Source organism: Polyangium sp. 15x6, assembly GCF_029960785.1.
Lineage (GTDB): Bacteria > Myxococcota_A > Polyangia > Polyangiales > Polyangiaceae > Polyangium.
In genome coordinates this window covers 1-57671 of record NZ_JASBQE010000030.1, presented here as the reverse complement: position 1 = coordinate 57671, position 57671 = coordinate 1, and the positions used below count along the sequence as shown (strand labels likewise).

Annotated in this window: 45 protein-coding genes, 1 tRNA gene and 1 pseudogene (1 of these 47 running past the window's edge); 26 read left to right on the top strand and 21 right to left on the bottom strand. The window is 69.4% G+C overall.

The window, feature by feature from the left end; translation table 11 throughout:
• Together QHF83_RS22740 and QHF83_RS22735 are read left to right on the top strand one after the other, a co-directional pair.
• Window positions 1–343, top strand: the 3' end of a protein-coding gene (locus QHF83_RS22740) for a hypothetical protein (protein ID WP_282420004.1). Its footprint begins 2057 nt before the window's first position; the window shows 343 of its 2400 coding nt (coding positions 2058–2400); its start codon lies beyond the left edge, outside the window; its stop codon occupies window positions 341–343.
• 171 nt (window positions 344–514) lie between these two features.
• Window positions 515–2923, top strand: coding sequence for a hypothetical protein (locus QHF83_RS22735; RefSeq protein WP_282420003.1), 2409 nt, complete (start codon window positions 515–517; stop codon window positions 2921–2923).
• 324 nt (window positions 2924–3247) lie between these two features.
• Here QHF83_RS22735 and QHF83_RS22730 read toward each other — a convergent pair whose 3' ends face one another.
• Window positions 3248–6037: a hypothetical protein gene (locus QHF83_RS22730; RefSeq protein ID WP_282420002.1), complete on the bottom strand. Its 2790-nt coding sequence runs from the start codon at window positions 6035–6037 to the stop codon at window positions 3248–3250.
• A gap of 162 nt (window positions 6038–6199) precedes the next feature.
• On the opposite strand from QHF83_RS22730, the gene QHF83_RS22725 reads away from it, so the two are divergent.
• Together QHF83_RS22725 and QHF83_RS22720 are read left to right on the top strand one after the other, a co-directional pair.
• Window positions 6200–7480: an AAA family ATPase gene (locus tag QHF83_RS22725; RefSeq protein ID WP_282420001.1), complete on the top strand. Its 1281-nt coding sequence runs from the start codon at window positions 6200–6202 to the stop codon at window positions 7478–7480.
• Window positions 7477–8286 (top strand): hypothetical protein, encoded by an 810-nt coding sequence (locus QHF83_RS22720; RefSeq protein WP_282420000.1) that lies wholly within the window; start codon window positions 7477–7479, stop codon window positions 8284–8286. The genes QHF83_RS22725 and QHF83_RS22720 overlap by 4 nt, the downstream gene beginning before the upstream one ends.
• A gap of 260 nt (window positions 8287–8546) precedes the next feature.
• On the opposite strand, the gene QHF83_RS22715 is transcribed toward QHF83_RS22720, so the two are convergent.
• Window positions 8547–9503, bottom strand: a complete 957-nt coding sequence (locus QHF83_RS22715; protein ID WP_282419999.1) for a GDP-L-fucose synthase — start codon at window positions 9501–9503, stop codon at window positions 8547–8549.
• Window positions 9504–9589: 86 nt separating this feature from the next.
• On the opposite strand from QHF83_RS22715, the gene QHF83_RS22710 reads away from it, so the two are divergent.
• Window positions 9590–10003, top strand: a complete 414-nt coding sequence (locus QHF83_RS22710; protein ID WP_282419998.1) for a helix-turn-helix transcriptional regulator — start codon at window positions 9590–9592, stop codon at window positions 10001–10003.
• On the opposite strand, the gene QHF83_RS22705 is transcribed toward QHF83_RS22710, so the two are convergent.
• Window positions 10004–10948: an NAD-dependent epimerase/dehydratase family protein gene (locus QHF83_RS22705; RefSeq protein WP_282419997.1), complete on the bottom strand. Its 945-nt coding sequence runs from the start codon at window positions 10946–10948 to the stop codon at window positions 10004–10006.
• Between the two features lie 87 nt (window positions 10949–11035).
• Here QHF83_RS22705 and QHF83_RS22700 point away from each other — a divergent pair, with 87 nt between their 5' ends.
• From QHF83_RS22700 to QHF83_RS22690, 3 genes are all read left to right on the top strand, one after another.
• Window positions 11036–12058 (top strand): glycosyltransferase family 2 protein, encoded by a 1023-nt coding sequence (locus QHF83_RS22700; RefSeq protein ID WP_282419996.1) that lies wholly within the window; start codon window positions 11036–11038, stop codon window positions 12056–12058.
• Complete coding sequence (locus QHF83_RS22695) at window positions 12055–12666, top strand: class I SAM-dependent methyltransferase (protein WP_282419995.1); 612 nt, start codon at window positions 12055–12057, stop codon at window positions 12664–12666. The genes QHF83_RS22700 and QHF83_RS22695 overlap by 4 nt, the downstream gene beginning before the upstream one ends.
• Before the next feature lie 461 nt (window positions 12667–13127).
• Window positions 13128–13322, top strand: coding sequence for a hypothetical protein (locus QHF83_RS22690; RefSeq protein ID WP_282419994.1), 195 nt, complete (start codon window positions 13128–13130; stop codon window positions 13320–13322).
• A 39-nt stretch (window positions 13323–13361) separates the two neighbouring features.
• Here QHF83_RS22690 and QHF83_RS22685 read toward each other — a convergent pair whose 3' ends face one another.
• Window positions 13362–15932 carry a hypothetical protein gene (locus QHF83_RS22685; RefSeq protein WP_282419993.1) on the bottom strand — a complete coding sequence of 857 codons (2571 nt, stop codon included), beginning with the start codon at window positions 15930–15932 and terminating at the stop codon, window positions 13362–13364.
• 136 nt (window positions 15933–16068) lie between these two features.
• On the opposite strand from QHF83_RS22685, the gene QHF83_RS22680 reads away from it, so the two are divergent.
• The 4 genes from QHF83_RS22680 to QHF83_RS22665 all read left to right on the top strand — a co-directional run bounded on the left by QHF83_RS22680 (window position 16069) and on the right by QHF83_RS22665 (window position 20191).
• Window positions 16069–16221, top strand: a complete 153-nt coding sequence (locus tag QHF83_RS22680) for a hypothetical protein (RefSeq protein ID WP_282419992.1) — start codon at window positions 16069–16071, stop codon at window positions 16219–16221.
• A 189-nt stretch (window positions 16222–16410) separates the two neighbouring features.
• Window positions 16411–17517 (top strand): hypothetical protein, encoded by a 1107-nt coding sequence (locus tag QHF83_RS22675; protein WP_282419991.1) that lies wholly within the window; start codon window positions 16411–16413, stop codon window positions 17515–17517.
• 68 nt (window positions 17518–17585) lie between these two features.
• Window positions 17586–19382, top strand: a complete 1797-nt coding sequence (locus QHF83_RS22670; RefSeq protein ID WP_282419990.1) for a long-chain fatty acid--CoA ligase — start codon at window positions 17586–17588, stop codon at window positions 19380–19382.
• Window positions 19383–19435: 53 nt separating this feature from the next.
• A complete protein-coding gene (locus tag QHF83_RS22665) occupies window positions 19436–20191 on the top strand; it encodes an HAD family hydrolase (protein ID WP_282419989.1) in 756 nt (251 codons plus the stop codon).
• Here the strand turns inward: QHF83_RS22665 and QHF83_RS22660 are convergent.
• The 3 genes from QHF83_RS22660 to QHF83_RS22650 form a co-directional block, all read right to left on the bottom strand.
• Window positions 20145–21476 (bottom strand): hypothetical protein, encoded by a 1332-nt coding sequence (locus QHF83_RS22660; protein ID WP_282419988.1) that lies wholly within the window; start codon window positions 21474–21476, stop codon window positions 20145–20147. The genes QHF83_RS22665 and QHF83_RS22660 overlap by 47 nt on opposite strands.
• A gap of 67 nt (window positions 21477–21543) precedes the next feature.
• A complete protein-coding gene (locus QHF83_RS22655) occupies window positions 21544–23766 on the bottom strand; it encodes a hypothetical protein (protein WP_282419987.1) in 2223 nt (740 codons plus the stop codon).
• Complete coding sequence (locus QHF83_RS22650) at window positions 23763–25283, bottom strand: DUF1501 domain-containing protein (protein WP_282419986.1); 1521 nt, start codon at window positions 25281–25283, stop codon at window positions 23763–23765. The genes QHF83_RS22655 and QHF83_RS22650 overlap by 4 nt, the downstream gene beginning before the upstream one ends.
• Before the next feature lie 384 nt (window positions 25284–25667).
• Between QHF83_RS22650 and QHF83_RS22645 the strand changes: the two genes are divergently transcribed.
• From QHF83_RS22645 to QHF83_RS53480, 3 genes and pseudogenes are all read left to right on the top strand, one after another.
• On the top strand, window positions 25668–26621 hold the full coding sequence (locus tag QHF83_RS22645) for an AgmX/PglI C-terminal domain-containing protein (RefSeq protein WP_282419985.1): 954 nt from the start codon (window positions 25668–25670) through the stop codon (window positions 26619–26621).
• Between the two features lie 51 nt (window positions 26622–26672).
• Complete coding sequence (locus QHF83_RS53485; protein WP_348980457.1) at window positions 26673–26894, top strand: hypothetical protein; 222 nt, start codon at window positions 26673–26675, stop codon at window positions 26892–26894.
• A 12-nt stretch (window positions 26895–26906) separates the two neighbouring features.
• Window positions 26907–27242 (top strand): annotated as a pseudogene (locus QHF83_RS53480) (redoxin domain-containing protein); the annotation flags it as partial.
• Here the strand turns inward: QHF83_RS53480 and QHF83_RS22635 are convergent.
• Window positions 27228–27995 (bottom strand): MYXO-CTERM sorting domain-containing protein, encoded by a 768-nt coding sequence (locus tag QHF83_RS22635; RefSeq protein ID WP_282419983.1) that lies wholly within the window; start codon window positions 27993–27995, stop codon window positions 27228–27230. The pseudogene QHF83_RS53480 and the gene QHF83_RS22635 sit on opposite strands and share 15 nt — an antisense overlap.
• A gap of 104 nt (window positions 27996–28099) precedes the next feature.
• Here QHF83_RS22635 and QHF83_RS22630 point away from each other — a divergent pair, with 104 nt between their 5' ends.
• Complete coding sequence (locus tag QHF83_RS22630; protein WP_282419982.1) at window positions 28100–30703, top strand: AAA family ATPase; 2604 nt, start codon at window positions 28100–28102, stop codon at window positions 30701–30703.
• 85 nt (window positions 30704–30788) lie between these two features.
• Here the strand turns inward: QHF83_RS22630 and QHF83_RS22625 are convergent, their stop codons facing one another.
• From QHF83_RS22625 to QHF83_RS22615, 3 genes are all read right to left on the bottom strand, one after another.
• Window positions 30789–31628: an STAS domain-containing protein gene (locus QHF83_RS22625; protein ID WP_282419981.1), complete on the bottom strand. Its 840-nt coding sequence runs from the start codon at window positions 31626–31628 to the stop codon at window positions 30789–30791.
• A 189-nt stretch (window positions 31629–31817) separates the two neighbouring features.
• Window positions 31818–32225 (bottom strand): hypothetical protein, encoded by a 408-nt coding sequence (locus tag QHF83_RS22620; protein ID WP_282419980.1) that lies wholly within the window; start codon window positions 32223–32225, stop codon window positions 31818–31820.
• Complete coding sequence (locus QHF83_RS22615; RefSeq protein ID WP_282419979.1) at window positions 32222–32935, bottom strand: hypothetical protein; 714 nt, start codon at window positions 32933–32935, stop codon at window positions 32222–32224. The genes QHF83_RS22620 and QHF83_RS22615 overlap by 4 nt, the downstream gene beginning before the upstream one ends.
• 165 nt (window positions 32936–33100) lie before the next feature.
• Between QHF83_RS22615 and QHF83_RS22610 the strand changes: the two genes are divergently transcribed.
• The 5 genes from QHF83_RS22610 (at window position 33101) to QHF83_RS22590 (ending at window position 37188) form a co-directional block, all read left to right on the top strand.
• Entirely contained in the window at window positions 33101–33979 is an 879-nt protein-coding gene (locus QHF83_RS22610) for a Rieske 2Fe-2S domain-containing protein (protein WP_282419978.1), read from the top strand.
• A gap of 118 nt (window positions 33980–34097) precedes the next feature.
• The gene (locus QHF83_RS22605; protein WP_282419977.1) at window positions 34098–34301 is read left to right on the top strand and encodes a hypothetical protein; all 204 of its coding nucleotides are present in this window, start codon (window positions 34098–34100) and stop codon (window positions 34299–34301) included.
• Window positions 34302–34325: 24 nt separating this feature from the next.
• Entirely contained in the window at window positions 34326–34667 is a 342-nt protein-coding gene (locus tag QHF83_RS22600; RefSeq protein ID WP_282419976.1) for an SPW repeat protein, read from the top strand.
• A gap of 63 nt (window positions 34668–34730) precedes the next feature.
• Window positions 34731–36593: a hypothetical protein gene (locus QHF83_RS22595; protein WP_282419975.1), complete on the top strand. Its 1863-nt coding sequence runs from the start codon at window positions 34731–34733 to the stop codon at window positions 36591–36593.
• A 37-nt stretch (window positions 36594–36630) separates the two neighbouring features.
• The gene (locus tag QHF83_RS22590; protein WP_282419974.1) at window positions 36631–37188 is read left to right on the top strand and encodes a hypothetical protein; all 558 of its coding nucleotides are present in this window, start codon (window positions 36631–36633) and stop codon (window positions 37186–37188) included.
• A 22-nt stretch (window positions 37189–37210) separates the two neighbouring features.
• Here the strand turns inward: QHF83_RS22590 and QHF83_RS22585 are convergent, their stop codons facing one another.
• The 7 genes from QHF83_RS22585 to QHF83_RS22555 form a co-directional block, all read right to left on the bottom strand.
• Window positions 37211–38158 carry an RluA family pseudouridine synthase gene (locus QHF83_RS22585; protein WP_282419973.1) on the bottom strand — a complete coding sequence of 316 codons (948 nt, stop codon included), beginning with the start codon at window positions 38156–38158 and terminating at the stop codon, window positions 37211–37213.
• Between the two features lie 43 nt (window positions 38159–38201).
• Complete coding sequence (locus tag QHF83_RS22580; protein WP_282419972.1) at window positions 38202–39428, bottom strand: hypothetical protein; 1227 nt, start codon at window positions 39426–39428, stop codon at window positions 38202–38204.
• A gap of 197 nt (window positions 39429–39625) precedes the next feature.
• Window positions 39626–41242, bottom strand: coding sequence for a hypothetical protein (locus QHF83_RS22575; protein WP_282419971.1), 1617 nt, complete (start codon window positions 41240–41242; stop codon window positions 39626–39628).
• Window positions 41243–41340: 98 nt separating this feature from the next.
• Window positions 41341–42732, bottom strand: coding sequence for a Stp1/IreP family PP2C-type Ser/Thr phosphatase (locus tag QHF83_RS22570; protein ID WP_282419970.1), 1392 nt, complete (start codon window positions 42730–42732; stop codon window positions 41341–41343).
• Window positions 42733–42842: 110 nt separating this feature from the next.
• The gene (locus QHF83_RS22565; RefSeq protein WP_282419969.1) at window positions 42843–43634 is read right to left on the bottom strand and encodes a thioesterase family protein; all 792 of its coding nucleotides are present in this window, start codon (window positions 43632–43634) and stop codon (window positions 42843–42845) included.
• A 42-nt stretch (window positions 43635–43676) separates the two neighbouring features.
• The gene (locus QHF83_RS22560; protein WP_282419968.1) at window positions 43677–49409 is read right to left on the bottom strand and encodes a hypothetical protein; all 5733 of its coding nucleotides are present in this window, start codon (window positions 49407–49409) and stop codon (window positions 43677–43679) included.
• Window positions 49406–51127, bottom strand: a complete 1722-nt coding sequence (locus QHF83_RS22555) for an ATP-binding protein (protein WP_282419967.1) — start codon at window positions 51125–51127, stop codon at window positions 49406–49408. Before QHF83_RS22555 ends, QHF83_RS22560 begins: the two co-directional genes overlap by 4 nt.
• A gap of 192 nt (window positions 51128–51319) precedes the next feature.
• Between QHF83_RS22555 and QHF83_RS22550 the strand changes: the two genes are divergently transcribed.
• Window positions 51320–51392: transfer RNA gene (locus QHF83_RS22550), tRNA-Arg, on the top strand.
• A 238-nt stretch (window positions 51393–51630) separates the two neighbouring features.
• Window positions 51631–52617, top strand: a complete 987-nt coding sequence (locus QHF83_RS22545) for a hypothetical protein (RefSeq protein ID WP_282419966.1) — start codon at window positions 51631–51633, stop codon at window positions 52615–52617.
• On the opposite strand, the gene QHF83_RS22540 is transcribed toward QHF83_RS22545, so the two are convergent.
• Window positions 52599–52919: a hypothetical protein gene (locus QHF83_RS22540; protein WP_282419965.1), complete on the bottom strand. Its 321-nt coding sequence runs from the start codon at window positions 52917–52919 to the stop codon at window positions 52599–52601. The genes QHF83_RS22545 and QHF83_RS22540 overlap by 19 nt on opposite strands.
• 96 nt (window positions 52920–53015) lie before the next feature.
• Entirely contained in the window at window positions 53016–53474 is a 459-nt protein-coding gene (locus QHF83_RS22535; protein WP_282419964.1) for a helix-turn-helix domain-containing protein, read from the bottom strand.
• A 103-nt stretch (window positions 53475–53577) separates the two neighbouring features.
• Here QHF83_RS22535 and QHF83_RS22530 point away from each other — a divergent pair, with 103 nt between their 5' ends.
• From QHF83_RS22530 to QHF83_RS22520, 3 genes are read left to right on the top strand one after another with little or no spacing between them, the layout of a single operon-like run.
• On the top strand, window positions 53578–54408 hold the full coding sequence (locus tag QHF83_RS22530; RefSeq protein WP_282419963.1) for a site-specific DNA-methyltransferase: 831 nt from the start codon (window positions 53578–53580) through the stop codon (window positions 54406–54408).
• A 1-nt stretch (window position 54409) separates the two neighbouring features.
• Window positions 54410–55579, top strand: coding sequence for a hypothetical protein (locus QHF83_RS22525; protein WP_282419962.1), 1170 nt, complete (start codon window positions 54410–54412; stop codon window positions 55577–55579).
• A 29-nt stretch (window positions 55580–55608) separates the two neighbouring features.
• Window positions 55609–56457: a hypothetical protein gene (locus QHF83_RS22520; RefSeq protein ID WP_282419961.1), complete on the top strand. Its 849-nt coding sequence runs from the start codon at window positions 55609–55611 to the stop codon at window positions 56455–56457.
• 23 nt (window positions 56458–56480) lie between these two features.
• Here QHF83_RS22520 and QHF83_RS22515 read toward each other — a convergent pair whose 3' ends face one another.
• A complete protein-coding gene (locus QHF83_RS22515; RefSeq protein WP_282419960.1) occupies window positions 56481–57380 on the bottom strand; it encodes a DUF4365 domain-containing protein in 900 nt (299 codons plus the stop codon).
• Window positions 57381–57671 lie beyond the last annotated feature (291 nt).

Below are 57671 nucleotides of genomic sequence, written 5' to 3'. Positions count from 1 at the left end.
CGTCCTCGGGCGCGTGAAGGACGCGCCGATCACGGCCCCCTTCCACGACGCGGCCCTCGTGCTCGGCTGCACGAAGGACGCGCCGCCGCGCGGGCTTTATCGCGTGAACGACCTGCACGTGCTGCCGTATGGCCCGAAGACGCTCGACTTCCCGGCGCCGCAAACGGAGGCCGCCACGAAGGAGGCCGCCGAGCGGCTGATTCCGAGCGCCGAATACGTGATCCTCGAAAAACAATGCTACGAGGACAAGCCGGCGGCGCTGCTCCAGGGCTACGAGCTCCTCGTGGAGCGCAGGAGCAGCGGCGTCTGGAAGAAGCTCGAGATCTGGGTGCGGAAACGCTGAGCCGCGACATTTGGGGGCAACGGCCCCCATCCTCGAGGTCGCTCGTTCCGAGCCCACGTCAGGCTTGACGCGCGAGGTGCCGGAGAGTACTCCGCCCCGGCAATGGAGTCGGACTCGGCCGCGCCTGCACCGTCTGCTGGATCACGCCTACTCGACGCAGCACGCGCACTCGTGCGCCCGGTCCTCGCCACGACGATGCTCGTGGCCGGGATCCTGGTGTTCGGTTGGGTCGTCCACAAGCACTACCCGATCCAGAAGTGGCTCTTCTGGCGCTACGCCGGCTACTGGCTCGGCACCCTCGTCGTCGGGACGGGGAGCTACGGCATTGGGCACGTCGTGCTCCACCGGGTCCTCCGGACGCGCATGCCGCTCCTCGAGCATGCAATGGTCTCGATGGCCCTCGGCGTCTACGGCTTCGAGCTCCTGATGTTCGTGGTCGGGCTCCTCGGGCTCTACCGCACGACCACATTTTTCGTCCTGCCCATCGCGCTCCTCGGCGCCGTCGCCGTACCGCTCTACAAGCACGCGCTCCACATCCGCCGCGTCCTCGCCCGCTCCGCCCCGACCCGCCCCAAGCTCGGGCTCTCCGCGCTCGCGCTCGTGTTCGGCATCCTCGGCCTGGGAATGATTTATTTTTATGTGCTCACGCCGTCGAACATCCAGTTCGACGCGCGGTGGAAGCACATGGCCCTCGCCGAGAGCTACGCGGTGCGCGGCGCCGTGCGGCCCGCGGTCGAAGGCTGGGTCTTCACGGCCCGCCCGCATTTCACCTCGTACCTTTACACGTGGGCATTCCTCGTCCCCGGGCGCCTCTTCGACAAGATGACGCTCGCGGCCCACCTCGAATTCGCCCTCTTCGTGGTGACGACCGTCGCCGGCATCCCGGCGCTCGTCCGGCGGCTCGTGCCGCGCGCCGATCCCCGGTGGATCTGGGCGGCGCGCTTCGTCTTCCCCGGCGTCCTGCTCTACGACAGCTCCGTCAGCGGCGGCGCCGACCACGTCGGCGCGATGTTCGGCACGGCGATCGCGCTCGTCCTCTTCCGCACGCTCCGCGAGCTCGACCTCCGGTACGTCTCGGTGCTCGGCGTCCTCTGCGCCGCCGCGGCGCTCACGAAGGAGACGGTCGCCATCATGCTCGTGCCGCCGCCGCTCCTGCTCGTCGGCGTTCGAGCCGTCACCCTCGGCGTGCAATCGTTCCGGGGGCGCCTCCCGCCCGAGCTCCGGCGCCGCTTCCTCGTCGCGCCGCTCGTGCTCGCCGGCGTCGGCCTCGCGGCGAGCTCTCCGCTCTGGCTCAAGAACCTCCTTTTCTACGGCGACCCGTTCTATCCGCTGCTCGGCGCGAAGGTGAAGGCGCACCCCTTCACGGACCAGGCCGGATATCGATTCAAATACGGCTACGTCGAGGCCAAGTTATGGGCGCCGACCCGCGATCTGAAGGGCCTGCTCCAGACCCTCGTCGCGCTCGTCGATTTCTCGTTCGTCCCGAATGACTGGCCCAAGTTCCACCGGAACGTGCCCGTCTTCGGCTCGGCGTTCACGCTCCTGCTCGGCTGCCTCCCCTTCCTGAAAAAGACGAAGCGTATCTGGCTCGTCGTCCTGCTCGTCCACGGCGGCGTCTTCATCTGGTACTCCGTCCATCACCAGGACCGGTACCTCCAGGCGCTCATGCCCCTCATGGCGGCGGTCACGGCGGCGATCACGCTGCTCGTCTGGCGCTCGTTCGGCACGGGCGCGCGCGTCGCCCTCGCGGCTTCGCTCGGGCTTCAGGTGGTGTGGGGCGGCGACGTGTACTTTTTCCAGACGCACGCGCACGCCCGCTCGCCGCTCAAGGAGGCCATCGACCTCATGAGCGCCGGGTTCGACAAGAAATACGACGCGCGCTTCGGCATCCAGGGGCACTGGCAGGACGTCGGCAATGCGACGCCGCCCGGATCGCAGCTCCTCCTGCACATCTGGCCCGACAACCACGCCCACCTCGGGACGTGGCGCAAGACGGTGCTCGACGCATACCTCTGGCAATTCGGCCTGGAATACGGCGCGGCCGGGTCGCCCGAGGGGGTCCGCAAGACGCTGGAGGACATGGGCGTCACGCACGTCTTCGCCGAGCCCGAGAAGGAGAGCGACGGAGCGAACTCCATCGCGGCGGACCTTCTCTTCTGGGACTTCGCCTCCCACCTCGGCGAGCGCAAGCTCATCGCCGTCGGCGTCCTCGGCAAGCTCCCGGAAAAGCCCATTCCGGCGCCCCTCGTGGACCACACCGCGGTCATCAGCTGCTCGCGCAAGGCGCCGCCCAAGGGCCTCTTCCACGTGCGGGACCTGCGCGCCCTGCCCTTCGGGCCCGGCGCGGACGATTTCCCCGCGCCCATCAAGCCCGCGAAGACCAAGGAAGAGGCCGAGGCCCTGCTCCCGATGGCCCAATACGTGGTCATCGAGGAGAGCTGCTACAAGGACAAGACCAGGCCCGCGGACATTGCACGCGCCTTCGAGCTCATCGCGAAGCGCCGGCGGTACAGCGAGTTCAATGCAATGGAGCTCTACCGCCGCCGCCCCGGCCTCCCGACGATCCCCGTCACCCCCTGAGGGGCGCTTCGCTGGGGCTTCGCCCCAGGCCCCACCAGGGGTTGTCCACCCCTGGACCCGGACCAGCGCAAGCGCTGGACCTTGGGTCGATGAACTGCGCGATGCGCAGTTCATCGAACAGGCCGAGGCAAGACCAGCTACGATCCTGCCAACCAAGACCGCCGTGACTGGCAACGCTGTCCCTGGTCTTGCCACCGGCCCGTGGAAGAACTGCGCATCGCGCAGTTCTTCCCAGAAGGTCCAGGGCTTGCCCTGGTTCGGGTCCAGGGGCGAACAGCCCCTGGTCGGGTCCGGGGTGAAACCCCGGCGCGGCGGCTTGCGATGTCAGTTCACGCGCGCGGCTGGGGGGCGCGTTGCGACGAGCACGTCGTCTGCGAGGATGTGCCCCCAGTTCCCGTTTGATTCGTCCACGATCACGACTCGCCCCTGCTTGCCTGCGTATGCGCTCGTCGAGAGCTCGGTTGGCCGGAGGATCTCGTCGTTCTTGCCGCAGGATCGCGCCACGATGCGCCCTTCGACTTCCAGGCCCACGAACGTCTTCTGACAATCCTTGCCGCCGCCCACGAGCACGTGAATCGGCTGGCCGTCGAGCGTCATCATTGGGAGTGCGAGCTTGCCCTTTGCCGCGTCGCCGCCGTGGTACCCGTTCGCGAATGCGCGGCCGAAGAAGCCCGCGACATCCTGCTGATTGCCCGTCGGGCCCGTCGTCGGCGCCTTGCCGAATGCCGTGCCCGTCACCTCGGTTCCCTCGGGGAACGCCTCGTCGAAGCTGTGATGCGTCGAGAACCGCGCTGCGAATGCGATCACGTCGGGATCGTTCTCGGGCAGCTCGGTGCGGGCCGCGCGGAAGAGGTCGACCCCATTGCCTGGCGCGGCCGACCGGAGCCGTGCGCGGATGTCTTCCTTCGTCCCGGCGGACCAGTGAATCCCGTCGATGTAAAGGCCGATTCCCGGCGCCTTGTCCTCGTCGACGATCCGGAGCGTCGCGCGACGGCCCTGCAAATCCTCGATCTGCCAGGCTTCGGGCACGAGCTTCCGGTCGACCCGCGGGCGGACCGCGCGCAGGACGGCGCCGTCGACGACGAGCTCCACGCGCACGCCGGCGCTCGATCGGCCGCCGAGCGCGAAACGAAGCTCGGGCTTCGTCAGCACACCGAGATCGATTTCCAGCGTCCCCGTGCCGCCCCCCACGTCCGGCAGCGAGACGAGCAGGCTCGTGCCCGTCGCGCCCACGCGCCGGCTCTTCTCGATGCGCAGCCCCGCGCCGTGCACCGTCGTGCCTGCGGGCAGATTGCCCTCGAAATCGGCGATCTCGCCGAGCCGCCCCCGGAGCTCGCCGATGAGCTTGTCCCGGTCCGGGTGACGCTCCAGAAAGACCTCGTAAAACTCCAGCGAATCGAGGATATCGTTCCGCGTGCCCGTTCGCGTGAGCGCCGCGATGTCGCGGGCAGGATCCGGGAGCTGGGCATTCTTGACGGCGCGGAGCACCTTCACGACCTCGGGGTCCCAGCGCAGGAAATGGAACGCGCTCCCGTCGACGTTGGCGCGCGTCTCTTCCTTGTATTTCTCGCCCCAGGGATTGCTGAGATCCACGACCGCGCCCTCGGCGAGCAACTCCTGCAGCGAGCCGCGCTTCTCGTGCCCCGGCCGCCCGCGCTTCTCGATGGGCTTGTGCGCGATGCGCCGGTTCGCGAGGCCGTACGTGTCGACGATCGGCAGATCCGCGTACCAGCCCACGAGACCGATGCAATCGATCGAAAGCTTGGGCTTGAGCCCGCGGGCGATGAACGTCTTGTGGACCCGCTCGCCCATGCCCGCGTAGATCGAGCCGGATTCGAACGGAATGACGCTCTTCACCGGGTAGAACGTGTTCTCCTCGGCGAGGTTCCAGCGCTTCTCGTAGGGCTTGAGCACGCGGATGGGCAGGACGGCGGCCGCGACCGCGAGCGCCGCGGCCGAGCCGACGAGCGCGCGTGCCGGCCCGCCGAGCTCGCGCAGCCGATACCGGAGCGAGACCTCGGTCCCGACCGCGAGGATCGGCAGGAGCGAGACGAAGAACCGGTGCTCCATGAAATCGCCGCCGACCTTCACCACATAGCGGCCGTAAACGAGCAGCGAGAGGAACGCGAAGATCCGGAGGCGCGTCTCGGCCGGATTGCGAGCCCGCCCGGCGAGCGCGAAGAGAAAGAGCGGGATCCAGATCACCGCGCCGGTCGTGAAGACGAAATGCGTCGCGTAGACGAGGCCCTGCGACCAGTACGTCAGGTTCCCCGATTTGGCGTAATAGGTATTCGGAAAGAGATCGCCGTACGCGCGCCAGCGCCAGAGGAAGTACGGGGCGTAGAACAGGACGAGCGGCGCGCCGTACGCGAAATACCGGCGGAAATCGAGGCGCTTCCAGAACGGCCGCTCCTCGTGGTGGATGAGATCCTCGGCGACGATCGCGAGGCCCATGCATCCGTAGAGGAGCAGGTGATCCGGCCGCGTGAGCGCGGCGGCGATGAACGCGAGCCCCGCGCTGAATGCGCCATTCTTGCGGAGCGAGGCCCACATGCCCACGGCCACGAGCATCGCGGCGGGCATGGTCTCGAGGCCCGACGAGGCGAACGTGTAGAACGGCCGGCTCCCGGCGAGGCAAAGCGCGGCGAAGGGAATGATCGCGGGCTTCGGGCTCGCCTTTCGCACGACGAGCGCCACGAACACGATCGCGACCGCGTAGGCCGCGAGGTTGCCGAAGAGCCCGGCGTGCGGGATCGAGACGCGGAGCTTGGCGAGGAGCCCGAGCACCAGCGTCCACAGAAAATTCGTGTATCCCTCGACCCACTCGCCCGGGTTGAAGACGAGGCCCTCGCCACGCGAAAAGTTTCGCGCGTATCGGAACGAGATGAACGCGTCGTCACACAGCCATCGGATCTTCCACGCGAGGAAGAGGCCGGCGCCGATGCCGCCGAGGAGGACGACCGCGTAGAGGACGCGCTTGACGGCGATCGAGACGCGGCCGGCGAGGAAACGCTCGAGGAGGAGCAGGAGGACCGCGCCGAGGAGGAGGCCGGCGAGGAGGGGCAAGCTGGCCTGGATGACTTCGGCCGCGGCGGCGACGATTTCGAGGAGCATCGAGGGAAGATCCGGCAGCAACGTCAAGGGCGGGATCCGGCGCCCGCGGGGCGGAGACTAGTACATCCGGGGGGAAGTTCTAGGGGGTCGTGCGTCGGCGGCGTCACGTGAGGGGCACACCTCCCGCTTGACGCTCTCCGCGCTCCCCGGCAAGGATGCCGCGTGTTCCTCCTCAAGATCGATCTGTACAACCTGCGGTCCCTCAAGCGTCTCGTATGGGAGATCGACGATGTGGATGCCTACGGCTGGCACGTGATCATTGGGGACAATGGCGCGGGGAAGAGCGGGCTGCTCCGAGCGATCGCGCTGGCTCTCGTGGGCCCTCAAGAGGCACTCGCCCTTCGGCAGGATTGGAACGATTGGCTCCGGAGGGGCGAAGCCGAGGGCGGTATATACCTGCACTTGGCTGGTGATCCTATCTTTGACAGGCTGTCGAAGAGAGGCAATCGGCCGAAGGGGCATCTCAAAGCAGGCATCTGGTTGGAGCGGACCGCAGGGGAGCCTCACCCAGTGACGCTTCATGCCTGGGAGAAGGGCGATCGGCACGTCTGGGGGCCATCCTGGGGCTGGTTCTCCGCATCGTACGGCCCATTCCGTCGCTTCACGGGCGGCGACAAGGACCTCGAAAAACTCTTCTATTCGAACCCGAAGCTCGCTCGCCATTTGTCGGTGTTCGGGGAGTCCGTGGCGCTCAGCGAATGCCTCGAATGGCTGATCCGCCTCCATTACAAGACGCTCGAAGGTGACCCGGAAGGCAACCTCCTCGAACCGGTGAAGGCATTCGTCAACCAGAGCGGCTTCCTCCCGCATGATGCTCGGCTCGAATCGATCTCCTCGAAAGGCGTGCGCTTCGTCGACGGGAACGAATGTGAGGTCCCGGTCGAGAACCTGAGCGACGGTTACCGCTCGATCCTGAGCATGACCTTCGAGCTCATCCGACAGCTCGCAGCCACCTACGGCGCCGATGTCATCTTCGACCCGAACGACCCCACGAAGATCATTGCCCCGGGTGTCGTTCTCATCGACGAAATCGACGCACACCTGCATCCCACCTGGCAACGGCGGGTCGGACGCTGGTTCCGCGAGCACTTCCCCCAGATCCAGTTCATCGTCACTACGCACAGCCCGCTCATCTGCCAGGCCGCCAAGCCCGGCAGCGTCTTCCGGTTGCCCCGACCAGGCAGCGACGAGGAAGCGGGGATGGTCACGGGGACCGAACTCGATCGCCTCCTCTACGGCAACGTGCTCGACGCGTACGGCACGGGCGCATTCGGCGACGTCGCCACACGATCCCCGGAGGCTCTGGAGCTCCTCGAACAGCTCGCCATGTTGAACCAGAAGGAGCTCGCCGAAGGGCTCTCCGCGAAGGAGAAGAAGAAGCAGAAGGAGCTCCGGGCGATGCTCCCCACGGCGGCCAGCGAAGGGGCGGAGGACGACGAGTGATCCGCCTCCCGAAACGAGTGCTCCCCAAAGCGGCTCGGGAGAAGCTCTGCGAGTACCAGGACGAGATCGACGCACTCCCCGACTACGCCGACCGCGTCGAACGAGCCAAAACGAGCTTCGCTGCGCGCAACCGCAAGGGCGACCCGACCTTCGACGCCGTCAAAAAGACCCTCACCGCAATGTGCTCCGGCGCGCAACGTTGCGCCTACTGCGAGGACTCCGCGGCGGACGAGGTCGAGCACATCCGGCCGAAGAGCCTCTACCCCGAGGCCGCGTTCCTCTGGTCGAACTACCTTTATGCGTGCGGCCCGTGCAACGGACCCAAGAACAACCGGTACGCCGTCTTCGCGCAGGCGACAGGAAACTTCACCGACGTCACGCGTCGCCGCAAGGCCCCGGTCGTCCCACCTGTGCCAGGAGCACCAGTGTTGATCGATCCACGCAAGGAGGATCCCAGCGCATTCCTCTGGCTCGATCTGCAGAACACATTCTTTTTCACGCCCTTGGCCTCCCTCGGGCCGACGGAGCTCGAGCGCGCCAGGTACACGATCGACGTCCTCGGCCTCAACAAGCGCGACCTCTTGCCCAAAGCGCGACAGCAAGCCTTCAAGGACTACAAGGCCCACCTGTCGCAGTACCGCACGAGCCTGGCCCAAGGCGCACCGGCACGCAGGCTCCGCCAGCTCGAACGAGACATCCAGGAGCGCGGTCACCCCACGGTCTGGGCCGAGATGAAGCGCCAGCACGCCCTCCTCCCCGTCCTCCGCGACCTCTTCCACGCCGTCCCCCAAGCCCTCGGCTGGTGACAAAACCGTCACCTCCCCCCGCTCCGCATCGGGAAGGAGCCAGATCATCCCTCACCTACCCCCGCTCACGGCGTGAGCTCCTCGAAATTCGAATCGATCCTCCCCCCCGACACCCCGTGACCACCGCCAGATCACGCCTCCCCTGACCCAGCTCGGCGCCCGCCCGAGCAAAGATCGCACATCCCTCCCCCGCGGGCGCGCCCGGAGCCCTCGAGGATCACGCCTCACCTCGGCCCGCGCAGCCGCGGACCGCACCAGGATCACGATTTTTCGACGATCCGCCCCCGATTCGCCTCGTACCAGCCGATCGTCTTCGCGAGCCCCTCTTCCAGCGTCGTCCGCGCCTCGAACCCGAACCATTCCCGCGCTCGCGACACATCGAGCATCCGGCGCGGCTGACCGTTCGGGCGCGCGGTATCCCACACGATGTCCCCGTCGTACCCGCACGCCTTCGCGATCGTCGCCGCCAGATCCCGCATCGACACCTCACGCCCCGCGCCGAGGTTCACCGGCTCCTCTCCGTCGTACCGCTCGGCCGCCCGCACGAGCCCCTCGGCTGCGTCCTCCACATAGAGGAACTCCCGCGTCGGCGAACCGTCCCCCCAGAGCACGACCGACCGCTCTCCGCGGAGGCGCGCCTCCACGAACTTCCGGATCATCGCCGGGATCACGTGCGAGTCCTCGAGGTCGAAGTTGTCCCGCGGCCCGTAGAGGTTCACCGGGAAGACGACGACAAACTTCGACCCGAACTCTTTCCGGTACGCCTGCGCCATCACGAGCAGCGCCTTCTTGGCGATCCCGTACGGCGCATTCGTCTCCTCCGGATACCCGTTCCAGAGATCCTCTTCCCGGAACGGTACCGGCGCGAACTTCGGATAGGCACAAATGGTACCGGCCACTACAACCTTGGGCGTCCCCGCGCGCCGCGCTTCTTCGAGGACGTGCAGGCCCATGGCCATGTTGTCGCGGAAGAAGGTGCCGGGGTGGCGGCGGTTCGCGCCGATTCCGCCGACACGCGCGGCCAGGTGCAAGACGAGGTCGGGGCGGTGCGTTTCAAAGAGAGATCGCGTCGCGTGCGCGTCCGTCAGATCGAACTCGGCCGAACGGGGGACCACGATCTGCCGCGCGCCACGCGCCTTCAGCACTTCCACGACGTGCGAGCCGAGGAACCCGGCGCCGCCTGTGACGAGGATCTTGGAGTCAGAGAGAGGGAACATCGGCATGGCAACCACGACCTTGGAGAAGGCGATACCACCCCTACGCGCTCGGCGCAGTACGTCGATCGAGAGGTAGCGAGGAGCACATGCCGCGCAGAGTCCGCCCCAAGAAGCTCTTCCTCACGATCGGCGAGCGCGTGAAGGCGTTCCGGCTCGCCGCCGGGCTGACCCAGGAGGAAGTGGCCGAAGGTCACGCGCCCGGCGAGTCACTCGCCAACAAGGGTCATATCTCGAGCATCGAGCACGGGCTCGCGAACCCCACGGTCGAGACGTTGCAACGCATCGCCGAGGCCCTCGAAGGGCTCGACGTGGAGCTCGTCGACCTGGTCATCGACCCCGACGAGAGCCCACGCCACGCGCTCATCGCGCTCTCGCGGACGCTCCCCGACGAGGCGCTCGGCGAGATCCTGGCGAAATACGGGCCCGTGCCGGAGCTCGTGCCCCGGAAGAGGAAACGGACGCACCATCGGGCGAGCGGGGCGCGGCCCAAGGCGCGGTGATTACGTCCGAGAATACCAGTCCACGAATTTCTGAATGCCCTCGCGAATCCCCGTCTTCGGCTCGTACCCGAGCGCCGCGCGGGCCGCGCCGATGTCCGCGATCGTGTGCTCGACGTCGCCGACGATCGAAGGGCCCCGATGCACGCGCGCGGGCTTGCCGAGGGCCTCGGCGAGGAGCGTGACGACCTCGTTCAACGTGGTCGGCGCGCCCCCGGCGCCGAGGTTGTAGACGCGGTAGCCCTCGCCGACCCGATCGATCGCGCGCACCGTGCCGTCGATCACGTCGTCGACGTAGGTGTAGTCGCGGCTCGCCTCGCCCGTGCCGTAGAGCTCGATCGTCTCGCCGCGGTCGATGGCGCGGCAGAACGCGTGAATGGCCATCTCGGGTCGCTGGCGCGGACCGTAGACCGTGAAATAGCGGAGCGACGTGACCCCGAGGCCGTGCGTGTGCACGAGGGCGCGGAGCACGAGCTCGGCGGCGCGCTTGCTCGCGGCGTACGGGCTCATCGGCTCGTCGGCGCGGTCGTCCTCGGCGAAGGGCAGGCGCTTGCTCGCTCCGTAGACCGAGGAGCTCGACGCGAACACGAAGCGGGTGACACCCCGCGCGCGAGCGAGCTCGGCGAGGCGCGCCGTGCCCTCGACGTTCACGCGCTGGTAGCGCGACGGCGCGGTGAGGCTCGGGCGCACGCCCGCGAGGCCCGCGAGGTGCACGACGACGTCGAAATCCGTGGCCGAGAGGAGATCCGCGACGGCCGCGTCGTCGAGGAGGTCGGCCTCGACGACGTGGGCGCGGCCTCGGATGCGGTCGAGATTTCGCTCCTTGATCGAGCGCGCGTAGAAGGGATCGAAGCTGTCGAGGCCGACGACGGTGTCGCCTCGATCGAGGAGGCGCTCCGCCAGGTGGGATCCGATGAACCCGGCGATGCCGGTCACGAGCAGCTTCATCGCGGGCGCGAGGGTAGCACCCCGATCTCGCCTTGCCTGCACTCCGGGGCCTCGTGCGGACGGACCGTTCTGCTATCCTCCGCCGCCGTGAGCGCCGTGGACATCACCCAGCCCTCTCCGGGCGAGCCTCCTGCCATCGCCCTGGCCCGAAAGGCGGCCGAGAGCCCGGTGGTCATCCTCCCGCGCGTTTCGCTCGTGGTCCCGGGCCTGAACGAGGGGAAAAGCCTGCCTGAGCTCGCGCGGCGCATCGACGAGGCGCTCGCCGGCAAGGAGCAGTACGAGCTCATCTTCGTGGACGACGGCAGCACGGACGACTCGTGGGCCGTGATCAAGCGCCTGGCCTCGGAGAACCCGGCCGTGCGGGGCGTGCGTCTGCGGAAGAACTTCGGCAAGGCCCAGGCCCTCACGGCCGGCTTCCGCAAGGCGCGCGGCACGATCTTCGTGACGATGGACGCCGATCTCCAGGACGACCCGGCAGACCTGCCGAACTTCCTCACCAAGCTGGAGGAGGGTCACGACGTGGTCGTCGGCTGGAAGGTGCAGCGCCTCGATCCGACGAACCGCCTTTTCCTCTCGCGGATCTTCAACGGCACCGTCGGCTTCATGACGGGCGTGAAGCTGCACGACATGAACTGCGGCTTCAAGGCGTACCGGTGCGAGGTGATCCGTTCGATCCCGATCTACGGCGACCTGTTCCGGTTCATCCCGGCGCTCGCGGCGTCGCAGGGCTTCAGCGTCACCGAGATCCCGATCAAGCACCACGCGCGCAAGTACGGCTCTTCGCGTTACGGGCTCGAGCGCATCCTGCGGGGCTCGTTCGACCTCATGAGCGTGCTCTTCCTGACGCGGTACCAGAAGAGGCCGATGCACCTCTTCGGCTTCGCGGGCCTCTCGCTCGCGAGCATCGGCATGCTGATCGAGCTCTACCTGACGGTGCTCTGGTGCCTCGGGCACAAGATCGGCGACCGTCCGCTGCTCATGCTCGGCGTGCTCATGATCGTCACGGGCATCCAGCTCTTCTCGATGGGCTTCATCGGCGAGTTCCTGACGTACCAGAGCCAGACACGTCACCTCGAAGACGAGCCGCCGATCCGCGAGGAAATCCTGTGATCCCCGACGCGTACTTCGACCGCTTCGAGACGCCGAAGTACCGGGCCAAGAACCCGGTCCAGCGGATGCTCATCCGCCGCTTCGCCGCCACGCTGCACGCGATGTTCCTCGAAGCCCTGCCGGCGCGCACGGTGCTCGAGGTGGGCTGCGGCGAAGGGTTCCTCTCGGGCTACCTGTCGGAGAAGCTCGAAGACACGAGCTTCGTCGGCGTCGAGTACAACCCGGACGACGTCACGCGCCTGCGCCGCCTCTTCCCGCGGATCGAGGCGCACGTGGGCTCGATCTACGACCTCGGCTTCCTGACGAAGAAGCCCGACGTGATCGTGTGCTGCGAGGTGCTGGAGCACCTCGACGATCCGCGCGGGGCGCTCGCGGAGCTGCGCAAGCTCGGGGCCCGGCGAGCGCTCGTCTCGGTGCCGCACGAGCCGTTCTTCATGCTGTCGAACTTGCTGCGCGGGAAGAACGTGTCCCGCTTCGGCAACGACATCGACCACAAGAACCACTGGGGACTCGGCTCGTTCCGCGCGCTGCTCGAGCCGGACTTCGAGGTGCTGGAGCTGCGGACGTCGTACCCGTGGATCCTCGCGCTGACGAAGCCGCGGGCGTAGCAGGCCGTCACGACGAGGGAGGCGAGCGCGACGGCGCGAGCGATGCGCTCGGAGCGAGGCACTGCGCGCTTTTCGCGCACCCCGCGATCCGAGCCACGAGCGTGCAGGATCTCCGCTCGTCCCCGCATTGGATCCTGCCCCTCAGTTTTCCCCAACGTTGACGCGCCGCACGGCAGGCATCCCCCGACAAACCTTCCGCGCGTCCCCTCGGTCCCGACGCTCCGCTGCGCCCCGGCTGAATGAGCCTCGCTCGAGCGCGCGCGTTTCCACGCTCTGGCCACGAGCTTGCATGGGCAGATCCGGCGCTCGATCCACGTCCCCGAACTGCGAGGCTCTAGCCCATGGCGCTCGATCTATCGATCTCCCACGGACAACGTACGGCCCTTGGTACCCAGCCCGACACGAGCGGGCCCAGCGATGCCCGTCCCCCATCGACGACCCGAGCGGATGACGTCTCCCCGGTGACGCGAGCGCTGTCCCTCGCGCAAGCGCTGGCCGACGCGCTCGGCGATACCCGCGGCTTCGGGGTCAATGCGGCAGCGCAGCACGAGCTCTCGCTGGCGCATTCGCTCGCCTCGCACGTCGTCGACATTCTCGAGAGCCTGCCGCCCGATTCCGTACGGTCGAGGACGCCCGCTCCCGACGCCGAGGAATGATCTTCCCACCGAGCGGCCGCGTCCGTCGGCCGCTCGTCCTCAAGACGGCGGCCCCGCCTCGATCGCCCGCCGGTACCGCTCCCGCCGCGTCCCATCCTTCAAAATCTCGTAGGCCTCGTCGAGCACCTCGATCACCAGGCGCACGTCGCTCTGGAGATCGACCGTCGCCGCCGTGAGCAAGCGCGAGGGTTCGAAGAAGCGCCGGAGCTCCAGGTAAGCCCGCCGGATTTCGTAACTCGTCGCCGCGCGCCCGATGCCGAGCAGCGCGAAGTAGTCGCCGTCCTCGACGAGCGCGACCCGCGCCCGCACCCGCATGCGGATCGCCTCCTCGTCGAGCGGATCCTCCGCGGGCCGTCGCTCGGCCGTGGCAGGCCGCGCCGGCGTGAGCGCCGTGAGGACCTCCAGACAAACGAGCGCGTAAAGCAGCGGCATCATGTCGGGCCCCGATCGGGCCGCGAGCTCGCCGACGGTCGTGCCCGGCGCCTGCCCCACGAGCGCCGCTTCGTCGGGAAGGAGCGCACACTCGGAGAGGAGCGTCATGCGCGTGCCGGCGTCGAACCGCGCCGCCGCGCCGCCGAGACGCGCGACCGCGACTTCGGGCGGAATCACGCGCCGGACGATCTCGACGAAGACCTCGGCCCCGGTGGCGCCGCCGAACACGTTGGGCTCGGCGCGCAGGCGGCCCGGCGGCTCGGCCTCGAGCTCCAGGGTGCCGGACTCGATGAGGATCGCCCGGCCGATGATCCACTCGGCATGCGCGCGGAGGACGGGCCAGAGGGCGTCCTGCTGGAGAAATCCGTGCGCGATGAGCGCCGCGCCCGCATGCCGGCCCGAGGGCGGGAGCTTGCCCGCGAGCCGATACGCGACGTCGCGCTCGAGGTCGCCGCGGGCCGAGAGAAAGGTGAGAAGCGCCTCGTCGGCGACGCCCGATCCGGCCGTGACCACGTCGCCGTCCTGCAAGACGACACGTCGCACCGCGCCGCCTTCGTGCACCGCGAGCGAGCCCGTGGCGCGGCTGGCGATGGCGCGGGCGAGGGCGCGCGGCGCGTCGCCGGGGCCGAGCACCGTGGGGTGCGGGTTGCGCGGTGCCTGCGAGGAATGCGCGGGCTGCGCGGACGGAACCGGCGCCGGCGGCGGCGGCACGGGCGGGGCGAGGCGCACCGACGGCGGCGGGGCGTCGGAACCGCGCCCGAGGATGCTGGGGGCCGTCGGCGGGGCCAGGGGGTTTGGGGACGTGGCTCCGCTCGCTGGAGCGTAACCCCCGAGCGTAGGGGGGTTTGGCGTAGCTCCGCTTGCCGGAGCGTAGCCCCCAAGTGTGGAAGCGAGGCGCGGCATGCTGCCCGGGACCGTCCATCGGGCCGGGAAGACCGTCGGCGGCGCGACGTCGATCATGGGCTCGATCACGGGCGGCGGCGGGCGCGGCGGTGTGGGCGCGGATGCGGGCCGCGGCTCGACCGAGCGGGTGGCCGTGGTCGTCTCCGTGGGCCGGACCGGCGTGCCCGCATCGTCGGCGACCACGACGCGACTCCCGCGTGCCTCCCAGGCCGTCGAGGGGGCCTCCGAGGAGATGGCTCGGACGTCCGGCGAGCGCGGCGTCGAGCCCGCGGGCGCGCTCTTCCCTGAAGGCTCGCTCGGCTGCGGCGCGGACGGCACGTCGAGCACGAGGTCGCCCACGCTCGGCGGCTCGATGGCTCCGGTCGAGGACACCGGCGGGTTCGGCGCGGTCGTGTTCCCTTCGCTCAGGGCAAACGAACCGGTCGTGATGCCGAGCGCGTTGGGCCCCGTACCCGGATCGATTCCGCCCGTGCCGAGGTCCGACTGGGAGCTGTCCGCCTCGGCGTCGAGCGGCTCTTCGAGGATGGCGAGGAACTCGTCGGCGAGGATGAGGTCGAGCTCCTCCTCGGCGGCCACGGCTTGCGGCGGCGTGGACGACGACGGCGTCTCCGCGAGCACGCGTTGCTCGGCCGCGGCGAGCAGGTTCATGAGCTCGGGCGAGAGCTGCATGGGGTGCGGGGGCAGCAGCGTCGGCGGCGATTGTCCGTCGCTCTCGTCGGGCGGAAAGATCGACACGCCCATCTCGGCGATCTCGGGCGCGCCGGGGAACGCGGACTGGAAGGCCGGCGGGAAGGAGCTGGTGCCGTCGTCGAGCAGGCCCGGGGGCACGGTCTCGCCGGAGCGGATCGCCCGGGCGCCGCGGTCGTCGACGATCGAGTCTTCGTCGAGCGGGGCCGGGTCGGCGAGCGCGGCGATCTGGGCGACGATCGCGTGGATGTCGAGCGGCCGCGCGAAGGAGCGACCGGCGGCCGAGTGCGCGCCGATCTCGGCGGCGCGGCTCTGGCTCCCCAGACAAACGAGCTCGGCGTCTTCTCCGCCGGGCAACTCGCGCAGCCGCTCGATGGCGTCACGCGCGCCTGGCTGATCGATGTCGACGAGCAGGACCCGCGGCGACTCGTCGAGCACGCGCGCTTCGAGCCGCTCGATCGGCGCGAAGGCCACGGCGAAGCCTTGCGCGCGCAGCGCCGACGCGATCGTTTGCCCTTCCGCGGAGGCATCCGCGATCAGGATCACGTCGCGACGCGGCGTGTTCGGGGCTTCCTCCATCGCGGGCACGGCGTGATCCTTCGACCCGATGCGCCAGGCTGTCAACGCGTGGCCCTGGGGTCTTCCCTTCCTACGTCCAAGGCGGCGTTCGTTCCAACATTTGGGCCGCGCCGCTCAGTGTATCCGGTGATAAGACGAAAGGCGCATGTCCGCCTTCGGCACCCCCCGAGAGCTCGCGCTGGTGGCCTTCCTGGTCGGGCTCGTGGTCATCCATTCGGTCGTCCCTCGGATCGGCGAGGCCATCGGCGGCTACTTCGAGCGCAAAGCCAAGAGGACGGGCCCGTCGAAGGAAGCCTGAGCCAAGCATCACCGCCGAACCTAGCATTCTGCATTTGCAGAACGCAGCGTCGGAGCATGGAGGCGACGAGCGGCACGAGCTCTGCCGCACGACGTGGTCTTCCCGCGCGGGAAGCAGCCTGGCGCGCGCGACGCGCCTCGCGGAAGCCGACGCGCGCGGTCTCGTGAAAAACGTGGTAGGGCTCGGCCCGTGCAGACGCGCACGCGCAACGCCCTCGTCTTCGCGGCCGCCGCGGCGGTGGTCGTCGCGGCCGTCGTCTGGGTCTGGCAAAAACGCGAGATGGCGCGCCCGCTGCCCGGGACGCTCGACGCCATCCCCGAAGGCGCGCTCCTCGTGGCCACGGCCGACCTCGGCGCCCTGCGGCGCTCGGGCGCCTTCGCGCCCCTGCTCTCCGAGACCCGCGAAATCCCCGGCCTCGGCAAGGTGCGCGACGTCTGCGGCTTCGACCCCATGGCCGGCCTCACGGAGCTCGGCGTGGCCGTGCCCGCGGCGGGCGGCGACGGCGACTTCGGCCTCGTCGCCTCGGGCGCCATCGACCCGGACGCCCTGCTCGCCTGCGCGAGCAAGGTCATCGAGGCGCGCGGCGGCCGCTCCGTGGTGAACCCGATCGGCGCGTTCCGCACGGTGCGCGACGCGCGCCAGTCGACGAGCGGCGCGGAGATCGCCGTGCGCGAGGGCGGACCCATCCTCCTCGGCGCGGGCAACTACCTGCGCTCGATGATCGACGCGGCGGAGGGCCGCGTGCCTTCCGCGCGCGCCGACGGGGATCACACGAAGCTCGCGTCGGAAGCGGGCCCGGGCGCGCTGCGCGTGACCGTGGTGCTCACGCCGGAGCAGCGGCGCACGCTGCTCGAGGAGATCGCGCTGAACGGGGCGCAGGGTTCGCCGGCGGCGTCGGTCGTGGGCCTCGGGCTCTCGGTTTCCATCGGCGAACGCGTGGGTTTGTCGGGGGTCGTGGCCTGCGACGCGCCGGCGCCGTGCGCCGAACTGGCGAACATTTTCGACGGAAAACGCGCCGCGCAGGCGGACGACACGCTCGTGCGCCTGATGGGCCTCGGGCCGATCCTCGAGCGATTGCGGATCGGCGCGGAGGGCCCGCGCATCTCGGCGCGCGTGGACATGTCGACGGACGAGGCGACCGAGCTCGTGACGCGCGTGATCGCCTTGCGCGCCGCGGCAGGGCGGCAAAGGCCCCCTGTCGAGGAAGACCGGAAGGATCCGCCCCCGCCAAACCCGAAGCCGGCGCCCTCCGAAAGCCCCGCGCCGGAGCCAGCTCCGCCGCCGAAGCCGCGCTGAATCTTACGGCAGCGTTTCCGTTTTCGGGTGGAACGAATGGCCGGCCGCTCGACTAGACTGGCGCGGCCATGTCTACGCCGAACGACACCATCGCTTCCCGGCTCTTCAAGCAAGCCGAACGCAGGCCCGACGCGCCTGCCCATCACATCAAATCGGGCGGCGTCTACCGGCCGAAGAGCTACCGGGAGCTCGCGGACGAGGTCAAACGCCTGGGCAAGGCGATGATCGCGCTCGGCCAGAAGCCGGGCTTCACCGTGTGCATCCTCGGCTTCAACCGGTCCGAGTGGGTCGCCTTCGACGTCGCGGCCATGGCCACGGGCGGCGCGCCCGCCGGCATCTACACCACCTGTTCGCCCGAGGAGGTCGCGTACATCGTCCACCACGCCGAGAGCGAGATCGTCCTCGTCGAGAACGAAGGCCAGTGGGCGAAGATCGAGAAGATGCTCGGCGAACTGCCGCGCCTCAAGCAAGTCGTCACGATGCGCGGCGCGCCGCACATCGATCACCCGCTCGTCGCCTCGTACGAGGCGTTCCTCGACAAGGGCAAGGACGTCTCCGACGCGGACTTCTTCGCGCGGCTCGCGGCGCTCGAGCCGCAGGGCCTCGCGACGTTGATTTACACCTCGGGCACGACGGGGCCGCCGAAGGGCGTGATGCTCTCGCACCAGAACCTCGCGTGGACCTCGGACACGGCGCAGAAGCTCGTGGGCGGCACGGCGCAGGACTGCGTGCTCTCGTACTTGCCGCTCTCGCACATCGCGGAGCAGGTCTTCACCATCCACGGCTGCATCACGATGGGCGGATCGGCCTACTTCGCCGAGAGCATCGACAAGGTCCCGGACAACCTCAAGGAAGTGCAGCCGACGCTCTTCTTCGGCGTCCCGCGCATCTGGGAGAAGTTCCACGCCGGCGTCCAGGGCAAACTCAAGGAAGCCAAGGGCGCGAAGAAGGCGCTCGTCGCGTGGGCGATGGACATCGCGCGCGAGGCGACGGCGGTGAAGATGCGCGGCGCGCAGCCCGAGGGCGCGCTGGGTCTCCAGTACAAGCTCGCGCAGAAGCTCGTGTTCACGAAGCTGAAGAGCGCCATCGGCCTGTCGCGCGCGCGCACGTGTGTATCCGGCGCCGCGCCCGTGTCCAAGGAGATCCTCGAGTTCTTCGCGAGCCTCGACATCATCGTCTCCGAGGTCTACGGCCAGAGCGAAGACACGGGCCCGACCACGTTCAACCGCGGGAGCAACATGAAGCTCGGCGCGGTCGGCACGAAGCTCGACGGGATCGAGGTGAAGATCGCCGAGGACGGCGAGATCCTGGTGAAGGGCCCGAACGTGTTCCTCGGCTACTACAAGGAGCCGCAAGCGACGGCCGACACGCTCGTCGACGGCTGGATGCACTCGGGTGATCTCGGTCAGTTCGACAAGGACGGCTTCCTGTCGATCACGGGCCGCAAGAAGGAGATCATCATCACGGCGGGCGGCAAGAACATCGCCCCGAAGAACATCGAGGCGGCCCTGAAGAACCACACGCCCATCGCCGAGGCCGTGGTCATCGGCGACCGGCGCAAGTACCTCACCGCGCTCGTGGTGCTCGATCCCGCCGCCGCCAGCGAGCTCGCGGGCGCGCCCGGGGCAGATCTGGCAAAGCTGCGCGACGACCCCGCGGTGGTGGCCGCGGTCCAGAAAGCGGTCGATAGTGTGAATTCCACGCTCGCTCGCGTGGAGACCGTGAAGAAATTTCACATCCTCGATCGCCCCTTCACGATCGAGGATGGTGAGCTCACGCCCACGCTGAAGCTCAAGCGCCGCGTGGTCTACGACCACTACGCCCGCGAGATCGACCGCATGTACGAGGGCGCGCAGGACGCCTGACGCTGCGACGAACCCCCCGGGCGCCTCTGCTCCGTGCTAACGGAGCGGGCGCCATGCACGCCGTCACCTTCGACTTCGGACAGACCCTCGCCGCCCTCGACGCGGACCTCACGGCCGCCCGCCTCGCCGAGCGGAGCCTATCGTTCGACCCCAAACGAATCGAGGTCGCCCTCCCCGACGCATGGCGCGTCTACGATGACGCCATCCACCGCGGCCTCGGCGGTCATCCCTGGAAGATCTTCATGCGCGCGCTGCTCGAACGCGCGGCCGCGTCACCGCTCGACGAGGAAGCGCTCGTGGGCGCCGTGGACTTCCTCTGGTCCGAGCAGCCCCGGAAAAACCTCTGGCGGCGCCCGATCCCCGGCATGCTGGAGCTCGCGGAGGACCTCTCCGACGCGGGCGTGCCCGTGGGCATCATCTCGAACTCGGAGGGCCGGCTCGCCGAGCTCGTCGCGGAGCTCGGCTGGGACGATCGGTTCCTCGTGCTCGCCGACAGCGGCCGGCTCGGCATGGACAAACCCGACCGCGCGATCTTCGCCTGGACCGCCGGGCGGCTCGGGAGGTCGCTCGATCGGATCGTGCACATCGGCGACTCGCTCGCCGCCGATGTGGAGGGCGCGCTCGGCGCGGGGATGCGCGCGGTGTGGTTCGGCGGGGATCCGAAGCGCGCGCTCGGCGAGCGGGCGCGGGTCGCGAAGGACGCGAGCGAGGTGCGGCGGGCGCTCGTCGAGTTCGGCGTCGCCGCCGCCAGCGAGCGCGTGCCTACTCGAGCTTCGCCCCGGCCTGGATCCAGGTCGCGATCGACTTGATCTCGGCGTCCGTCAGCGGCGCGCCCGAGAGCGGCATGAGGCTCGTCATGTCCGCGCGCCCTTCGCAGTGCGGATCGACCTTGCAGAGCAGATAACTCGCCGCCGGTTGTCCCGGCACCACGCGCTGCGCGCCCGTCTGCACGCTCGGCGCGTTGATCACGTTCGCAAGGAACGTCGACGCGTCGGGCGACAGATCCAGATCGCCCGCCTTGTCCGTGCTGTCGTGGCACTTCGACGTCGCGCAGCGCGAGGCCATCAGCGTGCGCACGCTCCCCCACGTGCCGGCCGTGTTCGGATCGGGCGCGTCGGGGTCGGGGGGACAATTTCCGTAGTCGATCGGCTCGAGGATCGACATGTCGCCCGGCTTCGCGTCCGGCTTCATCCCGCGGATCCAGCACCACACGGCGCGCGTCGAGAGCGCGGTCCACGTGCGCTGGAGGAGCGGCATGCGCGGGCCGAGCTCGTCCGAGAGCAGCCGCTTGTAGAGGTAGCTCCGCCCCGGATCGCCCGGCGTGACGAGCGACCACGGCATGGCCGAGGGATGCGCGTTGCCGTTGCCGTTCGCGTCGCCGACGCGCACCCGATCGAGATCGGTCACGCGTACGTCGAGGAAACCTTTCAGCGACGCGGGCGACGCGGCGAGGTTCACGATCACGCTCGTCGGCGATCCTCCTGCCGCGAACGACGCGCCGTCGAGGGGCACGCTGAGCACCTCGGCGCCGGCGTCGTCGAGCCTGCGGATGCGCGCGCCGTTCGCGTCGAGCGACGGCGGCGCGGAGGCGAGGCGCAGCTCCACGCTCGCCGGCGGGAACGGCGCGTTCTTGTCGAGGACGACCTGCAAGATCTCCCGCTCTTGCCCGCCGATCACGAGTTTGTCCCCGGGACGCTCGCACTCGTCGGGAACGAGGCTCGGCTCGGCCGCCGTGATCTGACAGGGCGCGTTCACGAGCGCGACCATGTCCTTCACGCCGCCGAGCTCGGGGTACTGCCGCGACGAATGGCACACGCCCTGGTTGAGCGAGCATGTCTGCGCGACGCCGAGCGCGTGCAGCGACGCGATGTTCGGGTAGATCGCCTCCGCCGGATCGTCGCTGCCGCCCGCGCCGCCGCCGCTGCCGCCGCTGCCGCCCGTGCCACCCGCGCCGCCGCTCCCGCCTGCGCCGCCGTTCCCGTTTCCGCCCGTGCCGCCGGTGAGGTCGACGCCCTCGTCGGCTCCGCATCCGGCTGTCATCACCAGGGCGATCGAGAGTGCCCCGATCGCCCTGGCTGCCCGCGACAAACCCATCCCGGTCGTCCTTTCAACGCTTGGGGCTGCGCTCGGACAAGCCGAGCGCAGCCCCAAACCCCTTCCGTCACTGCTTCTTCGCGGTGATCGTAGCCGGACCGCAGGTGATCGTGTACGGCGCGCCGATCTGCCCCGCGACGAACGACACGTATCCGCACGTACCCTCGTACGAGATCTCCGGCGGCGTCAGCTTCGGCACGTCGGTCGCGTCCTTGGGGACGACGCCGCCGAGCATGAACTGCGGCGCCGCGACGAGGACGCCGCAGAACGAGCGCAGCTTCGCGTCGAGGCCCGAGAGGTTCGTGTCGGCGAGGGTCGACTTCACGAGCGCCTCGATCTGCGGCTTCTCCGTCACCGGCTCGACCCACGGCTCGCCGATGAGCCGATCCTTCAGCGCGATCACCGCGTCGCCGACGGTCGCGCCCGGCGTCGCCTGCGCCCTCGACACGATCTTCGAGATGAAGTCGTTGCCGCTGAGCGCCTTGCACGCGCCGTACGTCGCCTCCCACGAGAGCCGCCCCTGGAAGTCGAGCCCGCGGAAGCCCGGCTCCGCGTCCTTCAGCGCGAACCCGATGGCGAGCTGGAAGCTCTCCTCCGAGCCGTCTTGCGGATACTCGCTGTAGCTCGGCCACTCCATGGCGCGGTGCAGGCTGCGGCGCAGCGGGCGCGACGAGACCGCGAAGACGCCGTCGGCGGGGCTGTTGCCGCGCCGGCCGACGTCCTTGTCTGCGATCGTCCACGGATCGAAGATCCGCGGCACCTCGTAGGCCGCGTTGCCGCAGCCCTCTTCCGGCGCCTTCAGGTTGAAGGCCGGGTGCGCGAGGATGTCGGTGAGCAGCTCGCGCAGCGAGAAGTGCGACGCGACGAACTTCTCCGTGAGGCCCATCAGGATGTCGCGCTGCACCTCGGTGCGCGGGAAGTAGTTCGCGATCGTCAGCCGCGTGCCCATCACCTCGGCCCACACGACGTCGACGATGTTCTGCGCGACCATGTACGCGAACGCCTCGTCCGAATCGGCGAGCTCGCCCCCGGGCAAACGCACGAGCCCGTGCGCCGCGAGCCGGTCCACGCCGCGCTTGAGCGCGCGTTCGAGGTCCCACACGCTCGCGCGGCGGCCCTTGTTCGGCGCTTCGGGCGTCGAGCGGATCGAGCCGAAGAACGTGTCGACGCCGAGCGGATCGTCCTCCGTCGGCACGCGGAAGCTGCCGCACGCGTTGCCGCTCCAGCCGTAGGGCGAAGTCCCGCCGCCGTCGGCGACGCCCCAGTAACGCAGCATCGACAGGGCGCGCATCTCGTCCGTGCCCTTCGTCTCCTGCTCCTCCTCGGGGTGCACGCCGACCGAGTTGCCGTAGAGCGCGACCTCGAAGAGCCCCGGCACGGGCCAGGCCCGGTTCAGCGCCGGATCGTCGCTGTACGTCACGGAGTACTCGCTGTTGTGGCAGGTCAGACAAACCCGATCACGATGCAGGTAGGCCCGCTCGAAGATCGTGCCGAAGTTCTGCCGCCGCGCGCGCTCCATCTCGTATTCGCCCACGTTCGCGCCCGAGTACGGCTGCGACATCATCGCGAAGAGGTTCGCGCGGTAGACGGGCGAGAGGTCGTCGAGCTCGAGCGCCGACGAGAGGAGCTGGTTCATGGTGAACCCGGGGTTCGGCGGGTTCTTCGCGTTCGCGTCGTTGTCGCGCACCCACGCGGCGAGGTTCCCGCTGTCGAACGCCGCGGCCGGCGGCGAGCCGTAGCACTGCTGCAGCGACTTCGTCTCGATGCGGTTCACGCGCAGCGTGTCCATGAAGAAGTCGCTCCACCGCTGCCGGAACGCGTCCTCGCGCATGAGCGCGCGGACCACGATCTTGCGCGCGTTGACGAGGTCCTCGCCGTAGGGCGGAAGCGCGCCGCCGAGCTCGCCGAACTTGCCGGCGGCCTCGAGGTCTGCCTTGCGGAGCGCCGTGATCGCGTCGGTGTACGCGTTCACCTCGGCCTGGCCCCACGGCTTGCGGCCGCTCACCGCGACGATCGCGCGGCGCACCCACGCTTGATCACTCGCCTGGCACTCGGTCCACACGTGCTCGGGCGTGTGCGGCGTCGAATCACCACCCTCACCGCCGCCTCCGCCTGCGCCGCCGTCGCCGCCTGCGCCGCCGTCGCCGCCGCCGCTGCCGCCAACGCCGGGCCCCGAGGGCTCGGACGGGTTCGTCCCGCCGCCGCTGCATGCGGGCGCTGCGGCCATCGCGGCCGCGCACGTGATCGCCAGGGTGAGCGTCGAGAGCCCGGAGAAACGCCTGGTCTTCATGCCACCACCCCCAGCTGCCGCTGCTGCACGAGCTTCGCGGCCTCGATCTCCGTCGTCGCGCCCGGCACGTCGGAGACGTTGAAGCTCTCCTGCGCGAAGGGCCAGATACCCAGCGAGAGCAGCGCCGCCATGCGGTTTTCCTGCGGCGTCGACGCGATCGTCGCGCGCCCGTCCTCTCCGCACGCGCCGAACACGCCCTTGCCCGAGGGCCGCACCGGCCCGCCGATGAACACCACCGGAAAGCCGTACGGCCAGTGATTCCGACCCTGGTTGCCTTGCTTGTACGGCGTGCGCCCGAACTCCGTGGTCAGCACGATCAGCGTCTTGTCGAGGTCGAGCTTCGCCGGGTTGTTCTCGCCCGGCGCGTTCACCACCGAGAGCAGCTGCCGGAGCGTGTGCGACAGGTTCCGCGCCTGCGTGAACGAGTTCTCGCCGTGCGTGTCGTACCCGCCGCCGCCGTCGGCCGAGATGAGCCCCGTGTCGACGATGCACACGTACTTCGCGGGCACCGTCGGGTGCCGGAGCAAGTGCGCCGCGAGCTTCAGGTTCATCGTCATCGCGTCGGTGTTCGAGTTGTCCCCGCAGTTCGACCCGGGGACCTTCGTGAAGAACTGCGGCTCGAGCACGCCTTGGATCGCTTGCGCGTTCGCGATCGAGCTCGACGCCGCTTCGAGCTCGCCGAGGCGTGGCGCGCGCAGCGGATTGGCCTGCCCCCTCCAGCGCAGCCGCTCGTGGTAGCGATCGATGTAGCCCTGCATCAGCGCGTCGTACTGCGCGCGGTTCTGCCCGATCGTCCCGCGGGCGAGCAGGCTCGTGAGGTCACCCGCCGCGTCGACCTTGATGGCGAGCGGGCGCGCCGCGCCGGGGTGCATTCCGATCGACACGACGCTGCGAACGTTGTCCGTCGGCAGCCCGTTCGCGCCGTTCGACATGAGCGCATACGAGTACGGCGCGCGCCCCGGCTCGGCGAACCGTTCGAGGAAGTAACGCTGCACGTGCGCGCCGAGCCCCGAGAACGCCGGATGCCCGAGCCCGCGACCGCCGAGCATCATGGGGATCGCGCCCTCGTGTGGCTCGAGGTCGTGCGCCGAGATGGAGACGCGTGTCCGTTCCATCACATCGGGCCGCTCACGCAGGGGCATCACGTAGGGCCCGAGGTGCACGGCTTGGCCCATCGAGTCGGCCGCGAAGGGCTCGGTCAGCGGGCCTTGAAACGCACACTGGTCGACGGCCGCCTGCACGTGACCGGACTGCAGGTACGCGTGCCACTGCGTCCCGCTCGCCTCTCCGAGCGAGGGCACGCAGTAAAACGACTCGTACTGGCTCACGCCGCCGTAAAGAAAGATCTCGAGGATATTTTCGGCCTGCAGTTCGAGCGGCAGCATGGCGCCCTCGGCCTCCTTGGGCACCTCTCCGAACGCACGCGCTTGCCGCATGCCCCAGAGCGATACGCCGAGGCCGCTGGCGGCCGTCGCGGCGACGAGCCCTGCGCCCTTGAGAAAATCGCGACGCTTCACGTAAGCCTCCAAGTCATCGTGCCCGGACGAACCATGCCGTCCGGCACGCGTCTACGTTCTCTCGCGCGGAAGGGGTGGTCAATCAAGTTTTCAACGTCCCGCCGGAACGTTCTGAAAACGGCATCGTTGGTGCCGCAACGTCACGCGTACGCCCCCATCCATTCCGACAGGAGCGTGAAATGCCATGCCCATTGAAGGCGCCGCGTCATGCGCAGGAAGGATAACGACGCCACGACGACAACGTGCTCGGGCGCGGCGAGAGTGTGCTCTGCAGTCGCGGGCGGCGCGGGCTCGTGGAAAATCGCGACCGACGGGAAGGGCTTGCAATGCGCATTCCTGGGGTCGCCTTGACGCACCCCGGCGTGCCTCCTAGCATCCGCGCCGATGCTCCGCGTCCTTTGGCCCTCGTCCCTCGCCCTCCTGCTCGTCGGCTGCGCCGGCGCCACGCCGCCGGCCGACGCGCCGCCGAACCCGGAGGCGAACGCCCCGCCCGCCGAGGCGCCCCCCGCGCCCGAGGCCAAGGCCGAGCCCCCGACCAAGGAAACGAACGCGATCGGAGCGCTCGACGCCCCGGAGGGCAAGCTCGAGCCGGCCGAAATCCAGAAGGTCATCCGCGGCAACTTCAAAGCGCTCCGGGCCTGTTACGAGGAGGGCCTGCAAAAGACCCCGAACCTCGAAGGTCGCATCGCGATCCGGTTCGTCATCGGCAAGGACGGCAAGGTCGGCCAGGCCGGGGAAGACTCACCTGCGACCCTCCCCGATCCCGACGTGGTGAAATGTGTCCTCGCGGCCGTCGAAAGCCTGACGTTCCCCGCGCCCGAGGGCGGCGTGGTCAAGGTCGTCTATCCGATCATGTTCGCCCCCGGCGGCGGCGACGCAATGAGCAATTGCAAGAAGACCGCCGAGGAGAAAGACGGCATTCGCACGGTCTCGATCGTCTGCGACAAGCAAACGCTCAAGGTCACGGACATGCCCGTGCGCGCCGTGGACGAGAAATTCGCCGACGCGATCCTGACCGGATTCGAGCAGCAATCGCCGAAGATGCGGAGGACGCGCGGAAAACCGACGATCGCCGACAAACCCGGATGGTCCACGCGCGTCGACGGACAAGCCTGGACCTCGACGCTCCTCGTCACCGAGGTGACGAAGGGCCGCGCGCTCGTCGTCTCCTGCCTCGACGAGACCGGCGGCACGAGCTCCGGCCGGTGCGACGCGCTGGTCGAGTTCATCGTCAAGCGCGAGGCCACCGCGGGCGCCACGCCCTCGCCGAACCCCAGCCCGTCCCCCACGCCGAAGCGACCGCTGCCCACGGGGACGGCCACCGGCGGCGGCTTCTGACGTTTTTCCAGGGCTTGCCGCCTCGGGCTTGCCCCTGTATGCTCCCGGGCCATGTCCGCGCCGATCCGCGCTTCGCGCCGCCTCTTTCTCCTCGGTGCCGCGCTCCTCGCCGTCGCTTCCGGCTGCACCCTGAAGACGCGCGGACCCGCGCTCGCGACCTCGGCCCCGGCGCCCGCATTCTCGCTCCCGTCGCACACGGGCGAGACCGTCACCCTGGCGAGCCTCACCCAGAAAGGCCCCGCGGTCGTGGTGTTTTACCGCGGCCACTGGTGACCGTACTGTCGTAGCCAGCTCGGGCAGCTGGCAAGAATGAACGATCGATTCCGGAGGCTCGGCGTGGGCCTCGCGGCGATCAGCGTCGATTCCGAGGAGGAGTCCCGCGAGCTCGCCGCGAAGCTCGACGTGCATTACCCGCTCTTGCGGGACGACGGCTTGAAGACCGCGCTCGCGTACGGCGTGGCCATGCAGGGCCAGGACATCGCGGTCCCCTCGACCTTCGTCATCTTGCCGGATGGTCGGATCTTCTTCCGGCAGATCGGCGAGAGCATGGCCGACCGGCCGAGCACCGCCGAGCTCCTCGATATCGTCGACCGCGCGCTCGTCGAATCACGGCGCCATTGAGCCGCCGCGCCTCCGCGCTCGGAACGCCGCGAAGACGCCGAGCAGGAACACGAACCCCGCGGCGCCCTCCTCGCCTTTGACGGCGCACCCGCCGCAGCCGCTCGGCGCGTGCGCGGGCGCGACCGGCGTGGTCTCGGCAGGATCGGCGGTCGCGCTCGTCGGAGGCGGCTCTGCGGGCTCGGATCGCGCCGGGGCCGACGCGACGCCGGGCGGATCGGGCCGTTTTCCATCGGCCGGGTAATCGACGGTCACGCTCTTGCCGTCGTCCATGGAGTAGACGACCTTCGCGAGCCGGGCGACGAACACGCCTGCTTCGAGCTTCTCGACCCGGACGACGTCATGAATTCCCTTCACGGGCCAGCGGTCGGGCACGAAATGCTGCGGCCGGATCGTCAGCCCCGACGAGACGAGCCCTTTTCCCTCCGCGAAGAACATTTCGAGGGCCGCCCCCTCCAGCTTGCGCAGCGAGGACGCCTCGAAATCGGACCTTTTCATCGCATAGACGACGGGCTGGACGTACTTCCCCACCATCAGCGGCAACCCGCCGAGCACGCCGAGCTCGGGCATGGGCGCGCCGAAGGACGTCGTGTACGGATGCGCCAAGAACACGTACTCGGGGAAACTCGAGGCGTTCTCCAGCTCGAACGTGTAGTCGACGCGCTTCTCCCCGGGGTCGACGAGGTCGGCCCGCGCCTCGCGCGAGACGAGGAGCCCGAGCGAAGCCAGAAAAAGAAGGGCGGTTCGTCGTGTCATCACGGATGGGTGCTCTCCGCGGCCCATCCTACACGAACGCCCCGCCCCGTCCCCGGCCGAAAACTTGTCCCACGCCGCGCGTCCGTGAGACCCCCCTCCCCATCATGACGATCCCCCGCTCGCAGGCCGAGCTCGTCACGCTGCGCAAGCTCGCCCAGGATCTGGCCGCTGCGCGCAAGGAGCGCCCGACGAGCGTTCACCTCCTCGCCGCCATCGCTTCGCGTGATGGCCAGGCCGGCGAGCTGCTCCGCGAGCGGCGCCTCGACGCGGACACGCTGCTCAAGGCCGGTCGATCCTTCGACGAGGACACGCCCGATCCCCTCGCCCGCGCCGCCGTCGCGGCCCGCGAGCTCGGCAAGCGTGCGCCGCTCGGGGAGCCGAACGCGCTGCACCTGCTCCTCGCCCTGCTCGCGGATCGCAGCTCCGCCGCGCACCGCGCCCTCGTGCAGGCCGGCGTGGATACGGGGCGGCTGCGCACGGCGGCCATGCAGCTCTCGCTCGGCGTCGTCGCGGCCCGGCGTGTGCCCCCAATGGCGGGCGGAAAAACCACGGAGGCCGAGCCCCGGCCGGCCCCGCGTACGCCGACGCGGATCGACCTCGACAAACCCGCGCCCACGCCCCCGAAGCGGCCGACGGGCACGGGCGTGACCGTCCCGCTCTTCCCGCCGCCGGGTCGGCTCGGCCAGGAGCAACGTCCGCCCACGAAGGCGCAAGCGGTGCCGCCGAGCGCGACGCCCTCGCCGCCCCCGCCGCAGGCCACCGCGACCGCGACGCCGATCCCGCTCCCCGCGACCGCGCCCGCAAAGCCGGCCGAGAAGGACCGAAAGACCAACGCGCGCAAAGACCTCGGCCCCGGGCCCACGATTCCGGAAGGGCATCCGCTCGCGCTCGATCGCGCGAAGACGCCGGCGCTCGCCGCGCTCGGGAAAAACCTCACGCTCGCGGCTTGCCTCGGGGAGATCGATCCCGTGATCGGCCGCGACGCCGAGGTCGACGCGACGCTCGATATCCTGGCCAAGAAAAACCAGAATAGCTGCCTGCTCGTGGGCCCGGCCGGCGTCGGGAAAACCTCGGTCGCGCGTGGCATCGCCGAGCGCCTCGCCCGCGAGGCCGATCGGGATCCGTCCGCGGCGCGGCTCTTCGTCGAGGTCGCGGTCTCCGAGCTCGTCGCCGGCACCGGCACGCGCGGCGCGCTCGCCGAGCGCATGAACGCCATTTTGCGCGAGATTCGCGAGGAGGGGCGCGCGATCATCCTCTTCGTCGACGAGATCCACGAGCTCTTCTCCGGCGGCCTCGACGAGGCGACGGCCGAGATCAAGCTCGCCCTCGCTCGCGGCGATCTCCGCCTCGTCGGCGCCACGACGCCCGAGGAGCACCGGCGCACCTTCGAGCCCGACCCCGCCCTCGCGCGGCGCTTCTCCGTCGTCGAAATCGAGGAGCCGGACGAGGCGTCGGCCTTCCTCCTCTGCAAACAGGTTTGTCAGGGCCTCGGCGCCCACCACGGGCTCGGGTACACGGACGAATCGATCGCGTCCGCGGTCTCGTGGTCCGTGCGATATCTGCCGGGCCGCGCCTTGCCCGACAAGGCGATCGGGATCCTCGACCTCGCCGGCGCCCGCGCCCGCAGGCGCGCCGGGGCCGGAAAGCTCCCGCCGGTCGGTCCTCCCGAGGTCGCCGAGGTCCTCGCGAGCCTCGCCGACATCCCCGAGGAGCGCTTGCTCGAGACCGACCGCGAGCGAATGCTCAATCTGGAAAAACTCCTCGCCGATCGGGTCGTCGGCCACACGGCGCCGCTCGCCCGCATTGCGAGGGTCCTTCGCCGCAATGCCGCGGGGATTCGCGCGGATCGGCCGCTCGGCACGTTCCTCCTGCTCGGCCCGACGGGCGTCGGCAAGACGGAGACCGCGAAGGCCATCGCCGAGTCGCTCTTCCATTCGGCCGACGCGATGACGCGGCTCGACCTCTCCGAGTACAGCGAGGCGCACGCGACGGCGCGGCTCATCGGCGCGCCGCCCGGGTACGTCGGGCACGAGGCCGGCGGTCAGCTCACGGAGGCCGTGCGCCGCCGCGCCTACCAGGTGATCCTGCTCGACGAGATCGAAAAAGCGCACCGCGACGTGCTCGAAGCCTTCCTCCAGGTCTTCGACGAGGGCCGCATGACCGACGGCCGCGGCCGGCGAGTCGATTTCACGAACACGGTCATCGTGCTGACCTCGAACCTCGGCGCGGCCGAGGCCGGGGCGTTGAAGAGCGAACGTTCGGTCGGTTTTTCCCGCGGCGCGACGCAGGTTTCGCCGGACAAGCTCGAATCCACGATGCTCGCCGCCGCGCGCGGGGCGCTGCCGCCGGAGCTCTACAACCGCATCGACGAGGTGCTCGTCTTCGGCCCGCTCGGCAAGGCCGAGGTGAAGGAGGTCGCGCGGAGGCTGCTCGCGGGGCTCGGCCGCGGGCTCGAGGAGAAGGGCATCCGGCTCGACGTGGAGCCGACCGTGCTCGACGTGCTCATCGCCGAGGGCGGCTTCGACGAGGGACTCGGCGCGCGCCCCATGAAGCGCGCGATCATGCGCCACGTCGAGGCGCCGATCGCCGAGATGATCCTGCGCGGCGAGCTGCCCTCGGGATCGGTCGCGCTCCTCTCGGTCGATCGAGGGCAGATCGTCGTCGACGCGGTCGACGAGGCCGCCGGCGAGCTCGCGACGGGCGCTTGAAAAGCACGAAAGCCCTTCTCCCACGAGGGAGAAGGGCTTTCATGAGAAGTTCTTTCGACTTCGAACGAATCGCCGCGCCGCGCGGCTACACCCCGATGTCCTCGGACACGGGCAGCGACGCCGGCACCGTCGACGGGCTCGGCGAAGTCTCCGGCCGCGGCGGCCGCTGGCGGCGCTCGCCGCGGCTCATCGCGCGGTCTTGACCTTCGTCCTTCGAGGCCTGCGCCTTCTTGTCCTTGTCGCCTTCGCCGGGCTTCTTGCGCAGGCTGATGCGGTCGGCCTCGCGCATGTTGAGGCAGGCGCGCAGGCCGTCCTTCAGCGTGCGCAGCGTCATGAGCCCGCCGAGGTGCACGCCGATCTCCACGAGCGTGCGCGCCACGTCGGGCCGCACGCCGGTGAGCACGCACTTCGCGCCGAGCAGCTTCGCCGCGTGCGTCAGCCGCACGAGGTGCGCGGCCGTCATCGTGTCGACCACGTCGACGCCCGTCAGATCGATGATCACGTACTCCGCGCCGCGATCCGCGATCCGCTGCAGGAGCTTCTCGGTCATCTCGGCGGCGCGCGCGCTGTCGATCGCGCCGACGAGCGGCAGCGTGAGCACGTCGTCCCACACGTCGATGATGGGCACGCTGAGCTCGCGGATCGCGATGCGCTGCCGCTCCACCGTGGCGAGTTGCTCCTCGAGATCGCGCCGCGACGCCTCGAGATCACTCATCGCCTTGTCGTGCTCTTCGCGGGTCTGCTTGAGCTCCCTGAGCAGCACGAGCAGGCTCTCTTCGAGCGCCCCGAAGCGGTCCTCGGTCAGCGCGCCGGAGAGCCCGATGGCCTCGTCGAAGGCCCCGACGGAAGCGAGCGAAAGCGCCTCCAGGACGCGTTCGATCCGCTTCCCCTCCACCACTACCGACTCGTCGGTTGTGTCCGTCATCCCCGATGGTCTCCGATGCGTCCCTCCTACATACGGGAAGATGCCCATGTGCATCAAGTTCCACCTGATGCCCGCGGCGCGGGAAATTGTGCTCTCCGAGAATCCGCAGGGATCCGCATCCACAGAGGGCGGAAATCCGGCTGAAAACGGGGGGTAACGGCCGAAGCCGTGGCACCCCCGGGCGGGCCTTCAGGGAAGCGAGAGCACCTTGACGTCGATCGTCGCATTGGCATCGGTCGACGTGAGGGTGACCGTGGCGTCGCCCGGCTTGCCCCCGACGAAGATGAAGACGGAGCGCGGCTCGTCGGCGGGATACCGCTGGTAGGGGTCGCCCGGCGCGAGCAGATCCACGAAGCCGGGCATGACGCGCACGATGTCCGGATCACTCGAGCTCGCGGTCGCGTTCTCGCAAGGGCTGCCCTGGTAGGTGCACTCGATCGCGAGCGCGATGCCTTCCGAGAGACGCACGTCCTTCTCGGTGCTGTCGAGCTCGGCGACGGCCGTGGGGGGCGCGACGGTGAGCGCGACGAGGTTGGGTTCGCAGCCCGCGGCGAGCGCGGCGGCCGCGAGGAGCAGGAGGGCGGCGCGAGGGCTCACGGCTTCACCTCCAGCACGGTCAGCGCGACCGCGACCTCGATGTCGAGCGCCTTGACGGTGACGGTCGTCTCGCCCGGGGCCGTGGCGACGATGCGCCGGCTGCCGGCCACGCCCTCGTCGAGCATCAGGACCACTTGCGGATCGGCTTCGAACGCCGCGTCGAGCTCGCCGAGCAGCCGCTGCGGGCCGCGATGCGGCGCCGCGACGAGGGTGAGCTCGTCGCCGACGAGCATCTCCATCGCAGCGGGCAAGGGCGAAGTCTGGAGGCCTCCGGTGGTCACGCGGTGGAGCCGCAGCGCGTCCGCTTCCGCGACCCAGACGTGAAGAAAATCCACGACGAGATCGCTGTTCGACGCTTGGGGCTTCGGATCGCCTTCGGCGTCCTGCGCCCCAACCCCCGCCGTGGTGATGAGCATCGACGCGAGCCCGGGCGCCTGGGCGTGGATGCGGGCGTCGTCGATCGTGAAGATGGCCGGGTTTGCCGAGACGAACGAGAGCGGCGGCGTGGCGGCGCCCTCGGAGGTCACGGAGACCTGGATCGGCAAGGCGGCGCCCTTGGCGATGGGGGCGTCGATGCCTGCGACGGCGCAGACGAGCTCGCTCGGGGGGCAAGCCGCGGTCGTGTCGGTCTGGCCGAGCGCGCCGGACGAGCCCTGGGCGCATCCGGTCGCGAGCGCGAGGAAAGGAAGCAAAAATCGGGTGAATGGCATGGCCCGTCGACGATAGCAACGGCCATGCCCCTCACGGAATCACGAAATCGCTCGAGACCGGCGGCCCGGAAGGCAGGGCACGAGCGTCATGGCCGGCGCGGCGATTGCACAGCGAGGTGTGTTCGGGGGAGAGGCCCCCGCACCGAAGCACGAAAGGGGAACGGGATGGCGACGTCGCTCCTTACGACAGTCGAGAATCGCTCGAGCGTCGACACGCTCGCCGAGGCCGTGCACCGGCCGGTCCAGGCGGTCCTGCAAAAGCGCCCGGAGCTCCGGACCACGCTCGACGGGACGTGGCTCGGGCACCCGCTCCACGCGGCGCTCACCGATTTCCCGGTCGGCGCGTGGGCGACGGGGGTCGTCCTGGACATCGCGGGGCTCGGGCGGCGGAAGAAAGGGCTCGACGACGCAGCCTTCACCGCGCACGCCTTCGGTCTGGCGGCCGCGGGCGTGGCGGCCCTGGCCGGGCTCGCGGACTGGAGTTATCTCGACGGCAAGCCGCGGCGCGTGGGCTTCGTGCACGCGGCGCTGAACACGGTCGCGGCCAGCCTCTTCGGCGTCTCGCTGCTCCTGCGCAAGAACGGACGGCGCGGGGCGGGCATCGCCGCGTCGACGGCGGGCTTCGGCATCGTGATCGGCAGCGCGTGGCTCGGCGGGGTCATGTCGTACCATTACGGGATCGGCGTGAGCCACCGGGCCTTCGAGCAAGGCGGGCCCTCGGGCTTCGTGCCGGTGCTGCGCAATGACGAGCTCGTCGAAGGGCAGCTCCGCCGCGTCGTGGCCGAGGGCGCGCCGATCCTGCTCGCCCGCGCGAACGGCCGCGTCCACGCGATCGGCGATACCTGCACGCACCTCGGCTGCTCGCTCAGCGCGGGCCGGCTCGACGGCGAGCGCGTCGTGTGCGCCTGCCACGGCTCGCAGTTCCGGCTGCGCGACGGCCGGGTGATGGTCGGCCCCGCGACCGACTCGGAGCCCCATTACGAGACGCGCGTCCGCGACGGCCAAATCGAGGTCCGAAAATCGGGCCTCAATGGTGCTTCGTAAAACATATCCACCCCATTCCCCCAGCCGCAGCCGGGTTCGTCCGCCGCGGCTGGGCTTTCGTTTGCATCGGATCGTCGGGGACGCCGCCTCGCGGCACGAATCGCCCACGGAGCAAGGAATGATCCGTACCGAAAGCGTGGCCGATCACCATCGAAAGGCCGCCGAGCATTTCGAGAACGCAGCCGTGCACCATCGGATGGCCGCGGAGCAGCACGAGCAGGGGAACGAGGCCGAGGCCATCCGGCACGCGATCGAGGCTCGGCGGTATCACGAGCAGGGAATGCGGCACGAGCAGGAGGCCGAGAAGCGGCACGCCGCGTGAAACCTATCGCCCGAGGAGAAAACCATGACATGGCCCCGATGGATCAATGTCGTACTGGGTATCTGGCTGCTCATCGCCCCGGCGGTGCTCGGATACGTCGACGCATACGCGGTGAACAATGACCGCCTGCTCGGCATCCTGATCGCGGCCTCGGCGATCGTCGCCCTCTGGGCGCCGAAGGCGCGCTTCGTGAACGTCGTGCTCGGCATGTGGCTGATCATCGCGCCGTTCGTCCTCGGGTACTTCGGCGGAAGGGCCGTGGTGAACGACATCGTGGTCGGCATCGCCGTCGCGGTCTTCGCCTTCCTCCCGAGCCGCCCCGTCACGCGCACCACCACGAACGCGAGACCGGGCAACTTGAGCTGACGCGTCGCGCCGGGCGACGCCCAGAACTTGGCCCGTGACCTCGCCCCGTGGGAGGTCACGGCCATGTCCATTCGTGTCGCCCGGCCTTGCCTCGTAGGCGCAGGCCTCGTCCTCGGCCTCGTCACGCCCTCGGCGCCCGCCCTGGCCTGGGTCGACGTGCACGTCGCGGGCGACGACGTGCGGGTCGACGTGAACAAGGACGGCTCGGCCCGCGTCGAGCACAAGATCACCCTGCGCGTCTCCGGCGGGCCGCTCAAATCGATCGACCTGAAAGGCGTCGACGCCGACGCCGTCCCCGAGCCCGACGGCTACGTCGTCCCGGGCCGCGACGCCGCCACGAACTCGCTCGCCTCGGCCGCGCCCATCACCACGGAGATGCTTCCGCCGCCGAGCCGCCCGCGCGACGACGGCCAGCCGAACCCCTCGGCCATGCGCATCCGCTTCGACGCGGACAAGGGTTTGTCGCGGGGCGTCTTCGTGGTGTTCGTCCGGTACCGCACCGAGCTCTTCCGCCGCGGCCTCGTCCAGCGCGACGGCTCCATGGCCCGCCTCCGCTGGACCGGGCTCGTGTGGGAAGACGGCTTCGACTCCGCGCGCGCCACGTTCGTCCTGCCCGCCGGCCCGACCGAGCCGCGCCCCGACGAGGCCGGCGTCGCCGCCGATCCCGCGGGCGAATCCGCCGCGCCGCCCTCGGTCCTCTCCACCGTCCGCCGCGCCACGGGCCGCGACGAGCTCGAGCTCTTGCGGCCGTACGCGCCGAAAGCCGAGCCCATCACCTGGCTCGTCCGGCTCGACGCCCGCGCCCTCGACGTCACCGCGCCGAAAGCCGAGCCGATCACCGCCGTGTCCCCGGGCCCCGCGGCGCTCGCCCCGGATCGCCGCACCTTCGTGCTGCTCGGCGGGGGCCTCGCGTTTGTCCTGTATGCCCTGCTCGTCGCCTGGAAGACCCGCGAGGTCGAACGCGCCGCGCGCGCGGCCGGCGCCGAGCCTCGACCCTTGATCCCGGCCCCGCTCTTCGTGCGTGCCACGGGCGCGGGCCTCGCGCTCGTCGGGGGCCTCGCCTTGCAGCTCACCTTGCCCACGGGCACGGCGGGCGCGCTCCTCGTCGCGCTCGCCTCGGCGTTCGCCGCGTTCCGGGCCCCGCGCTGGATTCGCGCCTCCTCGCTTCGTGGCCCGGGCACGTGGCTCCCCGTCTCCGAGGACGAGGCCTTCGCCCGCGCCGCGCGCCCGTCCGCCCGCGAGGGCCTGCTCGACGTCTCCACCCGCGCCGGAAAAGCCCTCTTCGCGCTCGGCCTGCTCCTTCTCGGCGCGGCGGTGTATTTCGTCTCCGGCACCTCGATGTACCACGCCGAGCTCCTCGCTTACGACGCCGTGGCCCTGCTCGCGCTCTTCTGCACGGGCCGGCGCGCGGAGTTGCCGCCCGACCCGGTCACCTCGGCCGCGCCGCTCCTGCGCGACGTCGCCAAGCGCGTCCGCAAGGCGACGAAAAAGGCTGGCGAGGAGGTCCGCATCGTCCCGCGCATCCGGGTGCCCGAGGGCAGCGCGAAGGCCGACGAGCTGCGGCTCGCCGTGGTCCCGCGCTCGCCGCTCCCGGGCTTCTCCGGGCTCGAGGTGGGCGTGGTGCTCACGCCGGCCGCGGGCTCGACGTTGCGCTCGCCCGAGGTCCTGCTCCGCGTGACGACGGGGACGGCGTGCGAGGAGGCCGTGGAGGCGATCGCGCAGCAAGGCCGATCGCAGCGCGGAAAGCGCCCGACGGAGCGCGTGATCACCCTCGTCCCGCGCTTGCCGACGGCGTGGATGACGGCCGACCTCGTCACGCGCCTCGTGGGGCTTTTGCGCGAAGGTCGCAAGGCGGCGGAGGAGCGCTCGGGCATTCGGCGGTCTGCCCAGGTCGTCGCGGTCTCCGAGGACGGTCGCGCGGCTTGACGCCGGGCAGGTTTTCCCGCTTGCTTCGAGGGCGCCCGTGACCGCCCCTTCCGAAAAACCCCCTCGCCTGCTCGCCCGGATCGCCGCCGCCGCGTTGCTCCTCGGGCTCCTCGGGTTCCTGGTAACCGCGCAGAGCGGCTCGAACACACCAGCACCACCCGCCGGTTCGCCGGAAGCCGACGTACCCGCGCCGGCCGAGGCGTTCGGCCCGCAACCCGCGCCGCCCGATCCGGCGCTCGTCGCATTGCTGGACGGGCTATCCGTGGGGGCCGAGCTGAATGGGTGGAAGGTGGTGAACTTCTACCCGACGAACGAATCCGTCGTCTGGATGGAGCTGCAAAAAGGCGAGGTCTTCTTCTCGGTGGGAATCGGCCCGAAAGGAACGGGCAAACCGCCGCCGCCGATCCAGACGGAGACGTACGAGGTGGGGTATGGGATGCCGAGGCCACGCAATGCGGGGATTCCCACGCAGGAGATGATGGCGGCGGCGGAGCAGGTGGCGGCGAGGATCCGGAAGCGGGAGAAAGAGGTTCCGCGGCCCGAGGGGGTTTGGGGGCGTAGCTCGGCTGGTCCGAGCGAAGCCCCCAAACGTTGAATGCGGCTTTGAAAGGGCCGGCTCAGCCGCCCTCTTCCCCCACGATCCCCGCAATATCCCCCGGCAGCGGCGAGCTCGCCGTGAACGCCGGCACCTTCGCATCCCCGCCCCACGCGATCCGCGACGCATGCAATGCATGCCGCGAAAGTCCCGGCACGCTCTGCCCACCGTACAGCGTATCGCCCGCGAGCGGATGCTCGATCGCCGCGAAATGTGCCCGGATCTGGTGCCGCGTCGCCTTCCCGGCCCGCGCCTCCACGAGCGCCCATTCTCCCCGCTCCGACAGCTTCCGGTACGTCGTGTGCGCCGGCCGCGGCGCATACCGCTCCACGTCGCGCGGATGCACGCACGGATACACCCGACGCCGATCCTTCGGGTGCGGCGCCAGCGGAATCTCGATCGTCCCCGTCTCCGGCAAATCCTTCGCCGCGCAGACCAGCAAATACCGTTTGTCGAGACGCTCCTCCTTGATCGCCCCCGTCAGCACCTCGAACGCCTCCCGCGTCCGCGCCGCCAGCACGAGCCCGCTCGTCTCCGTGTCGAGCCGATGGCACAGCCCCGGCTCTCGCGCCGAAAACCCGATCCCCGCGCACTCCGGGTACCGCGCCACGAGCGCGTTCGCGAGCGTCCCACGCTCCCCCGGCTCGAGCGGCGCCGTCGGTTGCCCCGCCGGTTTGTCGAGGACGACCACCTGGCTCGTCTCGAACACCACCGTGAGCGGCGCTTCCGCGTCCGGCACCGCGCCGCCCGCGAGCGACGCCGTCTCGAGCTCGACCGAGACCACGTCCCCCGCGCGCGCCACGTCTCCCTTCGCCACCCTGCGCCCGCGCTCGCCGCCGCCCTCGTGCAGGCGGACCTTGCCGGCCTCGAACAGCCGCTTCGCCCCCGCTCGCCCGAGCGTCGGCATCACCTCGAGCAGGAGCTTGTCCAAACGAACCCCCGCCTGCGCCTCGTTCACCGTGATCTTCATGGTCTTCCGTGATGTCCGCCGCCTGCGACGAACGCTCGCTGCTCTACCGCAACGTCCCGCTCCACGATAGCCCCACGACGGGCGCGCGCCGCTCTCCCACCTGGCTCTGCCCGATCACCCCGAAGATCGGCAGCATCCCCGGGGCCTCCCCGTGCGCTTGCTTCCGCGATTTTTCTGACGCCTCCGCCTTCGGCTTCGTCATGAACCACCCGATCGCGGCCCCTGCGAGCGCCATGCCGCCCGTCATCCCGACCCAGACCCGCTGCTGCGTCTCGTTCGGCCCGTCGAGCAAGAGCGGGCTGCCGAGCGCCGCGCCACCGAGACCGCCGAGCAGCGCCCCGAGATCCATCGCCACCACCCGGTTCGCCGGGGGCCGCCAGTGCACCGCCAGCGCCGCCGCACCGAGCCAGCCGAGCCCCGCGCCGTACCCCATCCCCGTGATCGGAAAGCTGTCCACGTTGCCCCGCACGAGCGCCTCCGTCACGCCCCCGAGCACGAGCCCGAGCCCGCCGCCCGAGTGCGCGAGCAGCGCCCCGCCCTCCGACATCCCGCGCAGCGCGAGCGCCAGCGTCGAGAGCGAAAGCCCCGTCGTCCCCGCCACGAGCCCCGCCGTCCACTGCTCGCCCTCGGCCCACGCCGTGCCGAACCGACCCGCGTAGATCAGGTGCCCCGCGATCGACGGCCACCACGCGCCCGACGCGACGAACCACGCGGAGCCCACCCCGACGTCCCACTCCTCCGCCGCGAGGATCGACATCACGAGCCCGCCCCCCGCGCCGACCGCGAGCAGCGGATACAGGAGCCGCGGATCCTCCGAGCCGCTCGCACGCTGGATCGAATACCCGAGCACCCCGCCGAAGAGCGTCGCATTCACCGCGAGCGCCGTGCGGCCCGCGCTCTTCGCGGGGACCGTCAGCGTCCCCTCGGGCGCGCGCCGCGGCTCGGCTCGCCGCGCCGGCTGCGAGCGCAGCCCCGTCACGAGATCCCGCAGCATCACGACCGCGCGCACCGAAAGATCGTCGCGGCTCACTCGCTCGATCCGGACCCGGAGCTCGGGCGACGACGCCTCGGCGAGCACGATCCGAAGCTCGATCTCGCCGTCCCGCGCCTTCACGCTCGGCACGATCAGCGTACCGCCGAGCGAGCTCGAAAGCGCCACGAGCTCGGCCTCGTCGTCGGGCGCCGCGCCGCGCTGATCGAGATCCAGCACGAGCCCGAGATCCTGCGCCGCGTCCGCGAGCAACGCGTCGAGCTGCCCCGCGATCGGCACGAGATCCGCGCCTTCGCCGGGTTCGCCCGTGGTCCCCGGGCGCCGCCGGATCTTCGTGGGAAACAGGACGGCGGAGCTACGCGAGGGCTCTGCGCTCGCGCTCGCCGCGCCGTTCGTCCGCGGGGCTTCGGCCAGGGCGGGACTCGCGAAGCCGAGCGCCGCGACGACCCCCAGAAGCCGAGCCGCGCGGCTGCCTTTCAGAACATCACCACGCCGCTCGCGAAGACGTCGAAGGTGTTGCTGTCGCTCACCCAGAACCGCCTCCCGACTGCGTTGATCGTGGGCCGATAGTTCGGGTTCGGAATACCCGTGGCGGTGATCAGCTCACCGCCGCCCGAAAGATCGGTCTTGAAGTTGCAGGGGCCCGTCGCGCCCGGGTTGTCCTTGAACGACGGGTTGCACGGCTGATCCGCCGTGATCCCGTGCTTCTGATCATGCGTGAACCCGAAGCCCAGGTTGAACTTCACGTACTCGCTCGCCTGCCACGTCACCGACGCTTGCCCGCGGATCGACGCGTATTGCTGCACGTCGGTCAGACCCGTGACGTACGTCTTCTGCGACTGCGGATCGATGATCGAGTGCGCTTGCTCCATCCCGGGCTGCGCGTCCGGGTTGTAGGCCGGGTTGGACATGTACTTCGCCCACTGCGGCTGGCGCAGCGAGGCCGCCGTGCTCGCGCCGAGCGCATCGTAGATCTCCGAGTAATCGCGGCCCTCCGACGTGTACGTGCCCTGCACGCGCAGATCGAAGGTGAGCCGGCCGAACTTCTCGCGGTTCTCCCACGGGATGATCATGAGGCCGAGCGTCATCGTGCCCCGGATCGGCGGACGGTTCACGAGCGAGCCCTCGAGATCCGTGATGCCGTAATCCGAGTCCTCCTGCTGGAACTCGAAGAGCGCGGAGAAGCCGCCGTACGGCTCGAGGTACTTGATGCGCTTCGAGACGAGCGTGTGCACCTCGAGCCCGATCGTGCCGCGCGTGACGCCGGGGTCGCGCTCGGAGACGTCGAAGCCTTCGAGGTTGTTGTTCGGGTCGTTCGGAGCGGTGACGTCACGCTGCCCGTTGCGGTTGATGTCCGACGGGTGCGCGCACTTGAGCTGTCCCGAAGGCGCGTCGGGGTTGCACGCGTGCATGGGCGTGCCGAGCGCGAAGCGACCCTCGACGCCGAAGAGCAGCGTGGGCTTCGTGCGATCACGCGCCTGGTTCATGAACGCGCTCGTGTCGATGCCGACCGCGAGGTACTCGAGGCCGCTGCGATCGGGTGAGTTGAACGGCAGGCTGAAGAGCTGCTCGCCCGGCGCGCCCTGAAGCACCACGCTCTGCACGCGATCGCTGCCGTTGAGGCCCGTGAGCTCGCGCGAGTTGTTCAGGATGATCGGCGTGCGGAAGTAGAGCGCGAGATCCTTGTAGAGGCCGATGTCGACGCGCGGGATGAGGCGCGAGGTCTGCTCGCTGAACTGCGCCACGTTCATGAGGTTCGACGTGAACCCGCCCGACGTGAGGCCCGGCCCGAAGACGTTCGTCTCGCGCTGGACCTTCGCGCTCTTCGTCGAGTACTGGAAGCCGAGGCTGATCGCGATGTCGAACGCGTCGCCCTCGTCGAAGGCGTCGATCACGTTCACCACCTCGCCGGGCTCCTGCATCACGCGCGGCTCGGTGGCGCTGCGCGGTTCGTCCGCGAGCGCGCCGGTCGTCACGAGCGACGACACGAGCCCCGAAGCGAGGGTGAGCGCGAGCGAGACAGGCGATCCCAGGCCCCGCCGCCCGAGGCGAAAGCCATTGCCCTTGCGATCGCAGAACGTTGCGCCTTCCATGGCAGACCTTTCCGTTGGACGGACGCTACCGGCGCTGGGGCGAACGTGTCAATTGGAACTACCAGGAAACCCGTATGCCCCAGGCGGCGCGGCCCTTCTCAGGCCCCGGGAAGGGGCGATGGGTCCGAGGGGGGCTCGGGGAGGAAGCTGTCGCGGGGGCGAGGCTCGGTGATGGGCGCGTCGTCCATGCCCGGCTCGATCTCGTCCGGGAAGATCGCGTCCGTGATGTCCTCCGCGTTGAGCTCCTCGCGCGCCGAGCTGAGATCACGCGAGGTCTGATCGAGCCTGTCCGCGAGCACGCCGAGGAACTGCCAGAGCAGCTTCACCGCGAGCTCGTGCTCCTTGCGCAGGATCTCGAAGAAGTCGTTCCTGTGCAGCACGATGAGCTCACTCGGCTCGATCGCGGTCACCGTCGCCGATCGCGGCATCGCGCGGATCAGCGCCATCTCGCCGAAATGCTCGCCCGGGCCGAACTCGTTCAGCACCGTCTCGCCGCGGCTGATGCGCACCTGGCCCGAGAGCACGATGAAGAGCTCGTCGCCGCGATCGCCTTCCTGCACGACGACCTGATCGACGTCGTAGGAGACCACGTCCGCGACCTGCATGATCCGGAGCATCTCGCGCTCGGACAGGCGCGAGAAGAGCGGCATCTTCGCGAGCACCTCGCGCTTGAGGTGAAGCCGCCGCGCGCGCGTGTCGTCCTGTTTGTCGCCGGCGCCGAGGCGAACCAGGATCGCGGTGATGTTGTCCTTGCCGCCCTTCCGGTTCGCGAGATCGATGAGCTCCCGCGTCGCCGTCTCGCCGTCGGCTTCCTCGAAGTACGGCTCGAGCTCCGCCGTGTGCGCGATGTATCCGTGCAGGCCGTCGGAGGCGAGCAGGAACTGGTCGCCGGGCAGCACCTCGATCGTCAGCGTGTCGACCTCGACCCGCTCGTAGACGCCGACGGCGCGCGTGATCGCGTTCTTCTGCGCGACCTTCTCGATCTGATCGCGCGTGAGCTTGCCGCGCTTGATGAGCTCGTTGTAGACGGTGTGATCCTCGGTGATTTGCTGCACCTTCCCGCCGCGCAGCAGGTAGATGCGGCTGTCGCCGACGTGCGCGATGAAGCCGTGCGAGGCCACGATCAGGAGGGCCGACAGCGTCGTGCCCATGCCGCGTTTGTTCGCGTCTTGCTTCGCCTCGTCGTGGATCTTCGCGCAGGCTCGCTGCACGGCGAGCTCCAGCATCGCGAGGATCTCCTTGGCGCCTGCCCGACCGCTCACGCCCTCGCGCGCGTACTTCTCGACGACGTCCTTGTGCTTCTTGACCTCCTCGTGAATGATCCGCACCGCGAGCGCGCTCGCCACTTCGCCGGCCGCATGCCCGCCCATGCCATCCGCGACGATGGAGAGCGCGAGCTTCTTGTCGACGAGGAAGTTGTCCTCGTTGTGATCACGTACGCGGCCTACGTCCGTCGCGGCGTAGAACTGGATGTTTTCGGACAGCGCCATCGGACCCGAGGCTACCACGGGGAGTCGAGCGCCCACCACCCCCTGCCCGGTTCGCCCGAGGTGTGGGGAGCGACCCCCCGCCCCCTAGCCCGCCGTCCACGCGCCCTATGTCAACGAATCGTGGCGATGGTCTGGTGGTTCAGCGCCAGGAGCTCTCCCCCCTCGGTCCAGAGCTCTCGCCGTTCGACCGAGTATCCGTCGGCCGCGACGAGCACCTCACCGCGGTGATAGAGCGGCGCGTCGGGTTTCCCGCGGTCGAACGGCGGAAAGAGCTGGAGCGTGAACGAGACGGTGCCGACGGGGCGCGGCTCGGGCATGACGGAAAACGACGCGGGCCAGGTCGCGTCCGCGAGCGCCGTGAGATACGCGGCGTCGAGCTCGGGGCACGGAGGACGCAGCCGTACCCAGTTCTCCGTGACCGGCGACGAATGCCGCGAAAAAGGCATTGGGCCCGTCACGCGATACTCGAAAAACTTCGCGAAGGTCGGCCATTCTTGCGAAGCCAAGGGAGCGACGTCGTTCCACGGCGGGAGCGAAGGCGGCGTGAACGTGCGGAGCTTGGTGGTATCGGCCCGCGAACGCGCGAGAATGCCGACGGCGTGCGAGATCACGGAGCCTTCTTGCACGATACGCGCCGCCACGGTCGTCATGCCGGAGCCGCGGCGCAGGACCTCGACGAGCACCTCCGCAGGCCCGGGAAGAAGCGGCCCGCAGAGCTCGGCCGTCAGCGAACGCAAAGGCCTCTCCTTGTCGTCCTCCATCGATTCGATGGCCCGCACGAGCACGGCGAGGCAAAACCCTCCGAACGCGCCGCGCCCCTGCTGCCAGCCATCCGGGACGTCGAGCGAACATCGGCCCGGCGCGACGAGGCGCGGGGTCGTAAGAGCGACGAAATCAATCATGGGATCGGGCACTTGTAGCACGCGCCCCGCTCCACGCGCACGTCAGAGCGGCTCGCCGCGGAGCAGCGACAGAAGGACGCGCTTCTCCGTGGCATCCGTGACGACCTCGAGGACGCGGTTGATCTCACGCACGGCCGCCGCGACGAGCAAGGCGCGGGCGCGCGGATCCTCCGCGGCTTTCGCGGCGAGGGCGCGCACCTCCGGATGCGAGCGGTTCAGGACGAGTTTTCCGGATTCGGCATCGAAGCGAAGAGGCCGGCCGCTCCGCGCATACCGCACCCCCGTGACGACCTTCGTCGGCGCGAGGCCGAGTTTGTCGATCGCCTGCAAGAGCCAAGGACCGAGCGCGCGCGTGGCCGGCTCCACCGGCTCGGGCGGATCGAAGAGCATGACCACGCGCGATACGAGCCCGCCGAACCACGAGGAAGCAGGCTCCTCCTCGATGCCGGCCTCGGCCTCGGGCGCCTTGGGCTCGACGATGTCGGGCGCGATGAACGGCGTGATCTCGATGCTCGGATCGGCCGGCGGGGTTGGCACGACAGACCCATAGGTGAACGCGTGCACGGCCGCGAGCACCGCGGGCTGCATCGCCTCGGGCGGCGGCGCGGCGCGCCTCTCCAGGACGATCCCGCCGAGCTCCCGAACGATCCGCGTCCTCGCCCGGAGCACCGACGCGAGCACGCCGCCGTCGCGCAGGACGAACGACGGCGCCTGCCCCGGAAAAACCCCTTCGCTCGTGCCCTCGCCGCGCGTGACCCACACCTCGCCTTTCGCCTCGACCTGCGCCACGACCTCGGACGCCGGCACGCGTGATCCATCGGCCGCCACGACGTCGAGCTCGCCCACGTCGCCGCCGAGAAACTTCAAGATCCACCGATACCCTTCGAGCAGGTCCGCGGGCGCGCCCTGCTCTCGGGCGGCGTCGACCATTTCGACCGTTCGATGCAGGAGGAACTTCGTGAGCGCCCCGCGCGTCTCCGCCTTGTCGAGGTTCCCGACCTTGGTCGGCGCGACGAGCAGCCGCCCGCAGACCGGCACCGTGCCATCGAAATGCTTCAGGCCCGGGATCTCGTAATGGCGGGCAACCGTCTCCTTCTGCGTCGCGTCCCGCACCTCGATGCGCCCCGCGCCGGCCCAGGAGGGCGAGAGCCACAACATTCCCTTCACGAAGAGCGGCACGCCGGGGACCGGGCCGTGCACGGCGAGCTCGGCGAGGACCCCGGGCGGCGGGACAAACCACTTTCCGAGGTGCTCGTTCGCTTGCCCGACGACGCGCGCCCGCAGGCCCTCGCGCGCCGCGTGCCCCTTGATCCCATCGAATCCGCGGTTCGTCGGAAGCGCGTCGTCGTTCACCACGGCGAGGACGGGCCAGCCGTCGCCGTCGAGCACGCGGCAAAGAAGCCGCCGCGTCGTGTGCACGTGAATCCCGCGCGCAGCCGCGTGCTCGGGCATGAGGATCCCGATCTCACCGAGGACGCCGTCGCCGCGGAGCGGGATCACCTCCATGCATTTCGCCCGCTGCGTCGCGTCGAGGCCGATGAAATCGAGCTGCGGGGCGAGCCTTCGTTGTTCGGCCGCAAGCTCGCGCTTGAGGGCCTGCGACACGTCCTCGAACGCGGCACGCGAGCGGATCGCCTCGAACTCCTCGACCGTGAGCGCGAGCGGCGGACGCGGGCGCGGCGACGTGGGATAGGGCGGCGGGAAGTTGACGTACGGATACGGGGACGAACCATCCCCCTCGATGTCGGCGATCGAATGGAATCCGCCGAGGATATCGGGGAACACGCGCATCGCGGTCCGACGCTTGGCGAGCGTCTGATCCTTGCGCGAATGCGCGCAGACGACCCGACGGAGCGAGGTCCGGACGAACGAGGGAAGCTCGTCGAGCTTGTCGGCGAGCGATTCGAGGTGCTTCTTCGCCGATTTCGTGAGATCCACGGCGAGGTGGTGTTTGTCCTTGTCGTCGAGCTCGACGTCCTCGACCCGCACCTTCGCGCGGAACGGGAACATCCCCTCGACGTCGAGCGCCACGATCTCCCCGCGCAAGGTCTCGACCTGCACGTCCGCGCGCTCGCTCTCCGTGAGCTCGATTTCCCCCTCGTAATGCGAATGCAACGACGCGAGATCGATCCGCAGCGCGGGGTGCGCCGGCGAGCCCGGGAGCCTCGGCCGACCGTGCGCCGCTTCGCCCGTGCGCCGCGCCTGCAAAGCCGCGATGGCCTCGCTCACGTCGACGAGCTCGTAACCCATGCCGGCGAGGATCTCCCGCAAGAGATTCCCCTCCGGCGAGGATGGCACGTGCACGATCGGCGCGTCGAGCTCGCTCCCGCCGCGCGTCGGGGTTTGCCATTGCGAATAACGCTCCCGCCCATGAAAGAGCTTGCTCGCGCCCGGGACGAGCTCGGCGAACGCGCGCTCGTCTCCTTGCACGGTGGGCCAGCGGAAATCCGCCGAGCGGAGCGCGAAATCCGCCTGGAGGATCTCCGAGCGGGTGCGATCCTGCGCCGAGACTTTGTACAGCGCGGCGACGAGGCGCAGGACCCGGATGTCCCCGAAAAACGCGGCGCGCTCTCGGCCCTTCGCGCGCTCGACGAGCCCGGCCGCGAGCGAGCAGGCCGCCGAATAGACGCGCGCCTCCGCGACCGACACGCCCGCGGGCGTCACGTCCGAGAAGGGCACGACGAACGCCTCCGAGGCGAGGAGAATACGCGCCACGACGGGGACGGGCATTCCGGTGAGCTCCCGCGTGCAGAGGAGCCGCTTGTCGAGGAGGATCTCGATCTCGGCCGCGGGAAGCTCGAGCCCGCGCTTCGGCAAGGCCGCCGCGACGGACATGGACGTCTCGGTCTGCTCCTCCTCGTACCAGAGCGCCGTCAGCCCCTCGGGCTCGGCGAGCGGCCCGCACACGAAGGGATCGAGCGCGGGTTTGGCGCGAAATACCCGCCTGTCGTACGCGGTGCGCGCGCCTTGCCGCCGCGCTTCGAGCTCGTCCTTCGCATTTTTGGCGCGACCGCCCGCCCACCGCTCGAACGCGTACGCCTCGCGGTCGTCGAGGCAAAGGACCGGGCGCCAGGAGAGCGTCGGAAAATCCGGCGCTGCCCGAAGGAACGGAATCATCTCCGGCTCCGGATACCTCTTCCGCACCGATTCGAGCGAGACGAGCTCCGGCCGCCCCTCCTCGTCGAGGACCGGCACGAGCGGGAGCGCCTCGATCCGCTCCGTGAGCGGGTGATTTCGGTGCCGCGTGATCGCCTCGATGACATACGCCCGGAGCAGGGGCCCCGGCGCGCCCGTCGGCGCATCCTTCAGCGCCGCGCGCGCCTCCGGGTTCCCTTCGAGCGCCCCGACGATCCGCTTCAAAAGCTCGTCGCGCACGGGCACGAGAAACCCCATGTCCCGGGTCCACGCGATTCGATCCCACGAGGGCGCGGGCACGAGCCCGTCGTAATCGACGACGATCGTGGTGGGCTCGATGTATTTCTCCGTCGCGACGACCTGGAGCAAGACCCCCGCGTGAAGCCAGAGAATCTCGTCCTTCCGAGCAGGCGCGATGACACCGCGCCCCTGCTGCACCTCGAAAGGCATCGACGGTAATACTTCGGCGAACGGCCCCTCCGCGCGTCGCGACGCACAGAGCTCGTGGAACATGGCGAGCCGCTGCGTCACGGGCTCCCGGGGTTGCCGCAAGGCCCGCGCATAAGGAACCAGCGTCACACCACGAAATACTTTTCCGAGCCAGCCGAGCTCGAGATCCGTGGCGACCACGACGGGCCGCTTGTCCGGAGCAACCCCCGTGGTCCCCGGCGGCACGTGGCAGATGGCATTCGTGCGATCGACGTAGGTGCGCAGCTCGGCGAGGCTCAGCGGGAGCCGGTCCGCATCGGGCGAAGGCCAAAAGCTCCGGGTCCAGATCGGCGTGTACGCGGAGAGCGCCGGCTCGGGCGGAGGGTTTTCGATGCCGAGCGCCTCGGCCGCGAGCACGAACGCACCGACCGCCGCGCGCACGAGCGGTCGCAATCGTTCGAGGTCCGCGGCGCGTTTTTCCTGGGCGAGCCGCTCGACGTGCGAGCCGAGCGCGAGGAGCGAGAGGCGCGTGAGCTGGAAAATGGCGAGGCGCAGCGCGTCGCTGTCGTGCACGCCCTCGTAAGAAAAACGGGGCACGATCTGCCCGTCCCAGGCAAGGGCCGCGTCGATCGCCAGCGGCAGTTTGTCCCGGTCGACGGTGATCGTATCGATGTGCCGCCCCTCGACGTATATCCGAATCGTCGAAGGCCGTTGCCCCGAGCCGATTCCTTCCGCGCCGAGCGCGAGCTGCCCGCGCAGCCCCCGAAAGACGCCGTCCTTGACGTGGAACGTCTCCTTGACGACGTGATCCGACTCCAGCGGCACAGAGGGCTCGCTGCGCGGTCGCGCATGCAGGCGTCGCCTGCGCTCATGCGCGGCCTGCGCCGCGGCGATGCGCTTCTCCGCGCCCTGGATCTCGAAATCGACGAGGATCCGCTCCGCGAGGCGACCACGCGCCCAGACCACGTCGTCGAGCCAGGGTTCGAGCTCCGCGGGCGCAGGCTCCTTCCCCTCGAAGACGTACACGGGGACGTTGCCCCGCGAAAGCAACGCCATCGGCGTGAGCGGCCCGCCGACTGCATTTCGAAGCAGCGGCAATTCGAGCAGCGCTCGCGCCTGCTCGGCCACGTCCCCGCCGCGCTCGAGCGCCCCCGCCGCGACACATACGAATGCGCCGAGCGCGTCTTCGAGCCGCGCCTCGTCGTGTTCGAGGACCTCCACGTCGGGCAAAGGTTTTCCCTCGCCCGTGACGAGCGTCACGAGCGTGCGCAGCGCATCGACGAGCCCGCTCCTCGCCGCCTGCTCCGCGCGCAAAGCGAGGCCCGCGTCCTCGCGTAATGCGGAGCGCGAGGCATTCGTGGGCAGCTCGTCCGCGTCGACCAGCACGCGAACCGGGAGCTCGACCTGCGCGTGCGCCGCGCTCGGGAACATGGGCTCCGCCGCGAAGGGCCGCCGCAAAAGAAGGACCCCGAGCTCGAGATACTCGACGACCGGCGGCCCCGCGGGCACCGCGAGGATTTCGACGACGCCCCGCCGGATGTCCTTCTCGCGAAACCGCACCCGCAAAAGAGCCGGCGGACGCGGCGCGAGAGGAAGTTTGTCCCCGGCTCTCCGGAGCGCGAGCGGCGCGTCGTGCATCGCATCGGCGAGGAGCCCGATCTCGCGCGGAAGCTCCCGCCGCGCCGCGCGCTTCAACGTCTCGAATCCAATGCGCCGGCGCACGTGCACCCGCGTGCCCCGCTCCGGCATTGCCTTGGGCAAAGCGACCCGCTCGACCGCCGGCAGCGGCGCATCCTCGCCGGCGAGGACCGAGGGAACGAACCGCACCCGCGCGGCCTTCGCCTCCCCCGCGGCCCGAATGTGAATGTCGACGAACGAAGGCCCGAGCCCGAGCGCCGCATTGACGCCGAGCGCGAGCCCCCGCAACGCTCGCCCCGAGCCCCCGGAATCCCCGAGCACGTGATCGAGCAGCCGCGGCAATTCGTTCTCCGCCACCGGCTCGCCGTCGAACACGAACACGACGTCGTCGGCGTCGTATTGCACGTCGAGGAACGTGGCCCCCGAAGCGACCGCGGCCCGCGCGATCTCCGCGGCATACAGGTGCAAATCGACGAGCAGGTGCTCGCGCAGCTTGGCGAGCGCGCGCCGCGCGTCGACACGAATGCGCCCCCGGGCGAGAATCTCGCGCCCTTCCTCCCCCATTCCGGTCATGCCATCACCTTCGCCGAAGCCTCGAACAGCGCATCGGAGACCTTGCCGGACGGGTCGTCGCGCGAGAGCAGGAGGATCCGCGCGAGCAGGTGCGCCGCGACGAACGCATCCTCGCGCGCCCGCTCCCGCGCGGCGAGAACGGCCTCGTTCGTCGCGTCGAGGAGGAGCCCACCCCGGACCCGCTCCTCACCCCACCCCCGATCCGCAAACCCCATCCGGCAAAGCCAAACCCCGACGCCGACGCACCGCACGTCGCCCTGGACGAGGACACAAGGCGCGGCAATGGCCGCGCCCGGCCGCGCGAGCGCCACCCGATCGACACGAATCCCCGCCCCGCGCAGGGCCTCCTGGACGCCGAGGCAGAGCTCCCCGTCCGCCTTCGTGATTTCTTCGCTCGAAAGCTCGTGCAAAAGCAGCCAATGTTTCTCGACCGCGAGCGGGCCCGGCAAAGGCCCGCGCGCGGAGAGCGACGAGACGATGGCCGGATGCGGCACGAGCACGACGGGCTCTCCGATTTGCGCGAGCGCGCGGCCGAGCTCATCGGCGATCGGCGCGACGAACATCTCCTTGCGCTTGAAGAGTTTCCCCTCGGCAGCGACGTGTCTCCCCTCCCAGGCCGCGACGAGCGGCAAGACGACCTCGTCCTTGGGCAAAGCGAGCGGCGATGCACAAGCCGCCTCCAGCAATGCGACGTACGAGAGCACGACGTCCTCGTCGTACGGCGGCTTCGCCTTCGCGAGTCCCCGTGCCGCCCGCGCGAGCCGCGAGCCGAGCTCCCGCGCGAGCGATCCCCGGACGAGGTCGCGCACCTGCGAAAGGACAGAATGAAACGCCCGATCCCGGAGCACGTTGTCGCGGCTCAACGTATGTCGCAAATGGGGGCTATCGACGCGAAACCGCACCTGCTCGAGCCCCGGGAGGAGGGGCTCGATGGTCTCGAACAGCGTGAGCCCGCGATTGTAAAACCCCGCAAACGTGGGCTTCCCCCACGCCGGGTCCTCGGGCGCGGGCGCCGTCGCGCAAAACCTCTCCGACCCCGCCGAAGGCCCCACGACGATACGCTGCCCGCCCCGATGCGTCTCCACGAAGATCGGCGCCGGTACGCCGAGCGGCCCATCGATCCGCCGCGCCCCACTCCCCTCGGGTCGATCCGGATCGGACACGTGCAATTCAATGGGCACGGCCGCATACCTGCACCACCGCAAGAGCGCGCCCTCGATCCGAGCCCGATGCTCCTCGAACCGAGCCGCCTCCATGGTCTGATGCAGCGAGACGATCGTCCCACTGCCGGCCCGCGGCGCGAGCCGTTCGAGCTCATACCGATGATCCCGAAACAATCGAACGCGATGGCAAGCCCCATCCCGCCAAGTATCAATCTCGACGACCTCGGGATCGACGGCGAAGACGCTGACGAACCCGACGCCATATTTGCCGATCTTGGACGAATCGCCCTCTTTGGAGGAATTGAACAGCGTGAGCAAAGGCCCCTCGATGACGGCCCGATCCATGCCCACGCCGTCATCCTGGACGGAGGTCGTGACACTCCCCCCCGACCGTTCGACGCGCACGACGATCGCCGTCGCCCCCGCATCGATGCTGTTCTGCACGAGCTCCCGGACGAACGCATGCGGATCGGCAAACTGCCGAACCATCTCGGCCACCGGCCCCGCCTCAGGCCTCTCCGCCACGTCACGCTTGCGCTCGGAACGATACGGCATGCCGTCCGCGAGGCTACCACAACCCCCCGCAACCCAAGCCGCCCACACCGCAAGCACGTAGCCCGAGGCCGATGCAAGGTCGTACCGAACACGGAAGGAGCCCCGAACCGATCGCAAACCGCACTTGCCCCTTGACTCGCCCAACCCGCCACGTACGATCCCGCGGTCCTTCGTTCCAAGAAGGACAGCCGTGCCCCCGTAGCTCAGTGGATAGAGCAGCGGTTTCCTAAACCGAAGGTCGCAGGTCCGATTCCTGCCGGGGGTGCTGAATGATTCCGCGTAGTTAGCTCCTCTCGCCGTCCCGCCGCTGGATAGATCCTGGATAGATCGAGGCGGGCGGCGGGGGCGAGCAGAGCCCCCGGCGCGAGGTGGGCGTACCGCTCGGTCGAGTCCCTCGACGCGTGCCCGAGCTGCGCGGCGACTTGTTCGAGAGTCCACGGATCGCCCCACCATCCGGCGACGAGAGAGCTCGCGCACGTGTGGCGGAGGTCGTGCCATCGAACGTGGCGGCCGTCGTGGCGGCGCTCGGGCCGGAGGTTCGCGGCGGCGAGCCACTCGGGCCACTCGGCGGGGGCCTTCTTCGCCTGGCGTCGAGCTCCCGAGGGGAGCGGGAACAACAGGCGGTGCGGGTTCGGGCGCGCGGCGACGATGGGGAGCCACTGATCGAGGGCCCAGCGCGCGAGGGGCAGGATCGGGATGTGGTTGATCCGGCCGTTCTTGCGCGGTTTGCCGTGGGAGCCGTAGCGCACGGTGATCATGTTCCGTGCGAGGTCGATGTCCGTGAGGTGCTGCGCCCACTGCTCGCTTTCGCGCATGCCCGTCCCGAGGGCGAAGGCGATGAGGCAGCGGCCTTCGAGGGGGATCGCCTCGCACGTGATGAGCGCGGTCTGCTCCTCGGGGGTGAGGTACGTCCACGGGTCGTGGGTGCGGGCCTTCTTCTTCTGAGGAAGGCGGACACCGCGGGCGGGGTTCGCCTCGAGGTGGCCCGCTTCGACGGCGGCTTCGAGGGCGCATCGAAGGAGGTTCAGGCTGTACTGCGCGGTGTCGTGGGAGATTTTGCGATCCTTCGTCTTCTTGTGGCCCTGCCCGGGTGCGGCCTTCTTCCGAAGGAGTTCGCGTCCCCACTCGCGGACGTCCTGCGTGCGGATCGAAGCGACGTGCCAGTCTGCGAAATAGGCCGTGTCGATGTGCCTTCGCCAGCGGGATCGGTCGGTCTTGACGTCGCGGTTTCCGCCGAGCTCGCGCTCGTCCAGGTAGCGCACGCCCCACGCTCGAAGCGTCAAGCCTCCGGGCTCGGTGGCGTCCGCTTGGCCGATCTTCACGAGCGCGGCTTCGAGCAAGTCCTCGGCTTCCTCGTACGTGGCGCACGGGCGGAGGCGCGCGCCGGCCCCGGGGAGGCGGGGGCGGAACGTGCCGTTCGGCATCTCCTCGATCGTTCCGCGGCCTCGCCCGCGGCGTTTGTCCTTCTCGCTCATTTGTTTATCTTGTAACCGAGGCGGCGGAGGTCTTCCGTCGCTCGCTGCATGTCGAGCTCACTCGGGGGACGAATGGGCGGCGGCGGCGGTGGGAGATCGAATCGCACGGGGCGACGGCGCGGCCGGTTGTCGCCCGGCTCGTCGCCTTCGGGCGCCTCGATGAGGTCGGCGAGCCTGCGTAGAAGGAGGGCGATTTGCGTCCACTTCCCGCTGACGCGCGGGCGCGCTGTGGGTGCTCGGGCGGCTTTCGCTCGGCGCGGCGCGCCGGCCTCTTGCCCTTCGCCCTGGTCGTCGCGTCGTCGCTCCGCTCGCGCCATGGCAGCACGCTCCCGGCCCGCGCGATCGGCGCGGGGCTCGGGAGACGGTACTGGCAGACGACAACCATGTCAACTGCCAACAATGGCGCCCCTCCCCTACGTAGCGCGCGCTCGGGTGCGCGTCGGCTTCTTCGCTGGGGCTGCGCCGGTGATCTCTCGTTCCTGGGCGAGGAAGGCTTCGCGGGCGCGGAAGGCGTCGATCCACCACAGGACGGTGCGGGCCTCGGCGTCCTTGACCGGCATCCCGAGCACGGCGCGGATCGCCTCCTCGTCGACGCCTCCGTCTCGCGCGATGCTCGCGGCCAAGGCGCGATTCGGGATCGGGTCTTCCTCCGTCTCCTCCATCGGTCCCTGGCCCGTCATGAGCCACTCCATGTTCACGCGCAGGGCCTTCGCGACGCGCTGAACCGTGGTGGCGGTCCCTCCGAACTTCCCCCGCTGCTTGCTTTCGAGCCGGCTCGTCGTCCCCTGCGACACGCCTGCGAGGCGATCGAGCTCGGTGCTCTTGATGCCGCGGAGCTGGCGGGCCTGCTTGACCCGGTCCCCAAGATCCATGGCTCGATGCTGCGCACGGTCCGGCCCGGGTTGCAAGCGCCATCTGGCATGGTCCTACGTTGTCACTTGACAACATACGGTCGGCGGGTGGATCGTGAGCTCGATGTCGGCGGCACGATCGACGGACGGGCGGAAGGAGCTTCGCGGCGAAGGGTCGCTCGCCGAGGTGCTCGAAGGGCGCGCGGGATGGCATCTCGCGACGGCGGACGCGCTCGAGCTCGCCGAGGAGCTGCCGGACGGCTGCGCGCATGCCGTGTGGATCGATCCGCCGTATTGCTCGGGGGGATTCACGGAGACGGCGCGGCGGCAGGCGCGCGGGATGGTCACGCACCGGCGCGTCAAAAAGCTTGGCTGGTTCATCAATGACAACATGGGCTCGGCCGGGCTCGTGTGGCTCCTGCGGTGCGTCGCGGTGCAGGCGTTCCGCGTGCTGGTCGAGGGCGGGAGCCTCGGGGTTTTCTGCGATTGGAAGATGATTCCCCTCCTCGCTCCGGCGCTCGAATCGAGCGGGCTCCGGTGGCAGGCGATGGTGATCTGGGACAAGGAGCAACCCGGGCTCGGGACGGGTTTTCGTGCTCAGCATGAGGTTGTTCTCCATTTCGTGAAAGGGACCGGAGTCTTTCACGATGTGAAAACGGGGAACGTGCTGCGGCAGGCGCGCATCCCTGCGCCGGACCGGAATCATCAAACGGCGAAACCTCCGGATCTGATCGAGCGGTGCCTTTCGGTCGTGGCTCCTCCCGGGGGCCTGGTCGTCGACTTCTTCGCGGGCGGCGGCTCGACGGGGGTTGCCGCGCGGCGGCTCGGGATGCGGTTCGTCGGGTGCGAGATCGATCCGGGCATCGCGGCGCATGCGCGGGAGGCGATCAAGTCGCAATGCACCGACGCGCGGCGGCTGGTGAAGGCGAATCAACTCGGGCTGTTCGGGGAATAGGATGGTGCTTGATCCTGGGGTGCTCGGCTCGCGTCCAAGCGTCGTGGTGATCGCCATCGGCGCGATCCGCAACGCAACGCGGGCCGATCTGCAACTGGCGGAAAAGGCCGTGCTCCTGGCCCTCGCGCTACGCATGGATCACGAGGGGATCGCGCGGACGAACCACGGGACAATCGCAAGGGATCTCGGGACGTCCAAATCGGTTGTCGCGGAGGTGGTCGCATTCCTCCGAAAGATCGGCGTGCTTTTGGTCGAGGGGCCGACGGCGCGGCGTCCCGTGATGGCGTTCCGGATTGCGCTCGAAGTGCTCGGCGGGCCCAGCGGGGAGCCTCGGCGGCGGGTGCGAGCTCGGAGGGCGCTGGACCGCCCAGCGGCTCAGCCTGGACCGCCCGGCGGTTCAGAGAATGAAAGTGCCTGGACTGCCGGGCAGTCCAGTCTGGACCGCCCAGCGGTTCAGGATGGCGGCGAGGTCGAAAACGGCGCGTTCGATGCCTGGACCGCCCGGCAGTCCAGCGGCGGCGCAGTGGACAAGGGTGCCTGGACCGCCCGGCAGTCCAGCCTGGACCGCCCGGCGGTTCTGCCTGGACCGCCCGGCGGTTCAGCGGTGCTCCCTTCTCTCTCTCTGCATCTTGATCTGGATCCTGATCTTGAAAGACAGAAAGAGAAGACAGAGAGAGGGGCGACGAAACCGGGGAGCTCGAAGCGTCGGGCTCGAGGCGCGGCGCCGGGGGAAGCCGCGCCCTGCCAGGTGGGGCTCGTGGGCATTGCCTCGGCGAGCGACGAAGGCGGGAAGGCGAAACGGCGAAAACCGCTGACACCGCTGCCGGATGGCTGGGCTCCCTCGCCGGGGATGCGTCAATGGGCGCTGGCCCTAGCGATAAAGGCCGGCCTCGCGTGGACGGAGGCGGACGTGGAGCACGAGAGTGCCACGTTTTGCAGCAAGGCGAGGGCGAAGGATCAGCGCTGGGCGGATTGGGGGGCAGCCTGGGAAAATTGGATCCGCATGGGGATCAAGTTTGCCTGGAAGCAGGGCAAGACCGAGGAAGCGCGGATGGGGGGCCCTGGTCCACGTCGGGCGATCGGGGCGCAGCCGCTGTTCTCGACCGAGCCCATCGATCGGGCGGATGAGGACGAATCTGGGCCGGCTTGTGCGGGAGGTAATTACCTATGACGGGCGCGAGTTATTCGGCATCGGCGGTCATGGATTGGGAGCTCTTCCCGATGCCGCGGGAGGGCGCGTATCCGTGCGGGCACGGGTGCGGGGGGATGTCGCGGCTGCCTGGGATCTGCGAGGCGTGCGCGACCGAGGAGCGGCGGGCGGCATTCGATGCGGAGCTGCGTCCGGCGCTGCGCTCGATCCCAGCGCGGTTTGCGTGGGCGGTACCGGGTGGGGACGAGGTCGCGGAGCGGCTGAAAAACGAGCGGATCCAGGGGTGGGCCCGGGTACGGCGAGAGCTGATGGCGGCTTTCGAGGCGGGGAAAAACGTGGTGATCCTCGGGCCGGAGCCGCAGGTGGGGAAGACGTCGGCGGCGTGCGTCGTGCTGCGGCACGTGATCCAGCGTGGGACGTTCGATGCTCTTCCCGCCGAGGTGCGGGCGGCGCTCGTGGGGAATGCGGCTCCTTCGAGGCCGCTCGCGAAAACGGGGGCGCCGAGGAGGCCGGTCCACGTGGAGGTGGCGCTACCGGAGCAAGTGCGGATCGCTCGGGGGGCGCGGTTCGTGGCGGCGCGGGCGCTGCGGGGGGATTCGGTGGCGGCGGAGGCGGCGCGGGAGGTGGCGAAGGCGGCGACGGTGCTCGTGCTGGATGACGTGGGGGACGAGCTTGATTCGGCTCCCGAGGGGTCGGGGTGGATTCCGGATCGGGTGGCAGGGACGCGGGAGGTGATCGATTACCGGCACAAGGAGCCGCGGCTGCGGACGATTGTCACGACGTGGTTAACCGAGGAGAGGATGGCGGCGTATTACGGGGGCGGGACGGCGAAGCGGGTTTATGGACATGCAATGGTAGTGCGGTTCGGGTCCGAGCGGAGCCCAAAGGAGGGGCAATGAGCGCCCCTCCGAACATACAGCGCTTACGGCAGAACGGGGCCGTTGTGCTTCTGCGCAAGAGCCCACAAATCTTCGCGGAATTCATTTTGCGACGACTCGACAATTTGGATCGCAACGTCCAAGTGCTGCGGCGGAACTGCGCCCATCTTGATCAATTTCTCAAGTTGCCGGATCGTGCTTTTGCTTTTATCGAGCAAATTGGCAACATGCTGGGCGAAGGATTCGCCTCTTTCAAACAGATAGTCAGCCGCGGCAACGACTCTGAGAAGCTGTTCATTGGAGAGGCTGCTAACGGTGGCGACAACCGCCGCGGCCTGCGCATTGTCAACCTGTCCCAGATACAAGGCCAGGCGATAGGCCGCGTCTGCTACCAGCGGGGTGGGCGATTCAGGACAGACAAGAATACCGATCAACATGAACCACACTACGTGGCTCGTCGCACCCTCGCTCGGACGGGAGAAGGCATTATCGATATGGTCTTTGACTGTCGGTATGACTTTGGAAAGAAGGGTCCCCGGCGTAAGAACGCTCTCCGGTCCAAACTTTACCGACCATCGAAAATCCTGCCGACTTATTCTGTCGCCCATGCCACCCGTTACGTCAATCCAGACGGCGCGATTCGTGAGTGGGTCATAAATCACTGCAATCACGGGAATCATGCTGCCGTTCCAATAGAACATGTGCTTTCTATCGGCGACAAACCAGAACTCGTCCGACTCGTTGACGTGGGACGTTCCTGTCTTTACCTGCACATTTACATACTGCGCCAAAGCATGTATCCCGTCCACAAGCTCGATCTGCGCATCGACCCCCACGTCATGCGTCGTGAACTCACGACAAATCTGGTTTGCCTCGGCGCAGATATCGAGGAGCTTGAGAACCCCCCGCCTCCCGACAAAATCACTATTTCTTACGGTGGTCATATGGCCTCGCCCAACGGGAAACCGCCGGTAGGTGCTTCTTGCACTGCTGCAGTCGGGATGCAAGGGCCAAGGGCCATTGCATCTTCCCCGAGGCGCGCGGGCCTGGACCGCGCTCGACAGCGTATTTCTGCCGCCCCCGCATCCGGGGGGCCCGAAGTGGCAGAAATGAAGGCGGCGGCGCGGCGCTCGCGCGTGCTGCTCGGCGACGGCCGCGAGCTCGGCGCGATCGGCCTCGGGGGGTTCGGCCGAGCCGCACGTTGCGGCGCTCGGCGAGGACCGGGCCGGGCGATC

What these genes read in the sequence shown, in the direction of transcription:
- QHF83_RS22625 (WP_282419981.1), bottom strand. Translation starts at nt 31,628, where the DNA reads ATGACGGACACAACCGACGAGTCGGTAGTGGTGGAGGGGAAGCGGATC.
- QHF83_RS22705 (WP_282419997.1), bottom strand. Translation starts at nt 10,948, where the DNA reads ATGAAGCTGCTCGTGACCGGCATCGCCGGGTTCATCGGATCCCACCTG.
- QHF83_RS22670 (WP_282419990.1), top strand. Translation starts at nt 17,586, where the DNA reads ATGTCTACGCCGAACGACACCATCGCTTCCCGGCTCTTCAAGCAAGCC.
- QHF83_RS22605 (WP_282419977.1), top strand. Translation starts at nt 34,098, where the DNA reads ATGATCCGTACCGAAAGCGTGGCCGATCACCATCGAAAGGCCGCCGAG.
- QHF83_RS22585 (WP_282419973.1), bottom strand. Translation starts at nt 38,158, where the DNA reads ATGAAGATCACGGTGAACGAGGCGCAGGCGGGGGTTCGTTTGGACAAG.
- QHF83_RS22515 (WP_282419960.1), bottom strand. Translation starts at nt 57,380, where the DNA reads ATGACCACCGTAAGAAATAGTGATTTTGTCGGGAGGCGGGGGGTTCTC.
- QHF83_RS22520 (WP_282419961.1), top strand. Translation starts at nt 55,609, where the DNA reads ATGGATTGGGAGCTCTTCCCGATGCCGCGGGAGGGCGCGTATCCGTGC.
- QHF83_RS22535 (WP_282419964.1), bottom strand. Translation starts at nt 53,474, where the DNA reads ATGGATCTTGGGGACCGGGTCAAGCAGGCCCGCCAGCTCCGCGGCATC.
- QHF83_RS22710 (WP_282419998.1), top strand. Translation starts at nt 9,590, where the DNA reads ATGCCGCGCAGAGTCCGCCCCAAGAAGCTCTTCCTCACGATCGGCGAG.
- QHF83_RS22645 (WP_282419985.1), top strand. Translation starts at nt 25,668, where the DNA reads ATGCTCCGCGTCCTTTGGCCCTCGTCCCTCGCCCTCCTGCTCGTCGGC.
- QHF83_RS22575 (WP_282419971.1), bottom strand. Translation starts at nt 41,242, where the DNA reads ATGGAAGGCGCAACGTTCTGCGATCGCAAGGGCAATGGCTTTCGCCTC.
- QHF83_RS22660 (WP_282419988.1), bottom strand. Translation starts at nt 21,476, where the DNA reads ATGGGTTTGTCGCGGGCAGCCAGGGCGATCGGGGCACTCTCGATCGCC.
- QHF83_RS22570 (WP_282419970.1), bottom strand. Translation starts at nt 42,732, where the DNA reads ATGGCGCTGTCCGAAAACATCCAGTTCTACGCCGCGACGGACGTAGGC.
- QHF83_RS53485 (WP_348980457.1), top strand. Translation starts at nt 26,673, where the DNA reads ATGTCCGCGCCGATCCGCGCTTCGCGCCGCCTCTTTCTCCTCGGTGCC.
- QHF83_RS22530 (WP_282419963.1), top strand. Translation starts at nt 53,578, where the DNA reads ATGTCGGCGGCACGATCGACGGACGGGCGGAAGGAGCTTCGCGGCGAA.
- QHF83_RS22715 (WP_282419999.1), bottom strand. Translation starts at nt 9,503, where the DNA reads ATGTTCCCTCTCTCTGACTCCAAGATCCTCGTCACAGGCGGCGCCGGG.
- QHF83_RS22635 (WP_282419983.1), bottom strand. Translation starts at nt 27,995, where the DNA reads ATGACACGACGAACCGCCCTTCTTTTTCTGGCTTCGCTCGGGCTCCTC.
- QHF83_RS22565 (WP_282419969.1), bottom strand. Translation starts at nt 43,634, where the DNA reads ATGATTGATTTCGTCGCTCTTACGACCCCGCGCCTCGTCGCGCCGGGC.
- QHF83_RS22680 (WP_282419992.1), top strand. Translation starts at nt 16,069, where the DNA reads ATGTCCGCCTTCGGCACCCCCCGAGAGCTCGCGCTGGTGGCCTTCCTG.
- QHF83_RS22560 (WP_282419968.1), bottom strand. Translation starts at nt 49,409, where the DNA reads ATGACCGGAATGGGGGAGGAAGGGCGCGAGATTCTCGCCCGGGGGCGC.
- QHF83_RS22525 (WP_282419962.1), top strand. Translation starts at nt 54,410, where the DNA reads ATGGTGCTTGATCCTGGGGTGCTCGGCTCGCGTCCAAGCGTCGTGGTG.
- QHF83_RS22595 (WP_282419975.1), top strand. Translation starts at nt 34,731, where the DNA reads ATGTCCATTCGTGTCGCCCGGCCTTGCCTCGTAGGCGCAGGCCTCGTC.
- QHF83_RS22600 (WP_282419976.1), top strand. Translation starts at nt 34,326, where the DNA reads ATGACATGGCCCCGATGGATCAATGTCGTACTGGGTATCTGGCTGCTC.
- QHF83_RS22665 (WP_282419989.1), top strand. Translation starts at nt 19,436, where the DNA reads ATGCACGCCGTCACCTTCGACTTCGGACAGACCCTCGCCGCCCTCGAC.
- QHF83_RS22555 (WP_282419967.1), bottom strand. Translation starts at nt 51,127, where the DNA reads ATGCCGTATCGTTCCGAGCGCAAGCGTGACGTGGCGGAGAGGCCTGAG.
- QHF83_RS22630 (WP_282419982.1), top strand. Translation starts at nt 28,100, where the DNA reads ATGACGATCCCCCGCTCGCAGGCCGAGCTCGTCACGCTGCGCAAGCTC.
- QHF83_RS22610 (WP_282419978.1), top strand. Translation starts at nt 33,101, where the DNA reads ATGGCGACGTCGCTCCTTACGACAGTCGAGAATCGCTCGAGCGTCGAC.
- QHF83_RS22655 (WP_282419987.1), bottom strand. Translation starts at nt 23,766, where the DNA reads ATGAAGACCAGGCGTTTCTCCGGGCTCTCGACGCTCACCCTGGCGATC.
- QHF83_RS22730 (WP_282420002.1), bottom strand. Translation starts at nt 6,037, where the DNA reads ATGCTCCTCGAAATCGTCGCCGCCGCGGCCGAAGTCATCCAGGCCAGC.
- QHF83_RS22615 (WP_282419979.1), bottom strand. Translation starts at nt 32,935, where the DNA reads ATGCCATTCACCCGATTTTTGCTTCCTTTCCTCGCGCTCGCGACCGGA.
- QHF83_RS22540 (WP_282419965.1), bottom strand. Translation starts at nt 52,919, where the DNA reads ATGGCGCGAGCGGAGCGACGACGCGACGACCAGGGCGAAGGGCAAGAG.